This is a genomic window from Enterococcus sp. FDAARGOS_553, assembly GCF_003812305.1.
Taxonomy (GTDB): Bacteria; Bacillota; Bacilli; order Lactobacillales; family Enterococcaceae; genus Enterococcus_D; species Enterococcus_D gallinarum.
Genome location: NZ_CP033740.1, coordinates 2,030,001 through 2,087,671, shown reverse-complemented (window position 1 = coordinate 2,087,671; position 57,671 = coordinate 2,030,001). Strand labels below are relative to the sequence as shown.

At 41.0% G+C, this 57,671-nt stretch carries 54 protein-coding genes and 1 riboswitch (1 of these 55 only partly in view); of the genes, 17 read left to right on the top strand and 37 right to left on the bottom strand.

The genetic code is table 11. The annotated features are described in order from the left end of the window. The 8 genes from ilvD to EGX73_RS10490 all read right to left on the bottom strand — a co-directional run. Positions 1 to 1,462, bottom strand: partial view of a dihydroxy-acid dehydratase gene (gene ilvD, locus EGX73_RS10525; protein ID WP_029487024.1) — the 5' portion only. It extends 227 nt beyond the left edge of the window; 1,462 of the gene's 1,689 nt are visible here — the first part of the coding sequence; it begins with the start codon at positions 1,460 to 1,462; its stop codon lies off the left edge, out of view. A gap of 407 nt (positions 1,463 to 1,869) precedes the next feature. After that, a complete protein-coding gene (locus EGX73_RS10520; protein WP_003126821.1) occupies positions 1,870 to 2,145 on the bottom strand; it encodes an HU family DNA-binding protein in 276 nt (91 codons plus the stop codon). A 234-nt stretch (positions 2,146 to 2,379) separates the two neighbouring features. Further along, entirely contained in the window at positions 2,380 to 3,690 is a 1,311-nt protein-coding gene (gene der, locus EGX73_RS10515; RefSeq protein WP_003126818.1) for a ribosome biogenesis GTPase Der, read from the bottom strand. 167 nt (positions 3,691 to 3,857) lie between these two features. Next, on the bottom strand, positions 3,858 to 5,066 hold the full coding sequence (gene rpsA / locus EGX73_RS10510) for a 30S ribosomal protein S1 (RefSeq protein WP_003126816.1): 1,209 nt from the start codon (positions 5,064 to 5,066) through the stop codon (positions 3,858 to 3,860). A gap of 308 nt (positions 5,067 to 5,374) precedes the next feature. After that, positions 5,375 to 6,046: a (d)CMP kinase gene (cmk, locus tag EGX73_RS10505; RefSeq protein WP_003126814.1), complete on the bottom strand. Its 672-nt coding sequence runs from the start codon at positions 6,044 to 6,046 to the stop codon at positions 5,375 to 5,377. Positions 6,047 to 6,120: 74 nt separating this feature from the next. Then, the gene (locus EGX73_RS10500; protein ID WP_003126813.1) at positions 6,121 to 6,756 is read right to left on the bottom strand and encodes an SAG1386/EF1546 family surface-associated protein; all 636 of its coding nucleotides are present in this window, start codon (positions 6,754 to 6,756) and stop codon (positions 6,121 to 6,123) included. A gap of 72 nt (positions 6,757 to 6,828) precedes the next feature. Then, complete coding sequence (locus EGX73_RS10495; RefSeq protein ID WP_005472169.1) at positions 6,829 to 8,205, bottom strand: ATP-dependent DNA helicase RecQ; 1,377 nt, start codon at positions 8,203 to 8,205, stop codon at positions 6,829 to 6,831. Next, positions 8,199 to 9,182 (bottom strand): helix-turn-helix domain-containing protein, encoded by a 984-nt coding sequence (locus tag EGX73_RS10490; protein ID WP_003126811.1) that lies wholly within the window; start codon positions 9,180 to 9,182, stop codon positions 8,199 to 8,201. The genes EGX73_RS10495 and EGX73_RS10490 overlap by 7 nt, the downstream gene beginning before the upstream one ends. A 35-nt stretch (positions 9,183 to 9,217) precedes the next feature. On the opposite strand from EGX73_RS10490, the gene EGX73_RS10485 reads away from it, so the two are divergent. Then, entirely contained in the window at positions 9,218 to 9,433 is a 216-nt protein-coding gene (locus EGX73_RS10485; RefSeq protein ID WP_003126810.1) for a ferredoxin, read from the top strand. A gap of 41 nt (positions 9,434 to 9,474) precedes the next feature. Here EGX73_RS10485 and EGX73_RS10480 read toward each other — a convergent pair whose 3' ends face one another. From EGX73_RS10480 to tuf, 14 genes are all read right to left on the bottom strand, one after another. Continuing rightward, entirely contained in the window at positions 9,475 to 10,068 is a 594-nt protein-coding gene (locus tag EGX73_RS10480) for an ECF transporter S component (RefSeq protein WP_003126809.1), read from the bottom strand. 154 nt (positions 10,069 to 10,222) lie between these two features. Beyond that, positions 10,223 to 10,347: riboswitch (FMN riboswitch) on the bottom strand. Between the two features lie 81 nt (positions 10,348 to 10,428). Continuing rightward, positions 10,429 to 11,145: a pseudouridine synthase gene (locus EGX73_RS10475; protein ID WP_123866934.1), complete on the bottom strand. Its 717-nt coding sequence runs from the start codon at positions 11,143 to 11,145 to the stop codon at positions 10,429 to 10,431. Further along, positions 11,145 to 11,723 (bottom strand): SMC-Scp complex subunit ScpB, encoded by a 579-nt coding sequence (scpB, locus tag EGX73_RS10470; RefSeq protein WP_003126807.1) that lies wholly within the window; start codon positions 11,721 to 11,723, stop codon positions 11,145 to 11,147. Before scpB ends, EGX73_RS10475 begins: the two co-directional genes overlap by 1 nt. Beyond that, the gene (locus EGX73_RS10465; RefSeq protein ID WP_003126805.1) at positions 11,716 to 12,468 is read right to left on the bottom strand and encodes a segregation/condensation protein A; all 753 of its coding nucleotides are present in this window, start codon (positions 12,466 to 12,468) and stop codon (positions 11,716 to 11,718) included. The genes scpB and EGX73_RS10465 overlap by 8 nt, the downstream gene beginning before the upstream one ends. A gap of 14 nt (positions 12,469 to 12,482) precedes the next feature. Further along, positions 12,483 to 13,373 (bottom strand): site-specific tyrosine recombinase XerD, encoded by an 891-nt coding sequence (xerD, locus tag EGX73_RS10460; RefSeq protein WP_003126804.1) that lies wholly within the window; start codon positions 13,371 to 13,373, stop codon positions 12,483 to 12,485. Between the two features lie 89 nt (positions 13,374 to 13,462). Next, a complete protein-coding gene (locus EGX73_RS10455; protein ID WP_003126803.1) occupies positions 13,463 to 13,933 on the bottom strand; it encodes a Fur family transcriptional regulator in 471 nt (156 codons plus the stop codon). 109 nt (positions 13,934 to 14,042) lie between these two features. Then, complete coding sequence (locus tag EGX73_RS10450) at positions 14,043 to 14,906, bottom strand: S1 RNA-binding domain-containing protein (protein WP_003126802.1); 864 nt, start codon at positions 14,904 to 14,906, stop codon at positions 14,043 to 14,045. Positions 14,907 to 14,931: 25 nt separating this feature from the next. Further along, complete coding sequence (locus EGX73_RS10445; RefSeq protein WP_123866933.1) at positions 14,932 to 15,249, bottom strand: AzlD domain-containing protein; 318 nt, start codon at positions 15,247 to 15,249, stop codon at positions 14,932 to 14,934. Continuing rightward, positions 15,242 to 15,949, bottom strand: a complete 708-nt coding sequence (locus EGX73_RS10440; RefSeq protein WP_003126799.1) for an AzlC family ABC transporter permease — start codon at positions 15,947 to 15,949, stop codon at positions 15,242 to 15,244. Before EGX73_RS10440 ends, EGX73_RS10445 begins: the two co-directional genes overlap by 8 nt. Positions 15,950 to 16,067: 118 nt before the next feature. Continuing rightward, positions 16,068 to 18,023: a cell division site-positioning protein MapZ family protein gene (locus EGX73_RS10435; RefSeq protein WP_005472165.1), complete on the bottom strand. Its 1,956-nt coding sequence runs from the start codon at positions 18,021 to 18,023 to the stop codon at positions 16,068 to 16,070. A gap of 324 nt (positions 18,024 to 18,347) precedes the next feature. Next, positions 18,348 to 19,454 carry an RNA polymerase sigma factor RpoD gene (rpoD, locus tag EGX73_RS10430; protein ID WP_003126797.1) on the bottom strand — a complete coding sequence of 369 codons (1,107 nt, stop codon included), beginning with the start codon at positions 19,452 to 19,454 and terminating at the stop codon, positions 18,348 to 18,350. Positions 19,455 to 19,477: 23 nt separating this feature from the next. After that, complete coding sequence (dnaG, locus tag EGX73_RS10425; RefSeq protein ID WP_003126796.1) at positions 19,478 to 21,307, bottom strand: DNA primase; 1,830 nt, start codon at positions 21,305 to 21,307, stop codon at positions 19,478 to 19,480. A 157-nt stretch (positions 21,308 to 21,464) separates the two neighbouring features. Further along, positions 21,465 to 22,094 carry a lysozyme family protein gene (locus EGX73_RS10420; RefSeq protein WP_021151258.1) on the bottom strand — a complete coding sequence of 210 codons (630 nt, stop codon included), beginning with the start codon at positions 22,092 to 22,094 and terminating at the stop codon, positions 21,465 to 21,467. Between the two features lie 178 nt (positions 22,095 to 22,272). Then, positions 22,273 to 23,460 (bottom strand): elongation factor Tu, encoded by a 1,188-nt coding sequence (tuf, locus tag EGX73_RS10415; RefSeq protein ID WP_003126794.1) that lies wholly within the window; start codon positions 23,458 to 23,460, stop codon positions 22,273 to 22,275. 274 nt (positions 23,461 to 23,734) lie between these two features. Between tuf and EGX73_RS10410 the strand changes: the two genes are divergently transcribed. Then, entirely contained in the window at positions 23,735 to 24,094 is a 360-nt protein-coding gene (locus tag EGX73_RS10410) for a YxeA family protein (RefSeq protein WP_003126793.1), read from the top strand. Between the two features lie 44 nt (positions 24,095 to 24,138). Here EGX73_RS10410 and EGX73_RS10405 read toward each other — a convergent pair whose 3' ends face one another. After that, the gene (locus EGX73_RS10405; RefSeq protein WP_003126792.1) at positions 24,139 to 25,143 is read right to left on the bottom strand and encodes a nucleoid-associated protein; all 1,005 of its coding nucleotides are present in this window, start codon (positions 25,141 to 25,143) and stop codon (positions 24,139 to 24,141) included. 159 nt (positions 25,144 to 25,302) lie between these two features. On the opposite strand from EGX73_RS10405, the gene EGX73_RS10400 reads away from it, so the two are divergent. From EGX73_RS10400 to EGX73_RS10385, 4 genes are all read left to right on the top strand, one after another. Further along, on the top strand, positions 25,303 to 26,142 hold the full coding sequence (locus EGX73_RS10400; RefSeq protein WP_021151263.1) for an aldo/keto reductase: 840 nt from the start codon (positions 25,303 to 25,305) through the stop codon (positions 26,140 to 26,142). Positions 26,143 to 26,156: 14 nt separating this feature from the next. Then, positions 26,157 to 26,426: a hypothetical protein gene (locus EGX73_RS10395; RefSeq protein WP_005472161.1), complete on the top strand. Its 270-nt coding sequence runs from the start codon at positions 26,157 to 26,159 to the stop codon at positions 26,424 to 26,426. Positions 26,427 to 26,639: 213 nt separating this feature from the next. Continuing rightward, positions 26,640 to 27,281, top strand: a complete 642-nt coding sequence (locus EGX73_RS10390) for a hypothetical protein (protein WP_003126789.1) — start codon at positions 26,640 to 26,642, stop codon at positions 27,279 to 27,281. 195 nt (positions 27,282 to 27,476) lie between these two features. Next, positions 27,477 to 27,896 carry a GNAT family N-acetyltransferase gene (locus EGX73_RS10385; RefSeq protein WP_005472159.1) on the top strand — a complete coding sequence of 140 codons (420 nt, stop codon included), beginning with the start codon at positions 27,477 to 27,479 and terminating at the stop codon, positions 27,894 to 27,896. A 91-nt stretch (positions 27,897 to 27,987) separates the two neighbouring features. Here EGX73_RS10385 and EGX73_RS10380 read toward each other — a convergent pair whose 3' ends face one another. Then, positions 27,988 to 30,435 (bottom strand): hydroxymethylglutaryl-CoA reductase, degradative, encoded by a 2,448-nt coding sequence (locus EGX73_RS10380; protein WP_170081210.1) that lies wholly within the window; start codon positions 30,433 to 30,435, stop codon positions 27,988 to 27,990. A 191-nt stretch (positions 30,436 to 30,626) separates the two neighbouring features. On the opposite strand from EGX73_RS10380, the gene EGX73_RS10375 reads away from it, so the two are divergent. The 9 genes from EGX73_RS10375 (at position 30,627) to vanS (ending at position 40,934) form a co-directional block, all read left to right on the top strand. Beyond that, on the top strand, positions 30,627 to 31,781 hold the full coding sequence (locus EGX73_RS10375; RefSeq protein WP_003126783.1) for a hydroxymethylglutaryl-CoA synthase: 1,155 nt from the start codon (positions 30,627 to 30,629) through the stop codon (positions 31,779 to 31,781). Between the two features lie 449 nt (positions 31,782 to 32,230). After that, a complete protein-coding gene (locus EGX73_RS10370; protein WP_005472155.1) occupies positions 32,231 to 33,205 on the top strand; it encodes an ABC transporter substrate-binding protein in 975 nt (324 codons plus the stop codon). 101 nt (positions 33,206 to 33,306) lie between these two features. Further along, positions 33,307 to 34,227, top strand: a complete 921-nt coding sequence (locus EGX73_RS10365; protein WP_005472153.1) for an ABC transporter permease — start codon at positions 33,307 to 33,309, stop codon at positions 34,225 to 34,227. Further along, a complete protein-coding gene (locus EGX73_RS10360; RefSeq protein WP_021151270.1) occupies positions 34,224 to 35,033 on the top strand; it encodes an ABC transporter ATP-binding protein in 810 nt (269 codons plus the stop codon). The genes EGX73_RS10365 and EGX73_RS10360 overlap by 4 nt, the downstream gene beginning before the upstream one ends. A gap of 348 nt (positions 35,034 to 35,381) precedes the next feature. Next, on the top strand, positions 35,382 to 36,413 hold the full coding sequence (vanC1, locus tag EGX73_RS10355; protein WP_123866932.1) for a D-alanine--D-serine ligase VanC1: 1,032 nt from the start codon (positions 35,382 to 35,384) through the stop codon (positions 36,411 to 36,413). Next, on the top strand, positions 36,410 to 36,982 hold the full coding sequence (locus EGX73_RS10350) for a D-Ala-D-Ala dipeptidase/D-Ala-D-Ala carboxypeptidase VanXY-C (protein ID WP_003126779.1): 573 nt from the start codon (positions 36,410 to 36,412) through the stop codon (positions 36,980 to 36,982). Before vanC1 ends, EGX73_RS10350 begins: the two co-directional genes overlap by 4 nt. Beyond that, positions 36,979 to 39,075 (top strand): membrane-bound serine racemase VanT, encoded by a 2,097-nt coding sequence (vanT, locus tag EGX73_RS10345; RefSeq protein WP_123866931.1) that lies wholly within the window; start codon positions 36,979 to 36,981, stop codon positions 39,073 to 39,075. Before EGX73_RS10350 ends, vanT begins: the two co-directional genes overlap by 4 nt. 88 nt (positions 39,076 to 39,163) lie before the next feature. Beyond that, a complete protein-coding gene (vanR-C, locus tag EGX73_RS10340) occupies positions 39,164 to 39,859 on the top strand; it encodes a vancomycin resistance response regulator transcription factor VanR-C (RefSeq protein ID WP_123866930.1) in 696 nt (231 codons plus the stop codon). Continuing rightward, positions 39,849 to 40,934: a vancomycin resistance histidine kinase VanS gene (gene vanS / locus EGX73_RS10335; RefSeq protein WP_003126774.1), complete on the top strand. Its 1,086-nt coding sequence runs from the start codon at positions 39,849 to 39,851 to the stop codon at positions 40,932 to 40,934. The genes vanR-C and vanS overlap by 11 nt, the downstream gene beginning before the upstream one ends. 230 nt (positions 40,935 to 41,164) lie before the next feature. Here the strand turns inward: vanS and EGX73_RS10330 are convergent, their stop codons facing one another. The 12 genes from EGX73_RS10330 to arcA form a co-directional block, all read right to left on the bottom strand. Continuing rightward, a complete protein-coding gene (locus tag EGX73_RS10330; protein WP_123866929.1) occupies positions 41,165 to 41,998 on the bottom strand; it encodes a D-alanine--D-alanine ligase in 834 nt (277 codons plus the stop codon). 24 nt (positions 41,999 to 42,022) lie between these two features. Then, positions 42,023 to 42,196 carry a hypothetical protein gene (locus EGX73_RS10325; protein ID WP_005472148.1) on the bottom strand — a complete coding sequence of 58 codons (174 nt, stop codon included), beginning with the start codon at positions 42,194 to 42,196 and terminating at the stop codon, positions 42,023 to 42,025. A gap of 331 nt (positions 42,197 to 42,527) precedes the next feature. Further along, a complete protein-coding gene (locus tag EGX73_RS10320) occupies positions 42,528 to 43,172 on the bottom strand; it encodes a V-type ATP synthase subunit D (protein WP_029487033.1) in 645 nt (214 codons plus the stop codon). Then, on the bottom strand, positions 43,163 to 44,560 hold the full coding sequence (locus tag EGX73_RS10315; RefSeq protein ID WP_021151278.1) for a V-type ATP synthase subunit B: 1,398 nt from the start codon (positions 44,558 to 44,560) through the stop codon (positions 43,163 to 43,165). Before EGX73_RS10315 ends, EGX73_RS10320 begins: the two co-directional genes overlap by 10 nt. Further along, positions 44,560 to 46,335 carry a V-type ATP synthase subunit A gene (locus tag EGX73_RS10310; RefSeq protein ID WP_123866928.1) on the bottom strand — a complete coding sequence of 592 codons (1,776 nt, stop codon included), beginning with the start codon at positions 46,333 to 46,335 and terminating at the stop codon, positions 44,560 to 44,562. The genes EGX73_RS10315 and EGX73_RS10310 overlap by 1 nt, the downstream gene beginning before the upstream one ends. A gap of 31 nt (positions 46,336 to 46,366) precedes the next feature. Then, positions 46,367 to 46,663 (bottom strand): V-type ATP synthase subunit F, encoded by a 297-nt coding sequence (locus EGX73_RS10305; protein WP_123866927.1) that lies wholly within the window; start codon positions 46,661 to 46,663, stop codon positions 46,367 to 46,369. A gap of 9 nt (positions 46,664 to 46,672) precedes the next feature. Further along, positions 46,673 to 47,674 (bottom strand): V-type ATP synthase subunit C, encoded by a 1,002-nt coding sequence (locus EGX73_RS10300; protein WP_005472138.1) that lies wholly within the window; start codon positions 47,672 to 47,674, stop codon positions 46,673 to 46,675. A gap of 12 nt (positions 47,675 to 47,686) precedes the next feature. Further along, positions 47,687 to 48,277: a V-type ATP synthase subunit E gene (locus EGX73_RS10295; RefSeq protein ID WP_005472136.1), complete on the bottom strand. Its 591-nt coding sequence runs from the start codon at positions 48,275 to 48,277 to the stop codon at positions 47,687 to 47,689. A gap of 13 nt (positions 48,278 to 48,290) precedes the next feature. Next, positions 48,291 to 48,764 (bottom strand): V-type ATP synthase subunit K, encoded by a 474-nt coding sequence (locus tag EGX73_RS10290; RefSeq protein WP_003126765.1) that lies wholly within the window; start codon positions 48,762 to 48,764, stop codon positions 48,291 to 48,293. Next, entirely contained in the window at positions 48,748 to 50,742 is a 1,995-nt protein-coding gene (locus EGX73_RS10285; RefSeq protein WP_123866926.1) for a V-type ATP synthase subunit I, read from the bottom strand. Before EGX73_RS10285 ends, EGX73_RS10290 begins: the two co-directional genes overlap by 17 nt. Beyond that, the gene (locus EGX73_RS10280; protein ID WP_123866925.1) at positions 50,743 to 51,054 is read right to left on the bottom strand and encodes a hypothetical protein; all 312 of its coding nucleotides are present in this window, start codon (positions 51,052 to 51,054) and stop codon (positions 50,743 to 50,745) included. It lies immediately after the preceding gene. 370 nt (positions 51,055 to 51,424) lie between these two features. Next, positions 51,425 to 52,648: an arginine deiminase gene (arcA, locus tag EGX73_RS10275; protein WP_123866924.1), complete on the bottom strand. Its 1,224-nt coding sequence runs from the start codon at positions 52,646 to 52,648 to the stop codon at positions 51,425 to 51,427. 291 nt (positions 52,649 to 52,939) lie between these two features. Here arcA and EGX73_RS10270 point away from each other — a divergent pair, with 291 nt between their 5' ends. Beyond that, entirely contained in the window at positions 52,940 to 54,943 is a 2,004-nt protein-coding gene (locus tag EGX73_RS10270; RefSeq protein ID WP_123866923.1) for a beta-galactosidase, read from the top strand. Between the two features lie 278 nt (positions 54,944 to 55,221). Here EGX73_RS10270 and EGX73_RS10265 read toward each other — a convergent pair whose 3' ends face one another. Continuing rightward, positions 55,222 to 55,983, bottom strand: a complete 762-nt coding sequence (locus EGX73_RS10265) for a (S)-acetoin forming diacetyl reductase (protein WP_005472124.1) — start codon at positions 55,981 to 55,983, stop codon at positions 55,222 to 55,224. A gap of 284 nt (positions 55,984 to 56,267) precedes the next feature. Between EGX73_RS10265 and EGX73_RS10260 the strand changes: the two genes are divergently transcribed. Then, the gene (locus tag EGX73_RS10260; RefSeq protein ID WP_123866709.1) at positions 56,268 to 57,563 is read left to right on the top strand and encodes an ISL3-like element ISEfa5 family transposase; all 1,296 of its coding nucleotides are present in this window, start codon (positions 56,268 to 56,270) and stop codon (positions 57,561 to 57,563) included. Positions 57,564 to 57,671 lie beyond the last annotated feature (108 nt).

Sequence of the window (57,671 nt, the reverse complement as noted above, 5' to 3'; positions counted from 1 at the left end):
CCGCCTCAGGAGAGATATGCCCAACTGCGATCCCTCTCGTGGCTCCTGAAAAGCGTCCATCTGTGATCAGTGCAACCTCTTTGCCTAACCCTCGTCCAACAATACTCGAAGTCGGCGCCAACATTTCCGGCATCCCGGGACCTCCTTTAGGCCCTTCATAGCGGATCACCACGACATGCCCTTTTTGGACCGTATGATTGTCGATCGCGGCTACTGCCTCATCATGAGAATCGAAACAAATTGCTTTTCCTTTAAAAAGCTGAATGCTTGGGTCAACACCCCCCACTTTGATGACACTTCCCTGAGGCGCAAGATTGCCGTAAAGGATCGATAAGCCGCCGACAGGGCTGTACGGATTCTCCTTTGGATGAATCACTTCTTCATTTTTGATTGTCGCCTGAGCGACATTTTCCCGCAAGGTTCTGCCTGTGACTGTCAGCCGATCTGGATGGATCGCCCCCTTGATATCGACCAATTGCCGTATAATGGCAGAGACGCCGCCAGCCGTATGGACATCGTGCATGGAATAAGCGGAAGATGGCGCAATTTTTGAGAGATAAGGAACTCGTTCGGCAATCTCATTGACCCGCCTCAAGTCATAATCGATCTCCCCTTCGTTCGCAATAGCTAATGTATGCAAGACGGTATTGGTAGAGCCCCCCATAGCCATATCAAGAGCAAACGCATCATCGATGGCTTCTTCTGTTACGATATCCCGAGGCTTGACTTGATTCTTCACTAGATCCATCAGATGGAATGCCGCTTTGCGAACAAGTTCCCGCCGTTCTTGCGAAACTGCCAGAATCGTCCCATTTCCTGGTAATGCCAACCCTAAAATCTCCAAAAGACAGTTCATAGAATTGGCTGTGAACATGCCGGCACAGGAACCACAGGTGGGACAGGCATTTTTTTCCATGAATTCAAAATCTGCCTGTGACATTTTGCCCTCTTTAAAGGCGCCGACTGCTTCGAACATGGAAGATAATGTCGTCTGATGGCCCCTAGGATCAATCCCGGCTTTCATAGGTCCCCCAGAGCAGAAAATTGCTGGCACATTGGTACGCATAGCTGCCAAGATCATCCCAGGCGTAATTTTATCGCAGTTGGGGATGTAAAAAACACCATCGAACCAATGGGCATTGATGACTGTTTCAGCTGAGTCAGCAATCAGTTCACGACTTGGCAATGAGTAACGCATCCCGATATGTCCCATGGCGATTCCATCATCTACCCCAATTGTATTGAATTCAAAAGGGATCCCCCCGGCTTCTCGAATGGCTTCTTTGGCAATATCTGCCAGTTCTCGCAGATGGACGTGTCCAGGTACGATATCGATATACGAGTTGCAAATGGCAATAAAAGGCTTATTCATATCTTGGATATTTTTTACTTGTCCTGTTGCATAAAGCAAACTCCTTGCTGGAGCTGCTTCAATGCCTTTTTTTATCTGATCACTTCTCAATTCCATCATCTCCCGCCTATTTCATAAAAAAAAGCACCCCGGTTTATAATAAACTGGGATGCTTTGCCAGAATCCCATTTTACTTACGCAAATAGGACTCAAACAAACGGATAAATTTTGCTTCCGTGTTCTAAGTCCTGGTCTCAATAATAATGACAAATAAATATTGATTAAAATTGCGCATAAAAAATGGCTCCTTCATTAAAATATTTGCTGTTTTCTTGTAATTGTTTAATAATATAGCGCGAAAAAAAATTCTTGTCAATAAATTTTCTGAATTTTTTTGCAATTGATCCGATAAATGTACTTTTAGTAGACGGATCTACATTGGATTTTTGATGAAAATAGGGATAAGTAAATTTATGTACAAAAAAACCCTTGATTACTCAAGGGTTTGGAAGACTCAATTATTTCACTGCGTCTTTAAGAGCTTTACCTGGTTTGAATGCAGGTACTTTGCTAGCAGGGATCTTGATTTCTTCACCAGTTTGTGGGTTGCGTCCTTTGCGTTCTGCACGAGAACGAACTTCAAAGTTACCAAAGCCGATCAATTGAACTTTTTCACCGTTAGCTAAAGCGTCTTGAATTGTTGAGAAGACAGCGTCTACTGCTGCTGTAGCGTCTTTCTTTGTCAAGTCAGTAGCTGCTGCAACTTTTTCGATTAATTCTGCTTTATTTGCCATGGATGGTTTCACCTCCTGATTATTTTTTTGATGTCATACAACAACAAAAATCTTGAGTGGTCCAAGTTTTTTGTCAAATATTGATATCCATCAATATTCTGATATAACGTTATCATAAGAACGTTGTAATATCAAGGATTTTAACGTTTTTACTACTGTTTTTTTTAGGATTTATCGTTTTTCTGTCAAAAGAATAGAATTCTTTGTCAAAAGCAGCAAAGTATGATAAAATCGCTACTTTCGTCTTCTTGGAATGATTCGAATCGGAGTTCCTTCAAAAGTAAATGCTTTCCGGATCTGATTCTCTAAAAAGCGCGCATAAGAAAAATGCATCAACTCTTCTTCATTAACAAAAATAACAAATGTTGGTGGCTTGACCGCAACTTGTGTCGCATAAAAAATCTTCAATCGTTTTCCTTTATCCGTTGGCGTTGGATTGATGGCTACTGCATCCATGATCACATCATTCAATAATGCAGAAGGGATACGCATGTTTTGATTCATGCTGACTTCTTCGATCAAAGCTGGCAACTGATTCAACCGCTGTTTCGTTGCCGCTGATACAAAGATGATTGGGGCATAATCTAAGTATTGAAACTCATCACGAATCTCCGCTTCAAAGTCTCGCATGGTATTGGTTTCTTTTTTTAGCAGATCCCATTTATTGACAACTAGGATGATCCCACGGCCAGCTTCATGAGCATAGCCAGCGATTCGTTTGTCCTGTTCACGTATTCCTTCTTCCGCATTCAAGACCATTAGAACCACATCGGAACGTTCGATGGCACGCATCGCTCGCATGACACTGTATTTCTCTGTTGATTCGTAAACTTTTCCTTTTTTACGCATTCCTGCAGTATCAATCATAGTGAACTCTTGCCCATTTTCACTTGTAAAATGAGTATCGATCGCATCCCGGGTCGTTCCTTCGATATCCGAAACGATGACACGTTCTTCACCTAAAATCGCATTGATTAACGAAGATTTCCCAACATTTGGTCGCCCAATCAAACTAAATTTGATGATCGATTCATCCTCTTCCTCTGCTTCTTCTGTAAAATGCTTAACGGCTTCATCAAGCACATCTCCGATCCCTAATCCATGACTGCCGGATATTGGATACGGATCACCTAATCCTAATGTATAGAATTCATAAATATCTGCACGCATTTCTGGATTGTCGACTTTATTGACCGCTAGAATCACAGGCTTATTGCTCTTATACAAAAGGCGAGCAACAAGTTCATCTGCATCCGTCACACCTTCTCTGGCACTCGTAATGAAGACGATCACATCTGCTTCATCGATCGCAATTTCTGCTTGATGTTTGATTTGATCCATAAACGGCTCATCGCCTAAGTCGATTCCACCTGTATCGATAATACTGAACTCTCGACCTAACCATTCACCTGTTGCATAAATTCGGTCTCTCGTCACACCCGGAGTATCCTCAACGATCGAGATTCGTTCTCCGGCAATCCGGTTGAAAATAGTCGATTTCCCGACATTCGGACGTCCGACGATCGCAATTGTTGGATTTGACATTTTTTACCCTCCATTTATAAGAAGCAAACTGCTGAATACAGCTGCTTCTGCTTTTCAATCTTTCTTAGTTTACCTAATGCATCACTAACTTGCAAGTGTTGATGACAAACAAAAAAGCAGCTTATAACAAATTCAAAAAACGAATCGTTATAAGCTGCTAGGCTAGATTATTCTTCGTCGTTATCTTTCAACGCATCGCCCAAGATATCACCCATGGTAAAACCAGTGGATTCTTCTGGTAATTCATAGTCATCTTCTGCAGGCGCTTCTTCCGCTTCCTCGGCTTTTTCTAGTGCTTTGATGCTCAAAGCAATCCGATGATCGGTTGGATTCACTTCAAGAACTTTCACTTGCACTTGATCACCTTCATGCAACACTTCATGAGGCGTTGCAATATGTTTATGTGAGATTTGCGAAATGTGGATCAATCCTTCTACACCAGGGAAGACTTCCACAAAAGCACCAAAACTAGTTAGTCGTTTTACTACACCATCTAAAACACTACCAACGGGTGCTTGTTCTTCGATATTGCTCCAAGGTCCAGGCAATGTATCTTTGATCGATAACGATACGCGTTCTTTATTTGGATCAACGGATAAGACACGGACATTGACAGTATCACCAACAGATAAAACATCACTCGGTTTGCCTACATGGGCATGAGAAATTTCTGAAACGTGTACTAAACCATCAATTCCACCCAAGTCAACGAAAGCCCCAAAATCGGTCAATCGTGCAACTTTCCCTTCGATTTCTTGACCTTCATAAAGATCAGCTAGCAAGGCTTCTTTTTGTTTCTCTTTTTCAGCCTCAACCACTGCTTTATGGGATAAAATCAAGCGGTTCTCAGAAGGTTCGATCTCAACAATCTTAAAGGTGAGTGTCTTGCCTTTATAATCTTCAAAATCAGCTACAAAGTGGTCCTCAACCATCGAAGCTGGCACAAATCCGCGTACGCCAACATCAACAACTAAGCCACCTTTGACTACATTTGTTACAGGCGCTTCAATGATCTTACCTGCTTGGAAATCTTTTTCGATATCTTCCCAAACTTTCTTCGCGTCTAAACGACGTTTTGAAAGTAGATAGCTGCCGTTTTCTTTATCTTTACCGATTGCAGAAATAACAACTAACTCTAAAACATCGCCCACTTTGACTACTTCATTGATATCCTCAACAGGCAATGTAGACAATTCTTTTGCTGGAACGACTCCTTCTACACCTGCTCCTTCGATGCCAACGATCGCTTGTTTGTCTTCGATGGCTAAAACTTCACCTTTGACAATATCGCCAACGTTCACTTCTTGGAAGTTATCCAAAGCAGCTTCCATTGATTCATTCCCATTCTCCACTTGATTATTTTCAAATTCTGTCATGTCTTGTGTCCTCCTAACCAACAATTGTACGTAAATGCACTACATCCCTTAGTTTAAATTAGAATGCCAAAAAAATAAAGCGATTTCGCTTATTTTCACAAAAAACTGTCAATAATTGTTCTCAAAAAACGTTTCCTTCACTATTTTGCTTCAAAATCACTGTTTCATACAAAAAAAAATAGCCCCTCCGACCTAAAAAACCCCAGAGTTCGAACAATATTTCTACGCGAAAATTCCGATATTTAATGAAATTTCTCATGAGAATCGTTCGGTTCTGTTTTTTTAGGTCGACTAGCGCCAGTGGTTGATTATTCCATTTTTTGATCAACGATTTGCTGAATCGCTGCAACGACTTCTGTAATGGACATTCCTGTTGTATCAATGCGAACTGCATCATCGGCTTGTTTCAAGGGAGAGATTTCTCGATGAGAATCTAAATAATCCCTTTGCTCGATTTCTTTTTTTAATGTGTCAAAGGAGGTGGTGATTCCTTTTTGCTGGTTCTCTTTGTATCTTCTTTCTGCTCGTTCTTCTACACTCGCCACGAGAAAAACCTTTACTTCCGCTTGAGGTAAGACTGCGGTGCCAATGTCGCGGCCGTCCATTACAACACCGCCATTTTCAGCAATTTTTTGTTGCTGTTGGACCAGTTTTTCCCGGACTTTTTGATAAGCAGAAACTTTGGAAACAGCGTTGGTTACCTCGGGCTGGCGAATCTCTTCTGTCACTTTTGTTCCATCTACAAAAACATCTTGTCCTGTCTCAGTTGGCGCAAAAGTGATTGGATAAGTATCGATTAATGCCACAAGCCCGCTTTCATCTTCTAATGAGCACCCTGTTTTAAGAGCTAAATAAGTGATACTACGGTACATTGCCCCTGTATCCGTATAAACATATCCATAATGCTGAGCTAAAATTTTTGCCACTGTACTTTTGCCCGATGAAGCTGGACCATCGATGGCAATATTGATTTTTTTCATTTGTTACTCCTTCTAAACAACTACCGATCAACGGCCTTTTAACTTTCAAGAAAAAAAACCGCCAAAGCGGTTTTTTATTTAATTCGTAATGTATCGCCTGGGTAAAGCATGAAATTACTTGGATCGATCCCGTTTAATTGATACAAAGTCTCGACAGAAATACCTGTACGTGCTGCTACTTGTTCTGGACCTTCACCAGCTTGAACAGTCGTATATTGCTCTGTTCCTTGGTTGGTTTCTCCCTGATTCGCTGCACCTTGATTCGTCGTTCCTTGGTCTGCATTTCCCTGATTGTTCTGGGTGTTGTTTCCTTCTGCTTCACTGTTCGCTGGCTCTTCAGACTCACTGCTTTCAGATGAGGAAGAAGATGATGATGACGATGACGAACTACTGCTGGAAGTAGATGATTCACTGACTTTTGTCGATGACTCAACAGTCGATGATTCTGTGCTGGCAACTGTACTGCTACTTGTTGATGAGGCAACAGTTGCTGTATCATTTGAGCGGTTTAAGACCCAAATCCCCGCGCCAACAGGAATTGCAACGATCAAGAAAAGTAAAACTAAGACGATCGTCAAAAAGAGTGAATTCCCGCGTTTTTGTTTCCGCTGTTGTGATCGTGAGGCAGAATCTTCATATTCTGTATCATAAATTGGTTGTTCCCACGGCTCTTGATTTTCTGAATTATAGTTTTTGTCTTTCTTGCTCACTCGTATTACCTCCTAATATCCTTCCGATGTATTATAACATAGCTTGAATCGAACTGTCTTTTAAAAAACGATTCAATTTGTTTCTTTAAAAATTTTTAGTAAACGTTCCTGCCACGAGTTCTTTCTTTGCGGCTTGAATTCCTTTTGGTCAAGCCGAATTTCAATACCATCGATATCACAACACTGGTCAAGCGGTTGTTTTTCTTCGTCAAAATGAGCCAATAAAAAACACCGTCGACAACTAGTACAGTGAATGTATTCGAGCATCGTTTTTAGCTGCTGCTTTTTTTCCCACTCATTTTGCTTTAAAATAGCAAACCATTTGTTGGCACCATGCTCATTGATTTTTGCTTGCCATTTTTCCTGCAATGGGGAAAGCATCAAAGATTGCGGCGTCATTTCCAGCTGTTCTCTTTCTGCACTTAGTTCCTTTTGAAAGAAATAATGGATGGTTTCGTCTCCAGGACGATAGAGTAAGATCGCATAGCTTTGCTTGCCATCTCGACCTGCTCGGCCAATTTCTTGACTATAGTTTTCTAACGAATCCGGCAGATCATAATGGATCACAAAGCGAATATCTTGTTTATTGATCCCCATTCCAAAAGCATTTGTGGCGATCAATAACTGCAGCTCGTTCCGACTAAACTGCTGCTGAAGGACTTTACGCTGATCACTGGCTAATCCACCGTGATAATACCCCACAGAATACTTGCCGCGTAATTTTTGATAAAGTTCTTCCACCTTGTTTCTAGTGGCACAATAAATAATTCCCGCACCTGACAATTGCTGCAAGTAATGCATTAAAAGCGTGTCTTTTTCTTCGCCGCTTTTATCAACGATCAGTCCAATATTTTTGCGATCCATTCCATAGCGAAAAACTTGATGCGTTTTTCCTAAAAGGTTTTGTTGAATATCTCGTGCCACCTGTTCGGTTGCCGTGGCAGTCAAAGCCAGAGTCGTTGGTGCTTTTAATTGTTGTTTGACCGCAGCTAGCTGAAGGTATTCTGGTCGAAAATCGATCCCCCACTGAGAAACACAGTGTGCCTCATCTACGACCAGCAATGCGATTCTACTATTTGCCAATGCTTGGAGAATCGTCTTTTGAACAAGCATCTCGGGACTAATAAATAAAAATTTATACTGCTGTAGATGGCTAAGAACAAATTTTCGTTCAGCGAATGATAAGAGACTGTTAAAAGCGATCGCTCGTCTCTCACCATTTTTTTGCAAACTATACACTTGATCTTCCATCAAAGAAAGCAATGGTGATACGATTACTACCAACCCTTCCAGCAAATAACCCGGCAGTTGATAGCATAAGCTTTTGCCGTTACCAGTGGGCATGATTGCTAATGTATCCTGATGATTCAGAACCGATTGGATCACTTCTTTTTGACCTGTCCGAAAATGGGAATGACCAAAATAGTGTTTGAGCGCCTGTTCTAACATAGGATCCCTCGCTTTTGTGCAATTTGATTGATTCGGATACTTAAAAAATCCAGCGGCACTTCTTTTTGAAGAATGTGATAAGGTAATTTCCATGACAATGGAGGGAACTGCTGCTTTGTGGCAAAATAGTGATAAGGAAACTGATCATCGATGATCGCCCATTCAATCAAGTGATCGTTGACTGTTCCTCGCTTGATCTGTCTAAGTGCCATGATTTCCTCAATCGACTTCCCGCTGAGAAATAAGCGACGGGTCTTCAGCATGCTTTGGTTGAGGTTTTCTTGATAAAACGGGTTTAACCCTGCTGCTAAAAGAGGAGATTGCTTCTTTGCCACTGATAAAAAGCAGTGGATCGCTGCCGCTGGAAAAAACTGATTCCAAGGCATTTTTTGGTAGTTATCTGGTAACAGCTGAAAAAAAGTCTGACCAATTTGCTCAGGTCCTGTCAACGTCCCTGCCAAAAAGTCGGCAAATTCTCCCGGAATCTGCTCGAAGACTGTCCAAAGCTCAGTAAACAACGCCTGCTTCAATTTTGGGTGCTGCCGAATCAGCTGCCGAACCGGTTCTGTGAACATAGGAGTGTTCTCCACAGGAATATATCGATTACTGATTTCTTGAAAAGCAGCCGCTTGAACAAGCAGCTGTACCAAGCGCCACATCTGTTCCCCCCGGCGACCGAATTGAAAATAATTTAAATGACGGCAGAGTGTCTCTACTTCAGTAAGCGTTGCAGGTGCAACTGTCTGGAGAAACCCTTTTTCATCTGCTACAAGTTGTTTGGCAGCAATCAGCGCCGTGATTCTTTTATTAAATTCATCCTCTTCAAGATTCGGCATTGCTTGAAAGTAACCTAAGCGATCATAAAAAAAAGCATAACTCAATACTGAACTCGTTCGTTTGCCGTAAAGTATTTGATAAATGGTTGACGGACGCAACTTGTCAGAATGATGAAACAACGCTAAAATAAAAGCATCCATATGTCTATACTTACCTCCAGAAAGGAAACAATTCCATGTCTCAACGCTGCAAAATCATTCCTGAGCGCTGTATCGCTTGTGGATTATGTGCGGTCTGTGCCCCTGATATTTTTGATTATGATGAAGATGGTATCGTCTTATTTGCTCAAGAACCAGCCGCTCGGCAACAGTTTATCATAGAAGATCAGCAAGAAAAAGTCTTAGCTGCATATAAAAAGTGTCCTACTCGGGCGATACTGTTAGAAAAATAAAAAGATCGCGTTTGCTCAAAAGCAACATACGATCTTTTTTATTATTTTCCAACTGGTGAATGTTGCGGTTGTTTACGAGCCAACCAAGGCAACAACTTCGCATGAAGGATCAAGAAGACCCCACTGACGATAACTCCTTTGATCAAGTTAAAAGGAATAATACCGATGCTGACATAACGCGCTAATGACATGCCAAGGAATTGATCTGCTGTAACACCAAAGAAGCGCAGGTACAATGGTGTGATGACATATAGATTGGCAATACTCATAAAAGCAGTTAATGCGAGGATTCCTGTGACCACTCCCACGAATTTATTTTTCGCATGGATCCCTTTACGGAAAAAGTAGTACATTGGCAAAGTGAAGACACAGGATGCCAAGAAACTTGCCGTGTCTCCCACGAGATCTGCTGGTGAAAAACCAGATAGAAACAAGTGTAAGAGAGAACGTAGAAACGCGGTTGCCACGCCAGCAAAAGGACCGAATAAAAACATGACGATCATTACTGGAATATCGCTAAAATCGATTTTCAAAAAGCTAAACGCCGGGATGATGGGAAACGCAATAAACTGTAAGACTGTTCCCATTGCTGCACACATTGCTATTGTTACCATTTTTCTTGTTTTGTTGTTCATTAATACAAATCCTCCTAAGTTCAGGATTCCTCTTCAAACGAACCTATTAAATTTCCTTGATTCCTTACTTGTCGGCGCCAGACAAAGTAAAAAATGCCCTCTTTTCCACAGGGAAAAAGAGGGCATTTGAAAAACCATAGGCAAATCAAATACGCTCTATCTTCTTTATCCAGACTTTACTGTCGGTATCGGAATTTCACCGATTCAGCTACTTCAAAAGAAGTAGGTCGTGGACTATCACCACCGGTCGGGAATTGCACCCTGCCCCTGAAGACGAACCTTTTATTTATAATACATGTTTCATTATACACAAAAATTCTCGATTGACAAATTTTTTAAGCATCTTTTGCTGTGTGCTGGTTATTTCACTTGTTTTTTTAATTCATTGACTTCTTTTTTCGTCAACTCCCGATACTCTCCAGGGCGCAACCCAGCTAATGTCAACGAACCATACATTTCCCGTTTCAATTTTTGGACCGGTAAACCAACTGCTTTAAGCATATTTTTCACTTGATGATTACGGCCTTCATGAATCGTCAATTGGACGATACTTGTTTGAGTAGCAGCGTCTATCGACAAAATCTCAAAGCGAGCAGGTGCGGTTTTCTTGCCTTCGATCCGAATTCCTCTAGACAAGGGCAATAGTTGTTTTTTATCAGCGATTCCTTTCACTTTTGCCACATAGACTTTATCCACTTCATGTTTTGGATGCATCAGTTTTTGTGAAAGATCGCCGTCATTGGTCAGCAATAATAAACCTGAAGTATCATAATCCAATCGTCCGATTGGGTAGAGACGTTCTGGAACTTCAGTAAAAAAGTCTAAAACAACTTTCCTTTTTTTATCGTCAGTTACTGCTGAGATTACGCCACGTGGTTTATAGAGCATATAGTAGACGGGCGATTCTTGTTCAATTGGGACACCGTCAACTTCCACGCGATCTTTGGCACTCACCTGTACTCCTAGTTCCTTAACAATTTGACCATTGACACTGACACGACCTGCCACAATCAACTCTTCTGCTTTTCTGCGAGAAGTGATTCCAGCATGTGCGATTACTTTTTGCAAACGTTCCATTATGAGTCTCCTTCTTGTTTGTAACGATCATAAAAAAGATCCACTGGTCCATCTTCTTCGAGTTCGTCTTCCATTGCTTGAATATCAGGTAATTCGGCTAATGATTTTAGGCCAAAGTAATCCATGAAGTATTCAGTGGTTCCATATAAAATTGCTCGACCTGGTCCATCAACACGGCCTTTTTCCTCGATCAATCGTTTTGCGACTAATTTCTGTACGGAGCCGCTGGACTGGACCCCACGAATCTCTTCTACTTCGATTCGTGTGATCGGTTGCTTGTAGGCAATGATCGACAATGTCTCTAACGCAGCTTGCGAAAGAGAGTTGCCCATTGGCGATTCTGCGTATTTCTTTAATAACGGTGCGACTTCTTTCTTTGTGGACAAAACAAAATGATTCCCAACTTCTAAAATATGCAAGGCTGAATCTTCATTTTCTTCATAACGCTGATTCAATTCTTGCAAGTACTGATAGACAGCCGCAGTTTTGCTATTGACTAAGTAGCTTAATTCTTCTAATCCGATCCCTTCATCTCCTACGACAAAGAGAATCGCTTCTATTTCACTATATTTACTCATCTGTTTTACCTGCTGGGTAAAGCAAGATCGATTCATAGTTTCCTTCTTGCTCTACTCGAATATATCCTTTTTTCATTAATTCTAATAATGCCATGAAAGTGGTAACGACTTCTGTTTTGCTGTAATTGGTGAAAAAAGAATCAAAACGTCGTCCCTTTTTGGCATTTCGTTGCTGCATTTCCAATTGGATCGTCGCCATTTTTTCATCAATGGTACTTTCATCTGGTGTGATCTTTGTCTCCAGTACTTTCCGACTCTTTTTCTTTTCAAGCATTTTATGAAAAGCCAAGAATAAATCGATCGTGTTGAACCGGTTGGCTGCCAATTCATCACTTTTTTCTTTATAGGCATCGACATCCATCGGATCTTTCGTAAAGTATAAACTTCGTTCTTCCGCTTTTTCGGATAATTGTTCGGCTGCGTATTTGTATTTACGGTATTCCAATAGCTGAGCAACCAGCATATCCCTTGGATCTTCTTCATAAGGATCGTTTTCTTCAATCAAGATCTCTTGTTTTGGCAGCAGCATCTGGCTTTTGATTGCCATCAGTGTAGCAGCCATCACCAAGTATTCTCCGGCAACCTCTAACTCTAAACTTTTCATTGCATGAATATATTGCATATATTGTTCGGTGATCGCTGCAATTGGAATATCATAGACATCGATCTCCAATTTTTGAATCAGATGCAGCAACAGATCCAACGGTCCCTCAAAGACATCTAGTTTGATATTGATTTCTTCCATGTCTTCCTCTATTTCTAGGCACGAGGAAAGTGCTGCTTATACACTTCCGTCATCCTTTTTTTCGTAATATGAGTATAGATCTGTGTCGTGGATATATCTGCATGCCCTAATAATTCTTGAACGGTACGCAAATCGGCACCATTTTCCAATAAATGGGTGGCAAAACTATGCCTTAGCGTATGTGGCGTCACATTTTTTGTAATGCCTGCCTTGCGCACGAGGGCCTTTAAGTTTTTCCAGATTCCTTGACGAGAAAGTTGTTTTCCATGATTATTGACAAAAAGATGACTCTCTTCTGGATGTTTCCGAGTCAAAAAAGGGCGTGCTTCTTCCAAGTAAGTTTCGATCCACTGAATCGCCAGATCTCCTAAAGGAACGATTCGTTCCTTGTCACCTTTCCCTGTCGTCTGCAACAGACCCATGCTTAAATGAAGGTCTTTCAGTTGCAACCCGATCAGTTCACTGACCCGAAGGCCGGTAGCATACATCACTTCTAAAATCGCACGATCGCGGATTCCCAACACTTCTTTGGTATCCGGTGTCTCGATCAAGCGCTCAACCTCAGAAAGGCTCAATGTATCAGGCAGTTTCTGTTGTTTTTTTGGGGAATCGATGTGCTGCATAGGATCATGATCCGTAAAGCGTTCTTGACGGAGAAATTGATGAAACCTTCTCAAGCTTGATACCATTCGAATAATGGTCGCCGAGGATTTCCCTGATTGCTGCAATTGCTGCAAAAAAGAGAGGATCAAGACACGATCCACCGCCTGCCAATCTTTGATGTGCTGTTCCGTCAAAAATGTAAGGTACTGCTCTAGGTCGCGCTCATAACTTTTACGGGTATTTTGGGATAGCCCCCGCTCAATCGTCAGATAATGCAAATAATCGATGATCTGTTCTTTCATACACGTCCCCCCTACTTTCAACCTCTTTATCATAACAAATTAAAGTTTGATATGATAGTAGTTCAACCACAAAAAAAGCTGAGGAGCAATTACGCTTCACTCAACTTCGCTGCATTTTTTGTCTGACACTTCTGACACACTCCATGAAAAGTCAATCGGTGGTCTTTTACTAGAAAATGGTATTTTTTCTCTACGATGTCTTCGACACCTGTCAGCAGATCTTCTTCTACTTCTTCGATACTGCCACACTCTAAACAAAGCAAATGGTGATGGAAATGCTTTGCTCCTTCTTTGCGCAGATCGTAACGAGAAACACCATCATTGAAACTCACCTTGTCCACGATTTTTAGATCAGTTAAGATTTCTAATGTACGATACACTGTAGCTAGTCCAATTTCTGGACTTTTTTTGCGCACAAAAAAGAAAATTTCTTCTGCAGATAAATGATCTTTCTCATTCTCCAAAAGAACCAACAAGGTAGCTTCTCGTTGTGGAGTCAATTTAAATCCTGATTCATGAAGTTGTTTTTTTGTCTTCTTTAAAGCAGCAGTTGTATTCATACAGGCCTCCATACATCGCTAATTTATAACGATTCTAATCTAAGAGACGTCAACTCTTAGATAATATTGTAATCATTATAAATTAGAATGAGAAAAGATACAAGCATTCTCAATTGGATTTTTTGACTTTGATGGTGAAGCCGTCTTTTTGTTCCACTAAACGCTGTTTCATCAAGGTACCGATCGCCCGCTTGAATTGGCCTTTACTGATACCGAATGTCTGCAGAATCTCTTCTGGTGTCGATTTATCAGTAAAAGGAATACGATGATCTGCAGCTCGATCCAAGAATGTCATGATCATAGCAGCATCATTTGAAATTGCTTCATAAGCACGAGGCTTCAATGATAAATTCAGAACACCATCCGGGCGAACACCAATTACTCGTCCTGAGACAACTTCTCCTAAACGTGGTTCTTGGTATCTTTCGGAAGGATGGATAAAGCCAATGTAGAAATCATCCGTGAGCAAGTAAGTTCCCGCAAGTTTCAAGCGATAGACTGTCCCTGTAATGTCAGCATTCTTCAACGTCTCTGAACCACGTTTACTCAATGCTTTAAAAATCTTTTCATCCGCTAAAGAAGCCCAGATTCGATCCTTTTCATCCACCGTCAAGCTGACCATCAAGCGATCGCCTTTCTTTGGCCAAAGTTCCCGCATTGTTGGTAATTCATCTAATGATACCACCATATCTTTATCTTTGAGCCCAATATCGACAAAAACGCCTAAATCTCGACGACTGTCCGTGACAGTTCCGAAAGCATAATGTCCTTGGCGGCTTTTAGGAATCTCCGTAGTGATTACGAGTTCTTGTTTTTGATTCTGATAACCAAAGCCCTCCACAGCTTCTCCAAGATGGTGCTCTCCTTCTGCTTTTGATAAGCGAAAAGTCAGACCATTTTTTTGTACAAAGTAATTTTGATCATTCTCATCAATGATCAATCCGCTAAAAACGGATGCCAATAAGTCTTTCATTTTTTCTCTCCTTAGAAATGATTTACTAGAAAAAGAATCGAATCGCCGCCATCGTGATGATACCTGTAACAACGATCTTCATCAAATCTTTTGTATAATAACCGACCACTAGCGCTGGTAAACAAGCAACGGTTTCTTTGACTTTAAGCAATGGAAATTGTCCTTCACGAAAAACCAACAGATTTTGAACAAGCAGCGCCCCAAGAATACAAAGGGGTAAGTAGCTTAGAAAGATCGTGAATTTTTCAGGAAAAACTAATTTCTTCGAAAATAAAAACGGCAGCACCCGAGGTATCCAAGTAACGACACCACAAGCTATCATCAGTATAACAAAATCAATCATGATGTGTCACCGTCCCTATCAAACATCCAATCAAAGTGGCAGCAATCACGGCTACTTCAGCTGTTGAAATTCGCATAAAAAGGACCAATGAAATTACCACAGCGGCTAGCACCAGCACCGTCTGCTTGGTCTTCTTTTTTAAAGGCAACTCTACTTGAAAAAGGAATAAGCCAACAAACATAGCCACTAGTGCAAAGTCCAGTCCTAATGCTTCAGGATCAGGAATATATGACCCTAACAACGCTCCTAAGAAAGTGGCAAAGATCCAACTTAAATAGGCCATGACATTCAATCCGTGAGTCCATCGGGTAGTGATTGGTTTGTTTTGTTGCAAAGCTGTCGTTAAAACTCCATAGGATTCGTCTGTCAGCAATGTGCCGATGCCAATTCCTGACACTAATGAAGCAGAACGGAAATAAGGTGCTACCGATAAACTCATCAAAAAGTGGCGTAAGTTTACTAAGAAAACTGTCGCAACGATCGAAGTAAACGGTGCTTGAATAGCCAAAAGGGCACAGATGATAAACTGGGCACTTCCAGCATAGACAATGATCGACATCAAGAGGACTTCAATGACCGTCAAGCCGATTCCTTTCCCCACGACTCCCATTGCAAAACCAATGCCTAGATAACCCAGAATCGTTGGAATACAGGCAATAACTCCATCACTGAACTGTTCATATCTTTCAATTTTCTGCAACAAAAAAACCTCCGTTTCCGATTGATTATCATCCATCATATCGAAAAGCCGGAGGAGAAACAAGCTGTTTTTTGATTCAATAATGTAATTATGCTGAAAATTTTCTAAGTGTCACCCATCACCGAATCGTATGATCATTTCCATTTCCACGGAAATACCCGGTTTTGGCATTCACTGTAAAGAGATACATTGGAAAAGCGGAATCACCGGTTCCTTTCAACAAGGAGCCTTGGTTGTTGGTCGCATAAAAATTATAGTAACCTTCTCCATTCACGATTCGTACGCGCTCAAAGGTATAACCCCCTTCAACGACATAGCCGCGAGCAATTGCGGTTGCAATGATCTTTTCTTGGACACCAGGCGCCCAATTCCAAGCTGGATTGCTAGAGTCTGCCAAATCACTTTCACGTGCTGGAATGATTGGTTGATTATTGGTATTCGTTGGTGTATTCGGCGATAATACATAATCAGCTTCAGAAGACTGGCTATTGTTAGCCGTAGTTGTTTCTTGAGCTGCGGCGGCTTTTTCCGCTTGTGCCTGAGCTGCTTCTTGGGCCGCCTTCTCTTTAGCAGCCTTCTCGGCAGCTTCTTTTTTCTTCAGTGCAGAATCAATCGGTGCTATCTCAGCAGTCAATTGCTCTTTTAAAGAAGCAATCGGCAATGCATCGATCTTCTTCACTAAATCATTGTAGCTTTTTCGCGTGACTTTGTCAGAAAGTTCACCCTCTTTATTCAAAGCAACCATGCTTTTGACTGCATTTCGTACTTCTTCGATCTGGGCATACTCTTTTTGCCCTTGATCAATCGCCCGATTTACTAATTGATCGAATGGTGTTTCAGCTGTTCTTTTTGACATAGTCACTGCCGAAGGCTCTTTTAAGGAAACCTTCTGCAATTGATCTTCAATGATCACTGGACTAGTGAAATACCCATTGATTTCCGAAAGAGTCGCCATCTTTTCTTTGATTGTTTCAGACTGAGCCAACAAGTCCGGGTAACGGCTTTCCGTTTTATACTTGGCTAGTCGATCAGTCAATGCCGTCAATTGCATAGTTGTTTTGTCTGCTTTGATAAATCCTTGGTTATCGTCGGTATAAAAATCGGCTAGATCCGCTTCGATCTGGTCCAGCTCACTTGCTGTCGCAATTTGTTCTTGACGAGCGGTCTCTTCGTAATAATACCAGCCACCTGCAGAAACAAGTACCAACGCCGCAGCCGCTACATAGAATTTTTTGCGTGACTTTTTATTTTTGGGCAGTGGATCGGTTTTACTCTTCGTATTTTCAGATACCGCTGTTTTTTCTGGAATTTCGGCAAGCTTTGTTTCTTCTGCTTCAATTTTCGGTTGCGGACTCTCTGTTGATTGAGGGCTTTCTGAAGATTCAGCAATCGCTGCAGTATCAGTTTGTTCATCTTCTAATCCAGATTGAGATTGTTCCTCCGTTAGAGGAAGAGCCTCTTTATCGTCCGTGACTTCCGGTATCACTGGAACATCTGTCGCATCTTCATCCATCTCTGAATTTTTATGTTGACGAATATAAGCAGATAAAATAGCCGAATCGTGATCTTCAGGGACCTCGGCTGAATCTACTAAATCATTGGGCTCTGCGGAACTTTCTGCGATCGATTGGATTCCTTTGTCTGATCCAGACACTTCATTGCTTTCATTTCCACTGTGCATCGATTGTTCTGCTGACTGATATTCAAGTGACTGTGATTCGATCGTTTCGGACGCATCTGATAGCGTTTCTTTTGAAACGGGTGTCTGTTCTATATTTGGGTTCGTTATCAGCTCTTGCACGTTTACGTCGTCTTCTGACTGATTGTTCTTTGACTCATCAGTTTCATTCTTGTCTTCGAAATGTTCAATTAATTCACCTAAGGGAACATCCTTAAAATCAGACCAGCGGATATCATCATTTTGCTGCGGATTCTTTTCGGATACCGTCTCATTCGTATGAGGGGCTTCTTTTTCATTTGCCTCATCCGCTTTAACAAACTCAAAGCCGCAGTTTGGACATTTCTTTTGTGCATCAATTGATTCAAATCCACATTGAGGACATGTTTTCATCATTTGTTCGAATTTGCTCCTTTTATTTTGAACCTGCTTCGGCAGGTATCTGTTCATCGTTGAAAGGTTTCATTTTACTACAGAATATCACACTTATAGACTTGCCCTTTATTCACTGGCTTTGGTGAAAAAACTCTCTGTACCAAAATGATTCACCTTCGTGTAAATGATTCACAAAATTAAATTTATCATATTCAAAGCAATTAGCCAACACTTGCTTCGTTACGTTTTTATTAAGTTCATTACTTTTCCTACGAAAGTTGGCTAAACCACAAGAAAAAGACTTCTCCAATCATACTTCTTGGAAAAGTCTTTGTGGTCTCAGTTTTATTCTAGAAAATCTTTTAATTGTTTTGAGCGGGATGGATGGCGTAATTTACGTAACGCTTTTGCTTCGATCTGACGAATCCGTTCTCTCGTTACACCAAAAACTTTTCCGACTTCTTCTAAAGTACGTGTCCGACCATCATCGATACCAAAACGCAATCGCAAAACATTTTCTTCACGATCGGTCAACGTATCTAGTACGTCTTCCAGTTGTTCTTTCAACAATTCGTAGGCTGCATGTTCGGCGGGACTTGTCGCATCTTGATCTTCGATAAAATCGCCTAGATGGGAATCATCCTCTTCACCGATCGGTGTTTCCAATGAAACTGGCTCTTGTGCGATTTTCAAGATTTCACGTACTTTTTCAGTTGGCAGATCCATTTCTGCTCCGATTTCTTCCGGTGTCGGTTCGCGACCTAGATCTTGCAGTAATTGCCGTTGGATTCGAATCAATTTATTGATTGTTTCCACCATATGGACTGGAATCCGAATCGTCCGTGCTTGGTCGGCAATAGCACGAGTGATTGCTTGACGAATCCACCAAGTGGCATAAGTCGAGAACTTGAATCCTTTGCGGTAATCGAATTTTTCAACAGCTTTCATCAAGCCCATGTTTCCTTCTTGGATCAAGTCCAAAAACTGCATCCCCCGACCAACGTAACGTTTCGCAATACTTACAACGAGACGTAAGTTGGCTTCAGCTAACCGTTGTTTCGCTTCTTGGTCGCCTTCTTCGATTTTTAAAGCAAGGGCTACTTCTTCTTCGGCAGTCAATAAGGGTACGCGTCCGATTTCTTTCAAATACATCCGTACCGGATCATTGATCTTGACACCCGTAGGAGCGGAAAGATCTTCTTGTGGTTGCGTTGCTTGCTGCTTTTCATTGCTCTTCAAACTATGAACGGAAGGCTCCCCATTCTCATCTACTACACTGATCCCTGAGTCTTCCAGTTTTTGGATCAGCTTGTCCATTGCGTCTGCATCTAAAGAATAAGGGGTCGCTAAATGATTGGTTAGTTCGTCATAAACGACTTGTCCTTTTGGTTTGTTTTCTTTGATAAATTCGGCAACAGCTTTGTCATATGTTTTCTTTGTTTCTTCTGCCATGAAAGAAAGCCCCTTTCAGTTCGCTATTTAGCTTGTTTCAACCGTTTGGTCAAATCAATGATCGCAATTGCTAATTCCAACTCTAATTGCTGGTTTCCTTTTTGTCGTGCTTCTTGCTGCTGGATTCGTTTTTGATTGATTTCTTCAGCAATGCCCGACTTACGAAATACCTGCAGAAGGTCTTGGAATTCTTGTTCCGTCCCCTCTTCAGAAGCCTTGATATCAGCGATCTCGATCACTTGTTGTTTCATTTGTTCATCTTTCAAAAAATCCAAGAATTTTGCTAGGATAAATTGCTCTTCGGTTTCCATATACGCATCGTATAAAAAATAGATTTGTTGGTATTTATCATGAATAAACGCAACACCGGTACTTTTAAAACGAGGATTCAGCGTATTGTCATGGAACAGACGATATAACAGTAATTCCTCCGCCTTTTCTACCTGAGTTTTCCGTTGCTGTCGTGGTGGCGGTGGTGCTACACTCACTGCTTCACGAACTGGCGGTGAAGGCGTTGGGGTCGGCTGCGTCTGTTTTAACTGACGCAATTGCGTCTGTAGTGTTTCTCGACTAATATGAAATTCAGTTGAAAGTTGTGTCAAGTATCGGTCTTGTTCTAGCAAAGAATCTACATGCTGTAATTCTTGCAAGACCTCTTGGACATAATCGATCTGTTCTTTTTCATTGGCCAAATTGCGATTGGCACGATGAAAGTCCATTTTGAATGCAAACACCGTTTCTCTGCCATGCATGGCCAGTTTGAAAAAGGCCTCTGTACCATACTTTCGCACATAATCATCCGGGTCCAGACGTTCAGGGACTCGAACGACGGAGAGATTCACGCGGCTATGTTCTTGTAAAAGATCAATCCCGCGATTCGTTGCATTGATTCCTGCCTGGTCACCATCATAGCAAAGGATGACTTCTGTAGCGACACGTTCAATATTGGCAATCTGCTGGTTCGTCAAACTAGTTCCCATTGAAGCGATCCCGTTCTCAATTCCTGATTGCCACGCTGCGATTACATCCATAAAGCCTTCAAATAGAAAGACTTGGCCTTCTTTTCGGATTGATCGCCGGGCTTTATCAAAGTTGAAAAGTACTTCACGCTTATTGAAAAGCATTGTTTCCGGACTGTTCAAATACTTGGGCTGGTCTTTGCTATCATCCTGTTCCGTTTGAAACCAGCGTCCAGAAAAACCGATGGTCTTTCCTTGAGGGTTCCGAATCGGAAACATGATTCTTTGATAAAAACGGTCAGCAAGTTGCCCATCGTTCCTTTGTACAAAGAGACCTGTATCCGCAAAAAATGCCGCATTTGCTTTTTCATTCAAAAAAACTTTTTCCAAAAAGGCACGCTCGTTAGGCGCAAAACCAATCTGAAATTCGTCAATCAGTGCCATCGTCAATCCGCGTTCCAGCAAATAATCCAATGCGCCTTGCCCGGCAGCCGTATTGACTAACATGTGATGATAGACTTCAGCAGCTTTTTCATGCAACGCGATCAATTGATTTTGCTGAGAAGAGGTTGCATCAATTGCTTCGGTTTGCTTGTATTGCTCATCTAAAGGGATATCACTGATTTCTGCAACTTTCAAAACAGATTCTGGAAAACTTAATCCTTCTAACTCTTGCAAAAAACCAAAGACATTGCCTCCGCGGCCACAGCCAAAACAATGGTAGATCTGCTTGTCTTCTGCCACAGAAAAAGAAGGTGACTTTTCGTTGTGGAAGGGACATAATCCAAAATAGTTTTTCCCAGATTTCTTCAACTGGACGTACTGACCAACGATATCAACGATATTGCTTCGTTCTCGAATATCATCAATGACCGTTTGAGGTATTCGTGCCATCCACTCACCTCCATTCGGTAAGTATTCCCGTATTCATTAGGTAAAAAATCGCACCAATCAGAATCAGTGCGACGAATAATTAGACAGAATCACTCATATTGATTCTATCATATTTTATTGTTTTTTCAAGTCTTTTACCTGCTTGATTCAGAGACTTTCAAGAAAACAAAATACTACCCATTTTTATCTTCCATTGATTGAATTTTACCACATCTGCATAAAATAAATTGCCACCATTGTGATACAAATAACCGCCATTATAAGTGATCGACTGCCACCCCCAGTAACGATAGGTTTGCTCATTATCATTTCCTAACAAAGGAGAAAGCACTTCTTTTGAATAGGACTCTGCCAGTTCTAGCGTATTTTCGCCACCATTCTTGGCTACATAATCAATATAGTCTGTCCCAAAATTATAGGCTTGAACGGCGGTCCACAGATCACAGTCCATGTCAACAGATTTTTTGATCAGTTTAGCCAGATAAGCCACTCCTTGCTCGATACTGTCTTGGGCATTTTCAAATTGATTTTGTTTCCCGTAAGCACTCTCTGAGCTTTGCATCGGGTCGTTTCCTTCCCCTTTTGATTCAGTCAACATAATACTCATCGCTAATTCCTGATAGTCGCTGATGCCATATTTTTCTGTTTGCTCAGCGATTGTTTCTTCATAAGAATACACTTTCTTTAGAGCTGTATAATTTTTATAGCCTAAAAACAGTCCGCCGATAAGCAACAGGACTCCAGCTATTTTTGCTATAAAAATAAAAAATCGTCGCAGTTTTCTCATGAAAAAACATCCTATCTTTTTAGTGTCAGCTTCTATCCTACTATGAAACTTATTTGCTGACTAGGTTTGTTTTCCATCATCTAAAATCCTTAATAAAATCACAAAGAAATTTAGAAAAAGAAACAGTGACTGTCCTAAAAGGCTCTAGTCACTGCTTCATTTTTGTTGAAACACTGATTTATTTTTCGATTTCAGTAACGATACCGGAACCAACTGTGCGGCCACCTTCACGAATAGAGAACGTCGTTCCATTTTCAACGGCGATTGGATGAATCAATTCCACATCGATGGTCACGTTGTCACCTGGCATCACCATTTCTGTTCCTTCAGGCAATGTAATGTTCCCTGTCACATCCGTTGTACGGAAATAAAATTGTGGACGATAGTTGTTGAAGAATGGTGTATGACGACCACCTTCTTCTTTCGTCAATACATAAACTTCTGCTTGGAATTTTGTATGTGGTGTGATCGAACCTGGTTTAGCCAATACTTGTCCGCGTTCGATTTCGTCACGAGTGATCCCTCTTAGCAAGACACCTACATTGTCGCCGGCTTCCCCAAAGTCCATCGTCTTGCGGAACATTTCGACGCCTGTCACTACAGCTTTTTGAGTTTCAGGTTTGATACCGACGATTTCTACTTCATCGCCTACCCGAACTGTTCCCCGATCGATCCGTCCGGAGGCAACTGTTCCTCGTCCAGTAATCGAAAAGACATCTTCAACTGGTAAGAGTAATGGTTTGTCTGTATCCCGCTCTGGTGTTGGGATATAGCTATCTACTGTATCCATTAATTCCATGATGGCAGCTTCTGCATCAGGGTCTCCTTCCAACGCTTTTAATGCCGAACCTTTGATAACAGGAATGTCATCACCTGGAAAATTATATTCAGATAGTAGTTCTCTTACTTCCATTTCCACTAAATCGATCAATTCTTCGTCATCGACTAAATCGATTTTGTTCAAGAAAACAATCAGATGTTTCACACCAACTTGTCTCGAAAGCAAGATATGTTCCCGAGTTTGAGGCATTGGACCATCTGTTGCGGATACAACTAAAATCGCACCATCCATTTGGGCAGCACCGGTAATCATATTTTTAACATAATCCGCGTGTCCTGGAGCATCAATGTGAGCATAGTGACGTTTTTCTGTTTCATATTCAACGTGAGCGGTATTGATCGTGATACCACGTTCCCGTTCTTCAGGAGCCGCATCAATACTTGCGTAATCTTGCGGATTAGCGAGTCCTTTTTTACCAAGAACTGTCGTAATGGCAGCAGTCAGTGTCGTTTTCCCATGATCCACGTGTCCAATTGTACCAATGTTTACATGTGGTTTACTACGATCATAATGTTGTTTTGCCATAATAATTTCCCTCCTAAATGAGATGTAGCGCCGTTGGATCGGCTCTACTATCAATTATAGACTTTTCCTTACAAAAGTAAAAAATTCTTTCTTACTTATTTTTTGTAAGTTTAAACCTATCTCTATTATAGGTCAAATTTAGTCAAAGTCAAGAATATTGTCTCCTTCATTGTTCGCCGTTTTTATTCAAAATTTCTAAGATTTGCTTTGATTTTGATAAAATAGTTGGACGGGTCTGCTTTTTTATAGAATAATAGATATGAGGTGAACAGGAATGAAAAAAATCATTGCGAGTTTGATCGTCTTTGGCGTTTTCTTAGGCGGCTGTTTCTTTGCCTACCGTTATTACTATGGCGGCACTGCTTACTACACCGAAATCACTACCAGCGGTACCCACTCAACATCAATTGCCAGTGATGGTGTGGCTCAAGATATTTATAAATATGAACAAGCGGCTTATAATGAATCAGGTGAAGAGAAGATCGTTAAAATGAATGAACACCGCTCCAAGCCCCTACGAGAAGGAGCTTATCTGAAACTATTAGTCAATCCCCGCAAAGGTGTCCTCAGTTGGGAAGAAGTCTCACAAGAAGATGTACCCAAACCCGCTTTGGATCAACTCAACAATAAATAAAAATAGCTGCCAGAGACTCCTTGAGAAGAGCCTGGCAGCTATTTTTATATGCGATTGATGACTTCTTCCACATTTTTGATGGTTACAGAAATCGTGCCATCGGGATTGTTGATGAATTCGATCAAATTAGGATCTCGATAGACATCCAATGGAACGATCAACTCGATACCATTGGAAAGTTTTAGCTTTTGTTTGCCATATTTTTTTTCTGAAATTTCTCTGACCTCTCGCAGCATAGGGGCTTGATCGATATACCCTTTTTCTGCTACTTCTTCTTGAAAGGCCATCTGAGCCGTAATATTATCTTTGAATACTTTTTGGGCAATCGAATCTACATGCAGCTGACCATTTTCTTCTATTGTATCGTAAACAGCCTCTTTGACATCGGCGATGACATCATAAGAAGGGGTCTCAAACTTTTGACCAATTTTTTCAGCTACCTTTTTGATGACTTTGACATTTTCTTCTAGAGAAGGCAGCGGTTCAGAATCAATCACTTTCGTGGAGAAATAGAAATATTTTTCTCCGGAGAAGGTATATTTTTTCTCTACTAATTCGTAAGTCAGCTGCTCGACATCGATCGTTATTCCTTCATCTGCTTTTTGGGTTTTGCCAGCTAAAAGTGCTCGATGCAAAATCAGATTATTGGCGATACCTGTTTCAGTACTGTCGATAAAGTGCGTGTAGCCATCTGTATAGTTAACCTTCAAAAATGCTAATTGCAGTTTGGTATCTAATTCATACAAAACAATGAAAGCATCCGCACTTGGTGCATCTTCACTTTGTTGGTAAACTTCATACCAGCGTCGCAGGATTGCTTCACTGCTTTCTACAAATGCTTCCGGCGCTTGTTTGACGAATCTAGCCATCTCAGAGTCCTCCAGCAAGCGGCCGGTCTTTGTCTGAGGTGTCGCTAATTTTTGAATTTTTTTCGTTAAATAATCTCGGATGTATTCCGTTGTCAGATCCAATTCCACTTGCGAGTATACGGGATCACCCGTTTGTCGATCCACAATGTGCATAATCGCACGCTTTAAATAGATATCCATATTCTCTCTCCTTATCCATTTCTCAAGTGTACAAAAAAACTGGTTCAAAACACAAGTTTTTTTACATCTTTTTTGTGCATTATTTTGATCAGAAGTATCTTCCATTGGAAAAAAATCCCTTCTCTGCTAAACTAAAAACAAAGAAATGGAGGAATGAAAATGAACAGTTATACTTTATCGAACAATGTATCGATTCCTGAACTTGGCTTTGGCACTTGGCAAACACCAAATGGTGACGTTGCTGTTTCTGCTGTCAAAAAAGCATTGGAAGTTGGTTACCGTCATATCGATACCGCGCAAGGTTACAAAAATGAAGACAGTGTTGGACAAGCAATTAAAGAAAGTGGCATTCCTAGAGAAGAAATCTTTTTGACAACAAAATTATGGAATGAAAATCACTCTTACGACTTGGTCCTTTCTTCCTTTGAAGAATCGTTGAAGAAATTACAAACCGACTATATCGATCTTTTCTTGATTCATTGGCCAAATCCAGTGAAATTCCGTGACAATTGGCAGTCAGCAAATGCAGAAACATGGCGCGCGATGGAAGAGCTTTATCAAGCTGGGAAGATCAAAGCCATCGGCGTCAGCAATTTCTTGCCTCATCATTTCGAAGAACTGAAAAAAACAGCCACTATTTTCCCAATGGTCAACCAGATTTTCTTAGCGCCTGGTGAATTACAAAAAGAAGTAGTGTCTTATTGCCAAGAGCACAATGTCTTATTGGAAGCTTACAGTCCTTTAGGCACAGGAAAGATCTTTGACGTTCCTGAAATGCAGGAACTCTCTGACAAGTACGGCAAAACGATTGCTCAAATCGCGATTCGCTGGTCTTTACAACATGATTTCTTGCCGCTGCCTAAATCTGTTACACCAAGTCGTATCGAGGAAAACTTAGCAGTCTTTGATTTTGAGCTTTCTGATGAAGATATGCAGCGAATCGACCAACTAGATGGAGTCGTTGGGAAAGCAACTAATCCGGATACAACAGGATTCTAATGAGGGAAAACCCGATGGATTCTACACGTTTGGATCAACTGCCCACTGCCGTCAAGCGAGCCTTGCATCCTGATTTTGTATTTCTGATTTTTCCCGACTACGTTCAACATTTTCCCGCACGTCAGTGGGATCAGTCAGACTATCAGCAAATGCTTGCTGAAAAAGCGAAGATGCCGCTAAGCTTTTTTCTATGGGAAAATTGCTTGGTCGCCTATGGTAAAAATGATTCGTTTATTTTGATGCCTAAATATCAGCAAATCGACGCTTTGAGCACTATGCGATGAACCTGGTATATCTTTAGAAGTAAGTTGTTGCCCTCAGAAACAGTCAAAGTCATCCCCTACTCATTGGGTATGATCTTGGCTGTTTCTTTTATTTCATTTAAAGAAAAGCCATTTTTTCTGATAATCAAAAGAAATTCCTCATTTTTTCATGAAAACCCCTGTTCATTTTCGTCATTATTCCTTATAATCGAGATTGATTGAGAGGAGAAGAATATGAAAAAGAAACAATTAGCCAAGTTAAAACAACAATTTCGGCCATCTTATGAAATGGCACGTCAACAATTATTTTCAGCGATCCAACACAAGACAGCTGCAAATTTTGGACTAGAGACCACCGTTTATATCAACCCTAAAAACCGTGAGGAAATGTTGATTGAACTGCAAACGGCAACGACCAAAGAACAAAAAATCGCAGTTCCTTTAGACGAGAATTTCAAAATCGTTGTGAAACGAATCCAAAAACAAGAAAAAGGTCTATTAGATCGTTTTAGTGATAATCTAGTGGAAGAAATCGCCGCTTATTGGTTACCAGCAACATCAGCTGTCAATCAACCAGAAGCCTCTGCTACCGAACCAGTCTCAGAATCTCAGACGGAAGCAGCGGAAACAACGGATGGTTTTGCCGCTTTTGAAGAAAAAATGACTGCATTTCCTAAATTCTCTGTTGAAAGAAATGCCGAGAATGTGCAGATTTTTGAAGATACAGCGAAAGAAAAACGCCTATTGGCAACTATATCAGCGACTGAAGTTGGCGAATTCACTGTTGAACCTGCCTTAGCTCGTAAGTACAAACTGAAGCTGGATGTGATTCCATTGATCGAAGAGTATGCGAATACCCCACTAACTGAACGTTAAGCTAAAGAGACGATGATAGAAAAAAACGAACAGCTCAACTGTTGGGGTTTGGCTGTTTCATTTGTTGGAATCCTTCTATCATCGTCTCTTTCTTTTAAAGACGTCTTTGCCCATTACCAAAAAGCCATCTGCTAAAGGGTATTGATCAAATTCCCTAGGACTAAACAACTCTACTCTGTATCAAGGAGGACCATGATGAACGATTCTAAATATCTCCTAAAACATACAGTTCCTGAAGTAGCTGAATACCTAACTCTACGAAAAGCCTGCGGTCTTTCTCTTCGTGGAACAGCTGCGAGTAAGATTGGTTTAAGCAATAGTCTTTTTGCAGTGACTGTTCGAAGAACCAGCGATCAAACCTTAGTCGGCATGGGCCGATTGATTGGTGACAGAGGTACTGCCTATCAAATCCTAGACATCGCTGTCCTTCCTGAAGATCAAGGCAATGGATTGGCAAAATCAATCATGAGCGCCATAATGAACCATATACATAATGAAGTAGATCCCCAAGCTTACGTGAACCTGATTGCTGATTGTCCAGCTGAAAATCTTTATCAGCAGTTTGGCTTTGTGGAGACAGCCCCCAAAAGTATTGGGATGTACTTAAAAAGATGAGCTTTAGCAGCTTCTAGAAACACTCATCAATTTGTCTATGACAAAAAAACTTGTTTCAACAGTAGCATTTGCTACCGTTGAAACAAGTTTTTTATTGTTCCCGAATTTCTCCTAAAAACCGTAACGCTTGTTGTTGATTCATTGGAGGATTTTGCCGTAGTTTTTCAGCTACTTGCTCGATTTCCGCTTTCTCCGCTCCAACAGCGATCGCTAGTGAACGAGCTTGCATACTCATATGTCCCTTCTGAATCCCTTCTGAGACAAGCGCCCGCAAAGCTGCCAAGTTTTGGACAAGTCCCACACTTGCAGCTAGCGCAGCTAACTCTTGAGAAGAGTGAACATCACTGATTTCCAATGCTGCTTGTGCTTTTGGTAGGACCTTTGTGGCACCACCAACAGTAGCGATAGCTAACGGCAACGTGATTTCCCCTACTAATCGATCTGATTCGATGGTCCAATTAGTCAGTCCTTGATAGCTGCCAGTACGTGCTGCATAGCCGTGGCAGGCAGCAGAAACTGCCCGGGTATCATTTCCAGTGGCCAGCATCACTGCCTCCACCCCATTCATGATGCCTTTATTATGAGTGACTGCTCGATAAGGATCCGTTTTGGCAAACAAAGAAGCTTGAACAATTTTTTGTGCAACCGTGGCGCCACCTCTTTTGCTCAAAGCGGAAAACGGTACTTCACAAACAGCCGTGACTAATGACTCAGTAGCAAGATTGCTTAAAATACTAAATAAGATTTCTTCATTAGGAAACCATTCTCTGAAAAGTGCGGCAACGCCTTCTAAGATCGCATTGATGATATTGGCTCCCATCGCATCCTTGACATCCACGAAAAGATCCACCGATAAAAACGTCGACTGATCAGCAGATTCCTGCTGAGAATCTGCTGGAAAGTGCCGCAGAGCGATGCGCCGCAATCCTCCTTCTCGTTTGACGATCGAAGGATAGCTTTGTTCTGCCCGTTCAAAAATCAAAGCTTGGTTTTCCGCAATCCGTTGCTCGATCTCATTTGGATTCTTTGCAGAAAAAACAATCTGTCCCCGCAACAATCGTTCTTTGCTTTGCGTATGGATCTCACCAGCCATTTTGGCTCCATTACTCATTGCTGCAATCACAGAAGGTTCTTCTGTAGCCATTGGTACGACATATGCTTTGCCGTCCACCTTCAGATTCATGCCTACACCCATTGGCAGCTCGATCTCACTGATTTGGTTCTCAATCAAATGGTTCGCCGTGTCTTCCGCTAACATCATTTGTGACAGTTGTTGTTTTGTTTCACTAGAAATTTTTTGTTGATTCTCAAGCTCTTGTAACCGCTCAGCGGGGGACAACTCATAAAATTTCTTGTCCGTCGGCTTTGCTTTTTCAATTGTTGGCCGCTCCAACAACATAGCCAGCCCTAACCCGCCACCAACACATAAAGAAGCAATCCCATAACGGGCTTGGATCTCTTGCATTTGGTAGACCAAAGAAGTTGCTAAGCGGGCTCCTGTGGCACCAATCGCATGTCCAAGAGAAATTCCGCCACCATAGCGATTGACTTTTGCTGGATCCAATCCCAATTCAGACTCCACCACGATTGAAGATGCAGCAAATGCTTCGTTGATCTCAAACACACCGATGTCTTCTAATGAAACCTTTTGATTTTGAAGAAGTGTTTGAATTGCCTTGATAGGCGAGATCCCCATGATTTCAGGATCAATCCCTACTTCAACGATCTCTTTGATCGTCGCTAAATACGGAATATCATTTGTTTCACAGTAGGTTTTTGATGCTAACAACACCAATGCTGCACCATCATTGATCGTAGAAGCATTTCCAGCAGTTACGGTACCGTCAGTTTTAAAAACTGGTTTTAAAGAAGCCAGTTTTTCCATTGTGGTCTGACTGCGGATCCCTTCATCTGCGGTGATCGTTTTTGTTTCGCCAGCCAGCGGAACGATCTCTTTCGCAAATTTATTCTCTGCTTGCGCTTTAGCAGCTTTCATTTGTGACTGATAGGCAAACTGGTCCTGAGCCTCTCGTGAGATGTCATAGCGTTGCGCCACATTTTCAGCTGTCAAGCCCATTGGCTTACTACTAAAAGCATCTGTTAAGCCATCTAATGTCATACTTGAGACTGGGACACTGTAAGTATCTTCTGCTTTATTGTAATGACTGAGGGACGGAGCATTCGTCATGCTTTCGATCCCCCCGGCTAAAACAACTTGCGCTTTGCCCAACTGGATTTGCTCCATTCCCATTAAAATGGCTTTCAATCCAGAACCACAAACTTCATTGATCGTTGATGCCGGGATGTCCACTGAGAGACCACTTTGTAGGGCCACTTGTCGGGCAGGGTTTTGGCCATTACCTGCTTGTAGGACATTGCCGATGATCACTTGCGCGATTTCTTCCTTGATCTTTTGATTTCGTTCAAACATATCTTTCGCTACAGCAGTACCTAATGCAACTGCTGAAAATTTCTTTAATGACCCATGGTATTTACCGATGGGAGTTCTTCGTGCATCGATAATAACAACTTCTTCCACCATGCCACCTCCAACAGAAATATATCATTATTTCCACAAAAAAAGAATACCCCACGAGTTTGCATTCTGTTCCAATCAGCCATTCTTAAATAAAGTTTAAATTCTAATAGAATTTTTTTCATTTTTAAACAAAAATATGATACCGTATAAACAATAGTTATAACATAAGTTAAACCCAAAGGAGCGTCATAATGAACGTTGGTATTGATAAAATAAATTTTTTTGTTCCGCCTTACTATTTAGACATGGTTGATCTCGCTCACGCTCGTGAGGTAGATCCTAATAAATTTACCATTGGTATCGGTCAAGACCAAATGGCAGTCAGCAAAAAAACACACGATATCGTTACATTTGCGGCTAGTGCAGCAAAAGAAATCTTAGAACCTGAAGATTTGCAGGCAATCGACATGGTGATTGTCGGTACAGAATCTGGAATCGATGAGTCGAAAGCCTCTGCTGTAGTCTTACACAGATTGCTTGGCGTCCAACCTTTCGCCCGCTCTTTCGAAATCAAAGAGGCTTGTTACGGAGCAACCGCAGGGATTCAATTTGCGAAAACCCATATTCAAGCCAATCCAGAAAGCAAGGTTCTAGTCATTGCGTCCGATATTGCTCGTTATGGTTTACGTTCCGGTGGTGAACCAACACAAGGAGCAGGTGCTGTTGCCATGTTGCTTACAGCTAACCCACGAATTCTAACTTTTGAAAATGACAATTTGATGTTGACTCAAGATATTTATGATTTTTGGCGTCCTCTCGGCCACGCTTATCCAATGGTCGATGGGCATCTATCTAACCAAGTTTACATCGATTCTTTCAAAAAAGTGTGGCAAGCTCATTGTGAACGCAATCAAGCCAGCATCAGCGATTATGCTGCAATCAGCTTCCATATTCCTTATACAAAAATGGGGAAAAAAGCATTGTTAGCAGTCTTTGCCGATGAAGTAGAAACGGAGCAGGAACGAGTGATGGCTCGCTATGAAGAATCCATCGTCTATAGTCGCAGAATCGGCAATCTCTATACCGGCTCTCTGTATTTGGGACTGATTTCGTTATTAGAAAATTCGTCTCATTTAAGCGCAGGAGATCGCATTGGTCTTTTTAGTTATGGTTCTGGGGCTGTTTCTGAATTTTTCAGTGGTCGTTTGGTAGCTGGTTATGAAAATCAATTAAACAAAGAAGCCCACACTCAGCTATTGGATCAGCGACAAAAATTAAGTATTGAGGAATATGAAGCCATCTTTACTGATTCATTGGAAATCGATCAAGATGCCGCTTTTTCTGATGATCTTCCTTATAGTATTCGAGAAATTAAAAATACGATCCGTTATTATAAAGAAAGCTAAACCTATTTAATCAAAGCAGCTTAGTTAATCTGGCTGCTTTTTTATTTTATTTTACTATTTGCATACATCTCTTTATCTGTTATAAAAAAATTTTCAGAATATTGCGTTTTTCAATTGACAGATGGCAGAACTTTCGTCTATACTGAAAACAATTCAAGTTTGGAGGAAGAATCATGAAATTATTGCTATCCCCACAACTGAATATTGCTTACTTTAGCTATTTTAGATAGTTTGTATTCATAACATTGTGGATACAAACCTCACAACACTTTGTTTGTATCTATAATGGCTAGAGCAGTTTAACGTGAACAGCAGCCATGTAGAGAATCTTCTAAATGGCCGCACTGAATTTCTGAATTTTGGTAAGTTCAAATCCATTTAGACGATTGTCTGAATGGATTTTTTTGTTCCGTTGGGTTTAAATCAAGACTTTTTAGGAGGAATATTTGATGAAAATGAAAAAATGGATCACAACTGGCCTATTGGCAACTACCTTAGGACTTGGACTTGCGGCATGCGGGAATACCAACAATGCCACTGAAGATGGCAAAAAAACGGTTGGTATCTTGCAGCTGGTGGAACATGGTTCGTTAGATGCTGCCTATGAAGGATTCAAAGAAGGTTTGGCGGAAGGCGGCTATAAAGAAGGCGAAAACCTTACTTTAGAATACCAAAATGCCCAAAACAGCCAAGACAATCTGAAGAGTATGAGCGAAAAACTTGTAAAAAATTCTCCTGATCTTCTCTTAGGGATCGCGACACCAGCTGCTGTCTCATTGGCGAATGAAACAACAGATATTCCGATCGTTGTAACTGCAGTCACTGATTTAGTTGAAGCAAAATTAGCGGAGTCCAATGAAGCTCCTGGACGCAATATCACTGGTACATCTGACATGGTCCCTATCGATAAACAGATTCAATTGTTATTGAGTATCGTCCCTGACGCTAAAACAATCGGTATTATGTATAATGCTGGAGAAGCAAATTCAAAAATCCAAGCAGATTTGGCAGAAAAAGCATTGAAAGATGCAGGTGTAGACGTCAAAGTCTTGACAGCAAACACGACAAATGATGTCCAACAAGTAACTACTAGTTTAGCTAAAGATGTGGATGGTATCTACGTGCCAACAGATAATACCTTTGCTTCTGCTGCGGCAGTCGTTGGTGAAGTAGCCAAAGAAACCAAAACACCGATCGTTGCTGGTTCTGTCGAGCAAGTGGAAGATGGCGCTTTAGCTACATTCGGGATCGATTACAAGTCACTAGGCAAACAAACGGGTGAATTGGCTGCAAAAATTCTTGATGGAGATGAAAAGCCCGCTACAACACCTGTAGAAACAGCGAATAAACTAGAGCTAGTTGTGAACCAGAAAATGGCAACTGCATTAGGAATTGATCCAGAAAGCATCGTGGCTCCTGAGTAATTTTGCTACTATCTACTATCTACTATAATTTTGCTGCTATATGATGAAATGATGAAAACTAACTTGAAACTAAAAACCTAAAAATGATTTGAGGAAACCTTATGAATTTAATCAATACATTTTTCATACTTATTCAATCAGCTGCCTCTCAAGGTATGTTGTGGGCATTATTAGCGATCGGGGTTTATTTGACCTTCCGAATCTTAGATATTGCCGATTTGACAGCTGAGGGAAGCTTTCCATTAGGAGCCGGCATTGCTGCTGTCAGCATCACCAATGGCCTTTCCCCTTTTACGGCAAGTCTGTTGGGCTTTTGCGGCGGTTTAGCTGCCGGATTTGTCTCAGGGATCTTGCATACCAAATTTAAAATTCCCGCATTATTAGCGGGAATCATTACCATGACTGGATTGTATTCTATTACAAATCGGATCATGGGGGCACCCAATATTGCCTTGTTAGGGGAAGATACTGTTTTTACTTGGTTTCAAACACTAGGCTTAACGAAAAATACCGCAGTCATTTGTACAGGCCTCCTGTTTGCTGCTGTCGTGATTTTGTTGCTGTTTCTCTTCTTCCGCACAGAGATTGGACTAGCAGTGCGAGCAACGGGAGACAATCTCGCGATGAGTGAAGCCAACGGAATTAATACGGACAATATGAAACTAATTGGCTATATGATTTCCAATGGCTGTATTGCTCTTTCTGGTTCCCTCTTAGCTCAAAACAATGGTTTTGCTGATCTTAACTCAGGTGTAGGAACGATCGTGATCGGATTAGCATCGATCATTATCGCGGAAGTCCTTTTCAGCAATAAATCTTTGTGGGTTCGTTTGATCACGATTGTGATTGGTGCGATTTTGTATCGTCTAATCCTGGCCATCGTCTTTGAATTCAACGTGGAAGCTTCAGATTCAAAACTTGCCTCTGCCATCGTTTTGGTTATCTGTCTTTCATTGCCGCAAATTCGAACGAAACTTGGATTGCAAAAATTTCTTCCGAAAACCAAAGGAGGTCAATCATGACGACACCTGTTTTAACGATCAGTGATTTACACCAAACATTTGAAAAAGGAACCATCAACGAAAATCATGTCCTTCGCGGGATCGATCTCACTATGAACAGCGGTGATTTCATTACGATTATCGGTGGAAACGGTGCAGGAAAATCAACATTACTCAATAGTATTGCTGGAACGATCCCAACAGAACAAGGTAAGATCGTCTTAGGTGACAAAGAAATCACACGTCATTCAGTCACACGACGCTCCAAAGAAATCAGTCGTGTCTTCCAAGACCCGCGGATGGGGACAGCCGTTCGTTTGACAGTCGAAGAAAACTTAGCCCTTGCTTATAAAAGAGGCCAGGTTCGCGGGTTTTCCTCCGGTGTCAAAGGAAAGCATCGGGCCTTCTTCAAAGAAAAGTTAGCTCGCTTGAATCTTGGTCTTGAAAATCGACTGACGACTGAGATTGGGCTGCTTTCCGGAGGACAGCGGCAAGCGATCACACTATTGATGGCGACCTTGCAACAGCCTAAACTGATCCTGCTAGACGAACATACTGCAGCTTTAGATCCGAAAACCTCCATGACTGTGATGGCACTGACTGATCAGTTGATTCAAGAACAGCAGTTGACGGCATTTATGGTCACTCATGATATGGAAGATGCCATCCGTTACGGCAATCGCTTGATCATGCTCCATCAAGGCAAAATCGTTGTCGATATCGCAGGTGAGGAAAAACAATCCTTAACGGTACCGGATTTGATGGCACTCTTCCATCAAAATAGTGGGACTGAGCTAAAAGATGATCAGCTACTGTTGCACACTTAACTGTATCTTCTTTAGCTATAGCTGCCTCAATTGGGCACATCACACTACGCCAAAGAACTAACGTATGAATACAGAGGAACCAAGTTGAAAATAGTTCAGCTCGGTTCCTTTTTTGTACGCTTTCCTGCATGCGTGAGCTCTTCCTTCAACGCACTTCTGTACCAAGAGTTGTTGTCCATTTGATCACTAACAATAGCTTCCCCTGCTTTCTTCAAGCCCTTTGTCATAAAATCGTTAGATTTTCATCATAAAAATACGAGAAAGACAACAGGAAGACCGCAAATTTTCTTTTCTTTTCCTAGGTACACTGAATGTAACCTTAAAAGAAAAAAGGAAAGGAAGAAAATGATGAAAAAAATTGCCGTTTTATTTGGAGGGAATTCTCCAGAATACTCAGTGTCACTAGCCTCAGCAGCAAGTGTGATCCAAGCTATTGACCCGCTGAAATATGAAGTAATGACCATTGGCATCGCACCAACAATGGATTGGTATTGGTATCAAGGAAACCTCGCGAATGTTCGCAATGATACTTGGCTAGAAGATCACAAAAACTGTCACCAGCTGACTTTTTCTAGCCAAGGATTTGTATTAGGAGAAAAACGAATCGTCCCTGATGTCCTCTTTCCAGTCTTGCATGGGAAGTATGGCGAGGATGGCTGTATCCAAGGACTGCTTGAACTAATGAACCTGCCTTATGTTGGTTGCCATGTCGCTGCCTCCGCATTATGTATGAACAAATGGCTCTTGCATCAACTTGCTGATACCATGGGAATCGCTAGTGCTCCCACTTTGCTTTTATCCCGCTATGAAAACGATCCTGCCACAATCGATCGTTTTATTCAAGACCATGGATTCCCGATCTTTATCAAGCCGAATGAAGCCGGTTCTTCAAAAGGGATCACAAAAGTAACTGACAAAACAGCGCTCCAATCTGCATTAACGACTGCTTTTGCTTACGGTTCTACTGTGTTGATCCAAAAGGCGATAGCGGGTATTGAAATTGGCTGCGGCATCTTAGGAAATGAGCAATTGACGATTGGTGCTTGTGATGCGATTTCTCTTGTCGACGGTTTTTTTGATTTTGAAGAGAAATACCAATTAATCAGCGCCACGATCACTGTCCCAGCACCATTGCCTCTCGCGCTTGAATCACAGATCAAGGAGCAGGCACAGCTGCTTTATCGAAACTTGGGATTGACGGGTCTGGCTCGAATCGATTTTTTCGTCACCAATCAAGGAGCGATTTATTTAAACGAAATCAACACCATGCCGGGATTTACTGGGCACTCCCGCTACCCAGCTATGATGGCGGAAGTCGGGTTATCCTACGAAATATTAGTAGAGCAATTGATTGCACTGGCAGAGGAGGACAAACGATGAACACATTACAATTGATCAATAAAAACCATCCATTGAAAAAAAATCAAGAGCCCCCGCACTTAGTGCTAGCTCCTTTTAGCGATCACGATGTTTACCTGCAGCCAGAAGTGGCAAAACAATGGGAACGACTCGTACGAGCAACCGGACTAGAAAAGGACATTCGTCTGGTAGATGGGTATCGTACGGAAAAAGAACAGCGACGCTTGTGGGAGTATTCTCTAAAAGAAAACGGGTTAGCTTATACCAAACAATTCGTTGCTTTGCCAGGTTGCAGTGAACATCAAATCGGTCTGGCCATTGATGTAGGACTAAAGAAACAAGAAGATGATGATCTTATCTGCCCTCATTTTCGAGATAGTGCTGCTGCTGATTTATTTATGCAGCAGATGATGAATTATGGCTTTATTCTACGCTATCCGGAAGATAAACAAGAGATCACCGGTATCAGTTATGAACCTTGGCATTTTCGTTATGTCGGGCTTCCCCATAGCCAAGTCATCACTGCCCAAAAATGGACTCTGGAAGAATACCATGATTACTTGGCTCAGACAGTGAGGCAGTTCGCATGAAAAATAAAGGAATCGATCAATTTCGTGTGATTGCAGCCATGATGGTGGTTGCGATCCATTGTCTTCCCCTTCACTATTTATGGCCAGAAGGCGATATCCTAATCACATTGACGATTTTTCGAGTAGCTGTTCCTTTCTTTTTTATGATCAGTGGTTACTATGTGTTTGCAGAACTTGCTGTGGCCAATAGTTATCCTTCGCGACAACGAGTATTCAACTTTATCAAAAAACAGCTAAAAGTCTATCTATTAGCCACACTAATGTTTTTACCATTAGCACTCTATAGTCAAACGATCGGCTTCGATCTACCAGTTGGAACATTAGTACAAGCACTTTTGGTCAATGGCATTCTTTATCATCTTTGGTACTTTCCGGCTTTGATTACTGGGAGCCTGCTCCTAACAAGTTTGCTGATACATGTCTCCTTCAAAAAAGTGTTCTGGCTTGCGGCTGGATTGTACCTGATTGGATTAGGTGGTGATAGTTGGTTTGGACTGATCCAACAGACACCAATCGAACCATTCTATACTGCTGTGTTCAACCTATTAGATGGTACCCGCAACGGTATTTTCTTTACACCATTGTTTTTGTGCTTAGGTGTGCTGGTCAGAAAACAATCAGAGAAAAGAAGTTTATCCAAAACAGCTCTCTTCTTTTTGATCAGTCTTATCGGATTGCTTATTGAGAGTGCGTACTTGCATGGGTTTTCTATACCTAAACATGACAGTATGTATCTCTTCTTGCCTGTTGTACTCTTTTTCTTATTTCCGCTGATCTTGCGCTGGCATCCCCACAGGACTTGGAAGCATCCAGGACAGCTATCTTTGTGGCTTTACCTTTTACATCCTTATACAATTGCCGGCACACACTTTTTGAGCCAAAAAATCAGCATTCTGCAAAACAATCTAATCAACTATTTGGTTGTTTTGATCTTGACGATTGGATTCATTTGCCTCTTTTTAAGACAAAAACACTCATGGTTTAGACACAAACAAACAACGCCCGTTAAAAGGGCCGTAAAAGAATTCTCAAAGACAGCCCTTTTGCATAATCTACAGGAGATCCAGCGGATCATCTCACCGAAAACAAAAGTGATGGCAGTCGTTAAAGCCGATGCCTACGGCTGTGGTGCCAAGGAAGTTGCTCCTGTTTTAGAACAAGCCGGAATTGATTTTTTTGCGGTGGCTACGATTGATGAAGGTATTCGATTGCGGAAAAATGCTGTCAAAAGCCCCATCTTGGTCTTGGGATATACCTCTCCAAAACGCATAAAAGAACTTCGTCGCTACTCATTGACCCAATCGATCATCAGCGAAGGTCATGCTGTAGCATTGTCACAAAGAAAAGTAGCGATTGACTGTCATTTAGCCATCGATACTGGGATGCATCGGTTAGGTGTAACACCGACTATCGATTCGATTCTTTCGATTTTCGATTTGCCCTTCTTGACGATCAGTGGTGTTTATTCTCATCTTGGTTCGGCAGATCGCTTAAATCCTGATAGTATGATTCGCACTCAGAAGCAGATTGCCTGCTTCGATCAGATTCTCCTAGAGTTGGATCAGAGACAGATTTCTTATGGTATCACACACTTACAAAGCAGTTATGGTATTTTGAATTATCCAGACTTAAACTATGATTATGTGCGTCCGGGGATTTTATTGACAGGATCCCTCAGTGATACGAACGAGCCTACAAAACAACGAGTAAGCTTACAGCCTATTCTGACCCTCAAAGCACAGTTGATCACTAAGCGAGTCGTTGCCAAAGGGGAAGCGATCGGTTATGGGCAAACCGCCGTCGCGAATCAAGAAACAACTGTTGGTGTTGTGAGCATCGGCTATTGTGACGGACTGCCCCGTTCTCTATCAAATCAAGAGTTTTGTCTTTCCTATCGCGGTCAGTCCTTGCCGCAGATCGGCTTGATCTGCATGGACATGCTTTTGATAGACTTGAGCCATTGTCCTACGATCCCAATTGAAAGTGAAATTGAAATTCTGACAGATTGGAGCGATACTGCCGAGCAAGTACAAACTATAACCAATGAGTTGATTTGTCGGATCGGTCCACGAGTCAGTGCTAGGATCAAATAGAAAACGATGCATAAGTTTACCAGGTAAGGTATGATGGGGGTATGGAAATGTGAGAATCCGAAACTATGTTTAGGTGGAGTGAGAGAGTATGTCAGAAAAAATAGTCGTTGTTGATGATGAAAAAGAAATTGCGGACTTAGTCACGACCTTTTTGCAAAACGAAGGATTTAGTGTGCAGCCGTTTTATGATGGTATTAGTGCCATCGCCTATATTGAAAAAGAAGCCATTGATTTGGCCGTTTTAGATGTCATGTTGCCAGACATTGATGGTTTTCAACTGTTACAGCAGATCCGCAAGACCCATTTTTTCCCAGTGTTGATGCTGACTGCCAAGGGAGAGGATCTAGACAAAATCACTGGATTGAGTTTGGGAGCGGATGACTATGTCACCAAACCTTTTAATCCTTTAGAAGTTGTGGCTCGGGTAAAAACCCAATTGCGGCGCTACCAGCGATACAATCATTCCACTGCTTCTCCAACAGTAGAAGAATATGAAAAAGACGGCTTGATACTCAAAATCAACAGTCATCAATGCATTCTCTACGGCAAAGAAGTTTTCCTGACTCCCATTGAGTTCAAAATATTGCTTTATTTATTTGAGCACCAAGGATTCGTCGTCTCTTCCGAAACACTTTTCGAAGCGGTTTGGAAAGAAAAATATTTAGATAACAATAATACTGTCATGGCACACATTGCTCGTTTAAGAGAAAAATTGCATGAAGAACCTCGTAAACCTAAATTAATCAAAACCGTATGGGGGGTCGGCTATATCATTGAAAAATAGAAATCCTTTGATCCGAAAGCTCTTGACCCAATACTTCGTCACCACTGGAATCTTGCTGGCATTCCTTGTAATGATTCCATTAGTCATTCGCTTTATTGCCGGAACCCGGACTTGGTATGGAACGGAACCTATCTACTATATCTTACGTTTTTTTGCGGATCGCTGGTTGTTTTGTGTTGCGATTGGCGCTTTACTGATATGGTTTGGTACCACCATTTACTATATGACCAAAGCCATCGGTTATTTGAATGAAACGATCCAAGCCACGACTCAACTGATAGAAGAACCATCCAAACGCATCACTTTATCGAGCCATCTGATTGATGTTCAAGAGGAAATGAATCAACTGCGGGAGAAAAGTCTGCAAGATCAACGTGCCGCTAAAGAAGCGGAACAGCGGAAAAATGATTTGATCGTTTATCTCGCCCACGATTTGCGGACGCCTCTGACAAGTGTCATAGGTTATCTGACTCTTCTAAAAGAAGAACCACAATTATCCAATGCGATGCGGAATCGTTACACGGAGATTGCTTTACAAAAAGCCCAACGGCTGGAACTATTGATCAGTGAATTCTTCGAGATCACACGCTTCAATTTGACCACGATCGTTTTGCAGACAGAAACGACTGATTTAAGTTTAATGCTTGAACAGCTGACCTTTGAGTTTTTACCTCTCTTGGAAGAAAAGAATCTAAATTGGCAACTCAACTTACAAAAAAATGTTCTTGCAACAGTAGACACCGAAAAAATAGCTCGTGTCTTTGATAATCTCATTCGCAATGCCATCAACTACAGCTATCCAGATTCGCCTTTACTTCTTGAATTGGTCGAATCAGACAGTATTCACATTCGTCTGACGAATCGTGGAAAAACAATTCCAGAAGAGATGATCGGACGTCTCTTTGAACCTTTCTATCGCATGGATTCTTCCCGAGCTACAGCCACAGGCGGAACTGGTCTTGGTCTTCCGATTGCAAAAGAGATTCTGTTAGCATCTGGCGGGGATATCTCGGCAGAAAGCAAAGACGAAACCATCATTTTCAACGTTCGCTTGCCAAAACCTGCCAACAACTGACGTCTCTTGATTTAAAAAATCTCTAGTATCAACTTTCATATAAAAAACTGTGATATCACTCTTTCAACAAACGAAATATCCGAAAAGCATACTTCTGCGGGCTATAGGTCCAAAGGAAAAATGTATCAGAGATACCATTATCCAGTGATTATGCTTCGAAGAACTTAGTGTAGCTGAACCTTTTGTCACAGTTTTTTAATGGAGCCTTCAATCAATCGCTGACATCCTGACTATTTGTACCAGCTTTCAAGTGATAGTTCAACAATTGTCTCACATAATTCTGAAAAAGAAATTCCTATGGCTTCAGCTTCTTGTGGTAATAAACTGGTTGGCGTCATCCCCGGTAAACTATTGGCTTCAATACAGTAAATATCAAGCTCTTTGGTAACGATATAATCTACTCTGGAATAAATTGATAAGCCCAAAACTTTGTTCACTAATACGGTCATTTCACTCAATCGCGTCGCCAAATCACTCGAAATGTCAGCTGGCGTTATTTCTTCTGTTGCTCCTTTTTGATATTTATTTTCATAATTATAAAATCCTTGTTGGGGAATTATTTCGATCGCTGGCAGAACATTATCGCCAAGTACGCCTACAGAGAATTCTCTCCCTTCTATCTTCTGCTCAATCATCACTTTACTGTTGTATTTTTCAGCTTTTTTTAAGGCCTTAAAAAATTGTTCTTTATTTTCAACGATTTCAACTCCGATGCTTGACCCATTATCGATTGGCTTAACAACACAAGGTGTAGAATAATACACTTCTTGTCCTTGCTCCCAGAGTTGCCACTTTGGCGTGGGGATGTCATTCAGTTTCATTAGTTGTTTAGCTATATCTTTATCCATTGCCAATAAACTGCCTTTGTAATGAGAACCAGAGTAGCGAATACCATAAATATCAAAGAAAGCCTGTAGTTTTCCGTTCTCTCCAATACCCCCATGCAATGCGATAAAACAAAAATCAGCATTCAGACAGAGTTCTACTACGTTCTTTCCAATCAAATTTTTCTGGTTGCTATTCTTTTGGATAAGTTTCTCAATATCTGGTTCATTCTTATCCACAAAATAATCATAAGGATTCTCTTCTTATTTTTGAATCGAGTAAGCGGATTCAAATGTCTTCTCGTTATTTCCTTGATATAAATCCAACAATAATGCTCGGTGACCTCTTTCCTCAAGAGCCATGGCGATTTGGCCTCCGGAAGACAATGATACATCTCTTTCATGACTGAGACCGCCTGCTAATACCACAATATTCATGATACCTATCCCTTCTTTTACTTTTTGTTTTGGTTTAGAAATAGCTAGCATTCATTTTATCATGAAGAAAAATTTCTCGCTATTCTTTCCATAGCAACCTATTCTGTTCGAAATAAGCCTCCTCTTTCACATTGCAGAAATCATTAGCTATTCGCTTTACAAACGAATAACACAAACACGGCAGCTATTTTCAGATTTATACTGAAAATAGCTGCCGTAAGCTTATGTTATTCCCAAAGAAAAAACAAACCAGTTTTACTGACTTCTCAACTAAAAAATCTTACTGTTTATGACAGAAAATAGTTGAAAAAAGGGTGAATTCTCATTGTGTCTAGCGCGTTTCATTTTCGGCAATGATATCCGTCACTTTCATCAAGCGTGTCAATGTTGCTCGTTCATCCTCTGCTAAGTTGCTCTCAATGTATTGGATGGTTTCTGTCAACTTCGGAATTGTCATGTATTCTAGTGCATTGACTCGCCGACGAGTCCGTTCGATTTCATTTGCCATCAGCTGACAAGTTTTTTCAATTTCAGCTAATTGCAGCATGACTGGCAAAATCTGATCCAGATGGGACAGAGAAAGATCCAACTCACTTGTCGTACTAACAAAACCATATGAAAAATCATCATCCGAACTTTCTTCTTCATAAACAGGATTGAGTACCGGTACCTCCATGTTCATCACCGTGCGGCTTTGAACATCTAACGTCACTTTGTTCAAAGGAATCATAAAAGCTTCTTGCAAGATCACATCAGGAATACTACTAGATGCCAAAACATACTCTTCCATTCCAGCTTGTAACGCTGATTCCATTTGTTGGCGCAATTTTTGATTTTTTTTGACTAACTGAATGAATTGGCGAACCAACTCATCTTGTTTATCTTTCAATAACTTATGCCCCCGAGTTGCCGTCGTCAAGCGTTTGCGAAGCCGACTCAATTCCATCCGAGTCGGATTGACATTCATTATTGCCATGAAGGATTCACATCCTCCCCAGTAGGAAGATAGGCTTCAATAAATTCTTCTTTGATTCGGCTCAATTCTTGCTTCGGTAATGTAGCGAGCAATTTCCAGCCAATGTCCAATGTTTCTTCAATCGTTCGGTTGGTATCAAATCCCTGATTTACGTATTCTTTTTCAAAAAGATCCGCAAAACGAGCAAATTTCTTATCAATATCTGAAAGTGCGGATTCCCCTAATACGATCGACAGTTCTTTGGCAGCCTTCCCATCAGAATATGCCGCGTAGATTTGGTTCATCGTCGCCGCATGATCCCGCCGAGTCTTGCCTTCTCCGGTTCCTTTATCTTTCAGTCGGGACAAACTAGGTAGAATATCCACTGGCGGATTGATGTTTCTCTTGTAAAGATCACGGGAAAGGATAATCTGTCCCTCCGTGATATAGCCGGTTAGATCGGGTATTGGGTGGGTCTTATCTCCATCCGGCATCGTCAAGATCGGAATTTGAGTGACGGATCCTTCTTTATCCATCAAACGTCCTGCCCGTTCATAAAGAGTCGCTAAGTTGGTGTACAAATAACCAGGGTAACCGCGTCTGCCAGGAACTTCTCGGCGAGCAGCTGAAATTTCCCGCAGCGCTTCACAATAGTTTGTCATGTCGGTCATGATAACTAATACATGCATTCCTTTTTCAAAAGCTAAGTACTCGGCTGCTGTTAATGCCATTTTCGGTGTAGCAATCCGCTCAATGGCTGGATCATTGGCTAAGTTCATGAACAATACCGAGCGATCCAATGCACCGGTTTTGCGAAACTCTTCTACAAAGAATTCAGCTTCTTCGAAAGGAATGCCGATCGCCGCAAAAACGATGGCAAAGTTACCTTCTTGACTTGGCACAGTCGCTTGACGGGCGATCTGTGCTGCAATTTCCTTATGAGGCAATCCTGACGCAGAAAAGATCGGCAGTTTTTGACCACGGACCAACGTATTCAAGTGATCGATCGTTGAGATCCCCGTTTGAATGAACTCATCTGGAAAATCTCTGGCCATTGGATTGATGGCTTCACCATTGACGTCAATTCGTTTTTCTGGAATGATCTGCGGTCCATCATCTTTAGGCTTACCTAGTCCATCAAAGACACGCCCCATCATATCTGGCGATACACCAAGCGTTAAACCCGTTCCTAAAAAGCGGGCTTTACTCTCTTCTGCACTCAGGTTACTAGTGCCTTCAAAAATCTGTACAACGGCATAATCATCGCTGACTTCTAAAACCTGCCCTTGACGAACCTCGCCACTGTCCATTCGCACTTGGACAAGTTCGTCAAATTTGACGCTTTTGACATTTTCTACCACCATCAAAGGACCAGCGATTTCCGAGACTGTTCGATATTCTTTTAGCATTAATGAATTCCTCCAGTCTCTACGATTTTTTGTAATAATGCTTTCGTGTCCTGTTTGATTGCATCTAAACGTGTTAGTTCTTCTTCAGGAATATATTTACTGCGGGCAATCCGTTCTCGCAGATCGATGGTACCTTTGGTTATGTCATCCAGATACGCCCCTAGCTGCAAGGCCCGTTTTGCTTGTTCATCAAAATATAAAATATTTTCTAGCATTTTAAATTGCTTATTTCTTGACGTATAGGTGTCCACGTCATCAAAAGCATTCTGCTGCAGATAATCTTGACGTAAAGAACGAGCCGTCATCATCGTCAAACGATCTTTCTGTGAGAGAGAATCCATTCCCACTAGCTGAACGATCTCTTCTAAGCGGCTTTCTTCTTGCAAGATCGCCATTGCTTCATTGACCATCTCCGACCAGCGAGGTCCCATCAACTGATCTAAATAAGAATTGATTTGATCTTCATACAAAGAATAGGAGTTCAGCCAATTAATAGAAGGAAAATGCCGCTTTTGTGCCAACATACTGTCTAATGCCCAGAAAACTTTCACGATCCGCAACGTGTTTTGAGTAACTGGTTCTGAGATATCCCCTCCAGCTGGCGAAACAGCACCAATAGCTGTAATACTGCCCTCTCGAGGCTCCGATCCCAACGAACGGAACCGACCAGCACGCTCATAGTATTCCGCGATCCGGCTGCCTAAATCGGCTGGATATCCTTCATCTCCAGGAATTTCTTGTAAACGACCGCTCATTTCTCGTAATGCTTCGGCCCATCGTGAAGTCGAATCTGCCATGATCGCTACACTGTATCCCATATCCCGATAATATTCAGCAATAGTGATTCCTGTATAGATCGAAGCTTCACGAGCTGCAACTGGCATATTTGAAGTATTGGCAATCAAAACGGTTCGTTCCATGATCGATTCACCCGTGTGAGGATCGATCAATTCTGGAAATTCATTGATAACATCTTTCATTTCATTGCCGCGTTCGCCACAACCAACATACACAACGATGTCGACATCCGACCATTTCGCGATTTGATGCTGAACAACGGTTTTTCCTGCACCAAAAGGTCCCGGCACAGCTGCCGATCCACCTTTAGCTACCGGAAAGAAGGTATCGATCACCCGTTGACCAGTGACTAATGGTTCACCCGGATTTAACTTTTCTGCAGTCGGTCTAGGCTTACGGACAGGCCATTTTTGCATCATAGTCAAGCGTTGTTCGCCTTCTGCCGTTTCTAAAAGACAAATCGGTTCAGTAATAGCATAATTACCTACCATGATTTCCTTTACAGTGCCTTTCACACCTGGCGGAACCATCACTTTGTGTTCAATGGCTGTTGTTTCTTGAACAAGTCCTAGAATGTCTCCAGCTTGTACGTTGTCCCTTACTTTTACTTGCGGCATGAACGTCCATTTTTTTTGACGATTTAGCGGGTCAATGGTCACACCCCGTTCCAAAAAATCACTCTCTGTTTGATTCATAAAGGTATCTAATGGACGTTGAATACCATCAAACATTTCTGTCAACAAGCCAGGGGCTAATTCAACCGATAACGGAGCCCCTGTTGATTCAACGGGTTCGCCCGGTCCAATTCCTGCTGTTTCTTCATATACTTGGATCGACACGAGACCTTTCTTGATCTCGATGATTTCTCCAATCAAGCCTTTTTCACTGACTTTACAGATTTCATGGATCTTAGCTCCTGATAAACCTGAGGCCGTGACCAAGGGACCAGATACTTTTTCTATTGTGCCAAATGCCACATGCATTCCTCCTAGTTGCCGTACTTCTCTTTTAAGAATCTAATATATTCATTCCAACAGCTTTCTCGACATTCTGCTGGATCCGTGCCATTCCGATCCCTAGACTCCCTGTACTGCTGGGGATGGGGATGATGGCTGGCGTGGGTAGTTCTTCGTATTGTCGAATGATTGACTCCAACTGTTCAATCAATCGCTCGGTCAAGAAGATCACCCCATAGTCTTCTGCCATTTCCTGCAGCTGTTGTGCGGCTTCTTCAAGATCATCTACAGGATAGATATCGATTCCTAGACCTTTGAAGGGCAAAATTGAGTTTTTGCCACCCATCATTGCTATTTTTTATTCATACGTATCACGCACCCGACTTCTTAATATCTCTTCCGGCACTTTATTGATTTTTCCAATCAAAATAATCCGTAAATTTTTACTTTCGATTTCTTTTGCGTACAAGTAACCGATCATCGCAGCTGGACCGAATGGCACGATTTTTTGTTCTTTCAATTTTCCCATCAAAAAGTTATCTTTTCGCAGATCAAACGTATTAAGGGTCTTCTTCTCAAGCAGTTCTTCATAGCTGTGATTGATCAAATGTTTGTAAGGTGTATTTTGCAGATACTGGACAAAAACTTCCAAAGACGTCGTGATTGCTTCCAACAGCTCTTTTGCAGGGAGAGTCCCATTATCTGCTAGAACAGCGCTGATAAAGCCTCGATGACGCTTCATGGCGTAACTACGTAGTGCTGTCGAAATATTAAAAATATCTACTTGCCGTTGAATGATTCCTTGTAAAAACGGATCATCATATCGCTTACCAATTGACCAAAGATGTTCCCAAAAATGATTGTCAAAAATGATATCTACGGATTGAATCTCATGATAATTTTCGATATAGGAAAATACTTCATCGATACAAGCAATCATTGGCTGCTCTGCGTGCGCACTTTTTCTTGTGTTGACCAAATCTTTCAATTCATTTAAAGGCATGGTTCCGATCGGTACCAAAAATTCAGAAAAGTCTTGTTTCATGAATTTAGCTTTTACTAACACCTTCAGATTTTGATAATCATAGCGAAGGGCAAAATAATCCACCACAGAACGATCAGGTGTTAGCTGATACAAGTTTTCATATACTCGTTTTAATTCTGCGGTCAATACTTGTTCAAAATCATGGACTCGATCTTCTTCATTGATAAAATCACCATAAACGGTTTCTCGCAAAAGAGCATAAACTTCTTCGGCACTGTTGGCAGAAAGCATACGTTCGTAACGGCTGCGACTGATCAATTCCGCTTCATAGGTTCGTATTCGTGTATTCAGCGTGTTGTATTTGATATCTTCCATTTTTACACCCGCTTACTGTTCAAAAATCAATTGCAGTAATGTATGACTCAACTCTTCTTTGCTGGCATCCAACAACGCATCAAACGTAAAGTTCAGCTCAATATCGCCTCGGCGCAGTAAAAATCCGCCTTTTCGCGGCAAAACTTGTTTTGCAACTGTTAGTCGACATTCAGGAATCGTTTGTTGAATCTCTTTCAATGAACCTTCTGTCAGCAGATGCGCACTTTTTTCTCCCAATACCAATTCAACTTCACCAAAAACCTGTGCTTCTTGTACTCCTTTTGTGACGAATGCTTGAAAATCAGCGGCTTCCATTTGGTTCAAGCGCTCAAGTGCCTCACTAAACAATTCTTCCAAAACGGATTGTTTCGCGGCAAGCACTTTATTGCGAGACTGAATGTGAATATCGGAAATCTGCAAATACATTTCTGCCCGTTTTTCTTTTTCAAATTGGGCCAAACGATCAGAAAGTTGTTCTTCTAGTTGAGAACGTTTGAGACGCTCCTGTTTTTCAATTTCTACTTGTGCATCATTAAGGACCAACTGATACTTCTTTTCAGCATCTGCTGTGATTTTTTCGGTTAATCGCGTAATATCAGACATCTTTCTCCCCCTCTTAATTTAAAACTAGCAAGAAGGAAATAACGAAACCTAAGATACAATACGTTTCCATCATCGCTACATAAATGATCCCTTTTGTTACGTGCTCCGGTTTCTTGGCTAAAATCTGCATAGCGGCACTTGCAGCACGTCCTTGCCATCTTCCGGCAACGATTGCTGTCAACGCAATAGGTAAAGAAGCGATAAATAGGTACATTCCTCTATCAAGGGAGATCGTTCCGCTCATTTGACCAAAAATCATGAATGATATAACGAAACCGTATAGTCCTTGGGTACTTGACAACAGTTCCAAGATCAAGGCCTGTCCAAATTTTTCTGGTTGCTCTGCAGTCAATCCTGCAGCGGCTTCACTGGTCATACCGACCCCGATCGTTGAACCGATCCCACCACAAATTGTCGCTGTAGCTACACCTAATGCGGCAAAAACCAACCCACCATTTTCATAAAAGAAACTAATCCAATTTTCCATTCTTTTCCTCCTGCATTTTCTCTTCTGAGATAACTTCTACGTATTTTTCATCGGTTTTGAAAGGTACAAATGCTCGTCCCCCACCGGTGAAAAATTTTCCGAAATATTCTAAATACTGTAAACGAATACCATGAACATACGCACTTAAATAGCTTAAAAAGATATTTAATGCATGCAGCGCCACAAAAAGCAAAATACCGACTGTGAAACGCGCAGTTATTGGTAAATAACTGATGATCAAATTGAATGCGGATGCGATACTGCCTCCTGCGACTCCTAATGCCATGAGTCGTGTGAAGCTGATCATATCCCCTACGTAATTCGTAACATCCATTAATCCATATAGTCCTGAGCCGATTTTACCAGCTAGTGTTTTGCCTTCTAAACTACCGCCAAATACAACTGCCCCTAAGCTAGCGATAATCATGATAAAACCAATGGTTTGTAAAGGCGAATCAGGCAACAGCAACATTCCTGCTGCCAATAGAACAACACTGATCAAAAAGACCATCCAAGATCCAGCCTGAAAAACAGCCTGTAGCTTCTGATCTTTTCGTTTCCAAAGGACATAAAACTTCAAAGCTAATCCAAACATGATTTGGATATATCCGAAAATGATCGACAAGACCAAAATCTGATTGACATCTTCTTGGGCTGATAACAATTGGAATGACAATTCAAAGCCAAAGAAATTACCATAAATCAAGCCCCAAATAATCGTGGGAATCGAACAAAGCTGAAACAGCGTCAAATTTTGTTCCAATCCTTTACTTAAATGAAAGAATTTTTTGCCCAAGAATGTTGCCAAAAACAGTAATAATCCATAGCCAAAATCTGCAACCATCATTCCAAATGCAACCATATAAAATGGCGCCATAAACGGTGTAGGATCTAATTCATCATACTGGGGCAAACTATACATCCGCACTAACCCTTCAAAGGGTTGTATCCACCGCGAATTATTCAACAAAATCGGAACATCCTCGATTTCTTGTTCTTTCACTTGTTGGTATTCAAGATAAAAAGCATCTTTGCTGGCCTGTTGGATCCTTTTCTCCAGTTCTGCTGCTTGCTCAACAGGGATCCAGCCTGAAATAGCTACGGCATGAGCCGAACGAAGCAACTTTTCATTACTCTGAGCTCGTTTGATCGCGCCATCTAAATACTCTGCTACGAGACGCAATTGTCCCTGCTCTTCGCTCATTGCACGTAAGGAGTGTTTGATTGATTTTTCTTCCTCAATCAATGCGTGGGATTTTTCTTTTACATGTTGCAGGTCATCTTTTGGCAGACCTGAATAGGGATAGGTATACTGCTCGAATGCAGTCTTTTTTAAAAGAGAACTTACTTTATCTTTAACATCTTTATGGAAAAGAACGAATAAGTATGTAGTCGTTTGTGATTGATAAACTGTTTCAAAATAAACGAGTGGCAGTTTTTCGCACCCCTTTGTGAAAGCCGCAAATTCTGAATTTGGGAGCGAACCTAATAGGCCACCTGATTTTTTTAATTCATTCAAAATCTGAGGACGGTCTTCAAAGTATTTCCATCTATTCAGTTCTGCTTCTTGAGCCAAAAGCTCTCGTTTTTCTTGTTCGATCAATCGTAAACGTTTGTCTTGTTTTCGAAGTGTTTGACAAACTTCTTGCCAAGGATAAGTATGAGCGGCTTGCGCTAATTCGTGAAGTGTGTAGCGCTTGATTGGTTGCCGAAGTTTTTCCAGCATTCCTTTTTTTGGAACATATTCCTCTAATAATTGCAGGCCCCAATTTACTTGATCAAATTGGTTTTCTACTTCTTCAGTCTGTTTCTGTTCATCACGAACGGGTGTTAACACGCCTGTGGTTTCCTCTGACTCGTAATACATTTCAGAAGAAAGCAATTCGACACCTTGAAAGTCTTGTAACTGCTGTAAAACGGCATCTTTTTGTTCGTAAAAGGTTAACAGGCTGAATTTTTGCATTTTTGCAATCGCCATCTATGTCACAACCTTATTTATTATTATTGCCAATGCTTGTTCTTTCAACTCAGCTGAAATCGTGCGCAATGTCTCAACTTCCTCTTTTGTTTTTGCCACAAGGGGTTGTTTTGATTGCTCAAATTCCGTTGCAACTTTTTCTTCAATCATTCGTTGTGCTTCACGTTCTTTTTGTACCAATTCTTTCTGGAATGCTGAAATTCTTGTTTGACTTTCATGGATCAGTTGTTTTTTTTTAGCTTCCGCTTTCGTGTTTTTTTGTTCTGCAAACTCTTCTGCTTCTTGCAGCAAACGAATGGCATCTACAGACATTCTCTCACCTACTTTCTACTTTTTTTCGCGAAAAAAAACCATTACGAATCAAGCGATCGCTGTTCGTATGGTGTTAAAATTTAATAAGTGTCATCTACTCACACTTACCCGCGTCACTAATATAACCGTAACATATATTTTGTAGTATAACAAGGTTTCATCTGTTTTTTTATAATCATTACATATAAAATTTAAATTTTTTGCACAATTTCACGAAAAGTAATCCCTTTCATTATAATGGAGGTTTTTTAATCAAATAAAAAAAAGATGAAAGAAAAATGACTTCCTCTCATCTTTTTTAAACGTTCTAATTTGTGATGCCACCTGTTTTTTGCTGATAAAAAAACACTTAAATCAGCTAGTCATTCTATCAATCAGCTGTACGAATAAACGGCATGCTCATGCAGCGGGGACCGCCACGGCCCCTTACTAATTCACTACCTGGAATTTGATGTAATTTAATACCGGCCTCTGCTAAAAGTTGGTTCGTAATAGTATTCCGGTCATAGACGATCACTTCGCCAGGCGCGATGGCTAATGTGTTTGATCCATCGTTCCATTGCTCTCTGGCAGCTGCCGTGATATCGTCGCCGCCACAACGAATCAACTCGACTGCCGGCAAGTCCAAATAACGGCATAAAATGTGATCTAACGTATCTTTTTCTTCAACTACTTTGATTTCTTGTCCTTGCTTTGTAATAGAGAACAAGGTTAGTTCACCTTCTATTTCAGGGTGAATCGTAAACTTGTCTTTATCAATCATGGTAAAGACTGTGTCCAGATGCATAAATTTCCGTTCAGAACCAACATCAAATGCTAAAATATGTTCAAATGACGGTTCCATTGAAAAAATGTTTTCAGCAATTTTTTCGATAGAGTGCACTTCTGTACGCTGAGAAATACCGATCGCTAATACATGCTGGGACAAAACAAGCTGATCCCCACCTTCGATACGTGCAGGTTCTTCTCGATCATACAAGAAATTGACCGATGGCTTGGCGAACTGCGGATGGTGCTTGAAAATGTACTGTCCATAAAGCGTTTCTCTTCGACGAGTTTCCGAAAACATCCGGTTAAGAGAAATGCTATGTCCTATAATAGCAAACGGATCTCTTGTAAAATAAAGGTTTGGCATCGGATCAATAATAAATGGATAATCATTTTCCCGCATTGCTGAGAAACTTGCAGTCTTCGATATGGAAAGATCCTGTTTTTTTAACCCCGCCATCGTTTGATCAATAAACGCTCGTTCGTCTTTAATCGAAAGAAAATAGTCTCTGACTTCATTTAATACATCTTGATCTTGAATTTTCGTCTCTTGCAAATAATCATCCAAGAAAGCTTCCTTACATCCTGAAAGCTGTAATGTTTCAGCAGCCAGGTCTTCTAAATAAACCACTTCACAGCCATTCTCCACTAAAACTTTTGCAAAAAAATCATGTTCTTGTTGGGCTTGTGCCAAAAATGGAATATCGTCAAACAACAAGTCTTCTAAATAATCCGGCATCAAGTTTTCAAGTTCTGCACCAGGACGATGGAGCATCACCCGTTTTAACGGTTCAATTTCTGAAAATATTTGTATAGGTTTTGACATATCCAACCATTCCTTTCGCTCATTTCAAAATGCTGAAGATGTGCATAAATATAAAAGAACATCTAATAATAATACAGCTTCATTAAGAATTGAGTGTTATCAATTATATTTAATTGTAGGTTGAAAATAAAAAAACAGCAAGTAATATGGTTCTCGTGTATTGAGATCGGTTTGAACATTTTACAGATATTTGTATTATTTCATGCACCTTTTTGCCAACGCTTTCAGCTTTTACTTTTTTTGTTATGATTGAAACAAATATGTCTTACTACGAGAAAGGAAGTTTAACAGATGGTTGATCAAAAACAAATTTATTACGGCGCAGATTACAATCCTGAACAGTGGTCACAAGAAACGATAAAGGAAGACATGCGCTTAATGAGAGAAGTTGGAGTCAATTATGTCAGCATCAATATTTTTGGTTGGGTAAACATTCAACCAAATGAATCAACATTTGATTTCACTTTTTTGGATTGGCTGATGGATCTCCTTTATGAAAACAATATTGCCATCGATTTAGCCAATGGAACAGCTTCGCCCCCTGCATGGTTAGTCAAAAAATATCCTGAAATGATGCCGATGACCATTCATGGCAATCGGTTGGTACATGGTTCTCGCCAGCACTATTGTCCGACCTCACCGATTTATCGGGAATATGCCCGCCGGCTCAGTGAAGCTGTTGCCAAACGATACAGCCAACATCCGGGAGTTGTGATGTGGCATATCAATAATGAATATACTTGTCACATCCATGAATGTTATTGCCCGAACTGTCGTGCCAGTTTCCAAAATTGGCTAGAAAAAAAATACCAAACAATTGAAGCATTGAATACGGCTTGGTCAACAAAATTTTGGAGCCAAACCTATCAAGAATGGGATGAGATTTTCCTACCAGAAGAAATGCCGACTTTTAAGAATCCTTGTCAACAGCTTGATTATCGTCGCTTCATTTCTGATATGAATCTGGAAATTTATCAGATCGAGAAAAAGGCAATTCAAACATTCTCGTCAAACATCCCATTCATGACGAATTTGATGGGTCTTCATAAATATGTCGATGGCTTCAAATGGGCTTCTGAAATGGATGTCGTTAGCTGGAATGCCTATCCTAATCCGTTTGAATCTCTGCCCTATCCCCAATTCTTAGCCAATGATCTCATGCGAAGTTTAAAAAAGAAACCTTTTTTGATCATGGAACAAGCCCCAAGTGCGGTCAACTGGCGCCAAGTAAACGGCGTCAAAAAACCCGGTCAAATGCGCTTATGGAGTTATGAGGCACTTGCTCATGGCTCCGATGGCATGATGTTCTTTCAATGGCGCCAATCACAAGGAGGGGCAGAGAAATTCCATAGTGCAATAGTCCCTCATGGTGATCCACACACAAGTCGCACCTTTCGAGAATGTGCTGCTCTGGGAAATGAATTAAAACAGTTGAATGGCATCGTTGGCAGCCGGTTTGTTGCCGATATTGCTATCGTATTTGATTGGGAAAATTGGTGGGCCCTTGAGCTAGATGCGAAGCCGAATGCCAATATTCGCTATATTCACCAAATGAGGGCGTTATATGCCGCTCTAAGAGCGTTGAACATTGCTGTTGATTTCATTCATCCATCTGAATCACTAGACGGCTATCCCCTTGTGATTGCGTATAATTTGTACTCTGCATCAGAAGAATTCGGCAATAAAGTCAAAGAATTTGTAGCAAATGGTGGAACATTCCTGACAAATTTCTTCAGCGGAATCGTCAACGAAAACGATCAAGTCTATCTTGGCGGCTATCCAGGACTTTTTAAAGAGGTATTAGGGATCATAGTTGAAGAATTTCAGCCTTTAAAACCGGAAATCCAGCAACAAGTGCATTTTAAAAATAAATTTTATGAAAATCGTCAGTGGGAAGAAGTGATCCACTTACAAGGTGCTACCCCACTGGCTACCTTCACGAGTGATTTCCTTAAAGATTCACCAGCTATCACTAAACATCGGTTTGGCAAAGGACTGGCTTATTATTTAGGAACCGAGTTAGACCAAGAAGGGTTGACCGACTTATTGAACGACATTTTTAGTGATGCAAAACTAAAAAAAGTTGCTGAGAGGTATTTGCAAGAAAACAGCGAGTTGTCTGTCACTGTTCGACAAGGACCAACCCATATCTTCTTATTCCTACTTAATCATACAAACGATTCACAACAAGTACAATTTCTATCGGAAGGTACAGCATTATTATCAAAAAGAAAAGTTTGTGAACTCACCCTCGCCCCCATGGAAGTTGAAATCATCAAATTTGCCAAGGGCTAAAGAATTGCTTTATCTTTTGTTCTATTCTTTGTGATAACTCCATTCTCAGACTTTTTCGATCGTTCCTTCGTATACAGATGAATGACCCGATTAGATAGATTCTAATCGGGTCATTCATTCGATGATTTGCATGAAACAGCAAATTACATAACTACTATCATTTAGTTTTTCTTACAGTAACAATTGAACAAGAAAATGCCACTATTTTGGTGAGTTTCAATCAACTGAAAACCTGCGGGACTATCCGAACGCCCAATCCTAGATCAACAACTTATTGATTACTGGAACTGCATTCCGCCATCCACAATGATTGTTTGTCCAGTTATATAGTTGGCATCATCACTGGCTAAAAATGAAACAACTGCCGAAACATCTTCGGGTTCAGATAAACGTTTCAATGCGATATCTTTACTAAAAGTTTGCATCCCCCATTCATCATCTTTACCAGCATTAGCACCTACTTGATGCGCAATATCCATCATCATCGGTGTTTTAACAATACCTGGTGCATAAGCATTTACAGTAATACCATAGTCAGCTAAATCTCGCGCAGCGATTTGGGTCATACCACGAACAGCGAACTTTGAGCTACTGTACAACATGAGATTAGGATTACCCACAACACCTGCCTGTGAACAAGCATTGATGATTTTTCCACCATGATTCAACTTTTGAAATGCTTCAGAAGCCGCTTGTGTTCCCCATAATACGCCCCCGGCATTCACGGAATAAACTTTTTCAAACTGTTCTGGAGTAATAGACTCTATCGGTGTAGTCGGTGCTACCCCAGCATTATTTACAATCACTGATAAGTCACCATAGACATCTATTACTTTATCAACTGCTGAAAAAATCTCATCCCGTTTCGAAACGTCTGCTTTGATAGCAATCGCATGTTCACCAAGCTCTTTCGCTGCCGCTCTTACAGAGTTTTCATTGTAATCCACCATTGCCACGTCAAAGCCGTCTTTGTACAAACGCTTAGCTATGGCAAAGCCAATACCTTGACCAGCACCGGTAACTAATGCAACTTTTTTCATTCATTCTCAGCTAGTGAAAATAAATACGCATTCTAGTAAATTTTCTAAAACAGTAATTCGCAACACTTTTTCTTTTTGCTGATAAAGATCAATCCTTTCAAAATTTAAGAAAGCACACATTTAAATAAAAAAAGCATCAACGTATTCCGGCTCTATAATTTATGGGACTGATGAATCAGAATTGATTCTTCAGCCCCATTTTTATTTTAGGTATTAAAAAACATATCGTTCTCTAGTATGATTAAATCACGACAAAATAAACAACTGAGAGGACGATATGCTATATGAATGATTCTATCAAAAAAATGCTGCGATTAATAGAGAAAGATTTGATGATTACAGAGGTCTCTTACGAGACCTTTCAGAAGAAAAAGACGTTGATCGTCGATGCTGTTTTCTCACCTGCTCCCCATACCTGTAGAAATTGTGGTTCTACTGTGGTAGATGGAAACGGGAAAGTAATTGTAGTGAAAAATGGGAAGAAGGAAACGATTGTCCGCTTTGAACAATACAATCACATGCCTTTGGTTATGCGCTTAAAAAAGCAGCGCTATACCTGTAAAAACTGTCGAACCCATTGGACGGCTCAAAGTTATTTTGTTCAACCCAGACATTCAATCGCGAATCATGTCAGATATAAAATTGCTTCTTTGCTGACTGAAAAAGTATCTTTATCTTTTATTGCGAAAAATTGTCAGGTATCTTTGACCACCGTTATTCGTACGTTGAAAGAGTTTAAAAGCTACTTACCAAAGCAATCTAAGAGGATTCTCCCCAGAGTATTGATGGTTGATGAATTTCGTTCGCACGCTTCCATAGAAGATAAAATGAGCTTTATTTGCGCAGATGGCGAAACAGGACAATTAATTGATGTCTTGCCTACGCGTAAATTGCCTCGATTAACAAGCTATTTCTTAGGCTGCACTAATCCTGAAGAAGTAAAATTTTTAGTCACAGACATGAACGCCGCCTACTTCCAGCTTACCAAACGTATTCTGCCAAATGCGAAAGTAGTGATTGATCGGTTTCATATTATCAAACACATGAATCAAGCCTTTAATGAGTTGCGTATCCGTGAAATGAATGAACTTCGTAAAGTAGGACAGAAAAGTCAGGCAGAAAAACTGAAAAAGAACTGGCGCTTTTTGCTAAAAAATCGTGCAAACATCAACCATTATGAATACAAAACATGGAAAAGTTTTCGATCACCAAAATACCCATTTCTTACGGAAGCGATGATGATTGATCGATTGCTTGGCTTTTCTACGTCCCTGAAGGAGGCGTATCCCTATTTTCATGAATTAGTTGAAGCCTTTCGAGACAAAGACCCTGACTTATTTTTCTCCTTATTGGCAGAACTTCCCGAAACGTTAGATGACGGCTTTCGGGAAAAGCTCCAAAACCTTCTGACCTATGAAGAAGGCATCACCAACGCGATGATCTATCCTTACACCAATGGAAAAATAGAAGCGAAGAATACCCATATAAAGACAATGAAACGAGTATCCTACGGATTTAAATCATTTGAGAACATGAGAATTAGAATCTTTTTGATCAATCAATTAATCAAAGTAAGATAACAAAAAATCTGAGCCAGAATGAGGTTCATTCTGACCCAGATTTGATTTTGTACAACCCATCAGTCCTTATTGACAAAGAGCCCGTATTCCTTACGTTGATGCTTCATT

What these genes read in the sequence shown, in the direction of transcription:
- EGX73_RS10520 (WP_003126821.1), bottom strand. Translation starts at nt 2,145, where the DNA reads ATGGCAAATAAAGCAGAATTAATCGAAAAAGTTGCAGCAGCTACTGAC.
- der (WP_003126818.1), bottom strand. Translation starts at nt 3,690, where the DNA reads ATGTCAAATCCAACAATTGCGATCGTCGGACGTCCGAATGTCGGGAAA.
- rpsA (WP_003126816.1), bottom strand. Translation starts at nt 5,066, where the DNA reads ATGACAGAATTTGAAAATAATCAAGTGGAGAATGGGAATGAATCAATG.
- cmk (WP_003126814.1), bottom strand. Translation starts at nt 6,046, where the DNA reads ATGAAAAAAATCAATATTGCCATCGATGGTCCAGCTTCATCGGGCAAA.
- EGX73_RS10495 (WP_005472169.1), bottom strand. Translation starts at nt 8,205, where the DNA reads ATGTTAGAACAGGCGCTCAAACACTATTTTGGTCATTCCCATTTTCGG.
- EGX73_RS10490 (WP_003126811.1), bottom strand. Translation starts at nt 9,182, where the DNA reads ATGGATGCTTTTATTTTAGCGTTGTTTCATCATTCTGACAAGTTGCGT.
- EGX73_RS10485 (WP_003126810.1), top strand. Translation starts at nt 9,218, where the DNA reads ATGTCTCAACGCTGCAAAATCATTCCTGAGCGCTGTATCGCTTGTGGA.
- EGX73_RS10480 (WP_003126809.1), bottom strand. Translation starts at nt 10,068, where the DNA reads ATGAACAACAAAACAAGAAAAATGGTAACAATAGCAATGTGTGCAGCA.
- EGX73_RS10475 (WP_123866934.1), bottom strand. Translation starts at nt 11,145, where the DNA reads ATGGAACGTTTGCAAAAAGTAATCGCACATGCTGGAATCACTTCTCGC.
- scpB (WP_003126807.1), bottom strand. Translation starts at nt 11,723, where the DNA reads ATGAGTAAATATAGTGAAATAGAAGCGATTCTCTTTGTCGTAGGAGAT.
- EGX73_RS10465 (WP_003126805.1), bottom strand. Translation starts at nt 12,468, where the DNA reads ATGGAAGAAATCAATATCAAACTAGATGTCTTTGAGGGACCGTTGGAT.
- xerD (WP_003126804.1), bottom strand. Translation starts at nt 13,373, where the DNA reads ATGAAAGAACAGATCATCGATTATTTGCATTATCTGACGATTGAGCGG.
- EGX73_RS10455 (WP_003126803.1), bottom strand. Translation starts at nt 13,933, where the DNA reads ATGAATACAACTGCTGCTTTAAAGAAGACAAAAAAACAACTTCATGAA.
- EGX73_RS10450 (WP_003126802.1), bottom strand. Translation starts at nt 14,906, where the DNA reads ATGAAAGACTTATTGGCATCCGTTTTTAGCGGATTGATCATTGATGAG.
- EGX73_RS10445 (WP_123866933.1), bottom strand. Translation starts at nt 15,249, where the DNA reads ATGATTGATTTTGTTATACTGATGATAGCTTGTGGTGTCGTTACTTGG.
- EGX73_RS10435 (WP_005472165.1), bottom strand. Translation starts at nt 18,023, where the DNA reads ATGATGAAAACATGTCCTCAATGTGGATTTGAATCAATTGATGCACAA.
- rpoD (WP_003126797.1), bottom strand. Translation starts at nt 19,454, where the DNA reads ATGGCAGAAGAAACAAAGAAAACATATGACAAAGCTGTTGCCGAATTT.
- dnaG (WP_003126796.1), bottom strand. Translation starts at nt 21,307, where the DNA reads ATGGCACGAATACCTCAAACGGTCATTGATGATATTCGAGAACGAAGC.
- EGX73_RS10420 (WP_021151258.1), bottom strand. Translation starts at nt 22,094, where the DNA reads ATGAGAAAACTGCGACGATTTTTTATTTTTATAGCAAAAATAGCTGGA.
- tuf (WP_003126794.1), bottom strand. Translation starts at nt 23,460, where the DNA reads ATGGCAAAACAACATTATGATCGTAGTAAACCACATGTAAACATTGGT.
- EGX73_RS10410 (WP_003126793.1), top strand. Translation starts at nt 23,735, where the DNA reads ATGAAAAAAATCATTGCGAGTTTGATCGTCTTTGGCGTTTTCTTAGGC.
- EGX73_RS10405 (WP_003126792.1), bottom strand. Translation starts at nt 25,143, where the DNA reads ATGGATATCTATTTAAAGCGTGCGATTATGCACATTGTGGATCGACAA.
- EGX73_RS10400 (WP_021151263.1), top strand. Translation starts at nt 25,303, where the DNA reads ATGAACAGTTATACTTTATCGAACAATGTATCGATTCCTGAACTTGGC.
- EGX73_RS10395 (WP_005472161.1), top strand. Translation starts at nt 26,157, where the DNA reads ATGGATTCTACACGTTTGGATCAACTGCCCACTGCCGTCAAGCGAGCC.
- EGX73_RS10390 (WP_003126789.1), top strand. Translation starts at nt 26,640, where the DNA reads ATGAAAAAGAAACAATTAGCCAAGTTAAAACAACAATTTCGGCCATCT.
- EGX73_RS10385 (WP_005472159.1), top strand. Translation starts at nt 27,477, where the DNA reads ATGAACGATTCTAAATATCTCCTAAAACATACAGTTCCTGAAGTAGCT.
- EGX73_RS10375 (WP_003126783.1), top strand. Translation starts at nt 30,627, where the DNA reads ATGAACGTTGGTATTGATAAAATAAATTTTTTTGTTCCGCCTTACTAT.
- EGX73_RS10370 (WP_005472155.1), top strand. Translation starts at nt 32,231, where the DNA reads ATGAAAATGAAAAAATGGATCACAACTGGCCTATTGGCAACTACCTTA.
- EGX73_RS10365 (WP_005472153.1), top strand. Translation starts at nt 33,307, where the DNA reads ATGAATTTAATCAATACATTTTTCATACTTATTCAATCAGCTGCCTCT.
- EGX73_RS10360 (WP_021151270.1), top strand. Translation starts at nt 34,224, where the DNA reads ATGACGACACCTGTTTTAACGATCAGTGATTTACACCAAACATTTGAA.
- vanC1 (WP_123866932.1), top strand. Translation starts at nt 35,382, where the DNA reads ATGAAAAAAATTGCCGTTTTATTTGGAGGGAATTCTCCAGAATACTCA.
- EGX73_RS10350 (WP_003126779.1), top strand. Translation starts at nt 36,410, where the DNA reads ATGAACACATTACAATTGATCAATAAAAACCATCCATTGAAAAAAAAT.
- vanT (WP_123866931.1), top strand. Translation starts at nt 36,979, where the DNA reads ATGAAAAATAAAGGAATCGATCAATTTCGTGTGATTGCAGCCATGATG.
- vanR-C (WP_123866930.1), top strand. Translation starts at nt 39,164, where the DNA reads ATGTCAGAAAAAATAGTCGTTGTTGATGATGAAAAAGAAATTGCGGAC.
- EGX73_RS10325 (WP_005472148.1), bottom strand. Translation starts at nt 42,196, where the DNA reads ATGAATATTGTGGTATTAGCAGGCGGTCTCAGTCATGAAAGAGATGTA.
- EGX73_RS10320 (WP_029487033.1), bottom strand. Translation starts at nt 43,172, where the DNA reads ATGGCAATAATGAATGTCAATCCGACTCGGATGGAATTGAGTCGGCTT.
- EGX73_RS10315 (WP_021151278.1), bottom strand. Translation starts at nt 44,560, where the DNA reads ATGCTAAAAGAATATCGAACAGTCTCGGAAATCGCTGGTCCTTTGATG.
- EGX73_RS10305 (WP_123866927.1), bottom strand. Translation starts at nt 46,663, where the DNA reads ATGATGGGTGGCAAAAACTCAATTTTGCCCTTCAAAGGTCTAGGAATC.
- EGX73_RS10300 (WP_005472138.1), bottom strand. Translation starts at nt 47,674, where the DNA reads ATGGAAGATATCAAATACAACACGCTGAATACACGAATACGAACCTAT.
- EGX73_RS10295 (WP_005472136.1), bottom strand. Translation starts at nt 48,277, where the DNA reads ATGTCTGATATTACGCGATTAACCGAAAAAATCACAGCAGATGCTGAA.
- EGX73_RS10290 (WP_003126765.1), bottom strand. Translation starts at nt 48,764, where the DNA reads ATGGAAAATTGGATTAGTTTCTTTTATGAAAATGGTGGGTTGGTTTTT.
- EGX73_RS10285 (WP_123866926.1), bottom strand. Translation starts at nt 50,742, where the DNA reads ATGGCGATTGCAAAAATGCAAAAATTCAGCCTGTTAACCTTTTACGAA.
- EGX73_RS10280 (WP_123866925.1), bottom strand. Translation starts at nt 51,054, where the DNA reads ATGTCTGTAGATGCCATTCGTTTGCTGCAAGAAGCAGAAGAGTTTGCA.
- arcA (WP_123866924.1), bottom strand. Translation starts at nt 52,648, where the DNA reads ATGTCAAAACCTATACAAATATTTTCAGAAATTGAACCGTTAAAACGG.
- EGX73_RS10270 (WP_123866923.1), top strand. Translation starts at nt 52,940, where the DNA reads ATGGTTGATCAAAAACAAATTTATTACGGCGCAGATTACAATCCTGAA.
- EGX73_RS10265 (WP_005472124.1), bottom strand. Translation starts at nt 55,983, where the DNA reads ATGAAAAAAGTTGCATTAGTTACCGGTGCTGGTCAAGGTATTGGCTTT.
- EGX73_RS10260 (WP_123866709.1), top strand. Translation starts at nt 56,268, where the DNA reads ATGAATGATTCTATCAAAAAAATGCTGCGATTAATAGAGAAAGATTTG.